Genomic DNA, 56,782 nt, shown 5'->3' on the forward strand with positions numbered 1-56,782 from the left:
GACGGACGCGTGGACCGGCGCGTGGCCGTACTACAAGGCCTCGTCCCCGGACCTGGACCTGTACGGCCTGAACTCCTACAACGCGGTGTGCGACGCCAAGGCGACGTGGATCGCGGGCGGTTACACCAAGCCGTACCTCATCACCGAGGGCGGCCCGGCCGGCGAGTGGGAGGTGCCCGACGACGCCAACGGCGTGCCCGACCAGGGCACCGACCAGCAGAACGCCGACGGGTACACGCGGGCGTGGAACTGCATCAAGGCGCACCCGGGCGTCGCGCTCGGCGCCACGCTGTTCCACTACGGCAACGAGGGTGACTTCGGCGGCATCTGGTTCAACGTGAAGCCGGGCAACAACAAGCGCCTCTCGTACTACGCGATCGCCAAGGCGTACGGCGGCTCGGCCGGAGCGGCGGGGGTCAACACTCCCCCGACGTTCAGCTCGATGACCGTGCCCAACAGCGGCAGCGTGGTCGCCGGCTCGACGTTCACCGTGAACGCGGCGGCGAGCGACCCGAACGGTGACCCGATCACCTACAACGTGCTGCTGAACAGCAAGTACGTCAACGACTCCGGCGGCCTGGCCCCGGCGACGTTCACGCGCAGCGGCAGCACGTTCTCAGTCACGGCCCCGCAGACGCTCGGCGTCTGGAAGGTCTACGTGTTCGCCGAGGACGGCAAGGGCAACGTGGGCGTCGAGACGCGGTCGTTCCGCGTGGTCCCGCCCGCCGTCACCGGCACGAACATCGCCCAGGGCCGACCGGCCACGGCGTCGTCGTTCGACCCGTACAACGGCAACTTCACGCCGGGGCAGGCCACCGACGGCAGCTACGCCACCCGGTGGGCCAGCAACTGGGCGGACGACGAGTGGATCCAGGTCGACCTGGGCTCGGTCCGGTCGTTCTCGTCCATCCAGCTCGTGTGGGAGTCCGCGTTCGGCAAGGGCTACCGCATCGAGACGTCGAACGACGGGAACGCGTGGTCGACGCTGACCACCGTCACCGCGGGCGACGGGAACGTCGACACCCTGAACACCGCCGGCTCGGCCCGCTACGTGCGGGTGCACGGGACAGCCCGCGGCACCGCGTACGGCTACTCGCTGTACGAGCTCGGGGTCTACTCCTGAGCTGACGTGCCCGGGGCGGGCGGCCACCCGCCCCGGGCACCACCCTCGGCCAACCCCTCACAGAGCCGATACGCCGAAGGTCCGTGTGCATCGTCGCACCTCCTTCGGGTCCGTCCTGACCCTCATGGTCAACCCTGAAGGAGACCTCATGCCCACCCATCCCCACGTGCGGAAGGCCCGGCCCTGGCTCGCCGGGGCACTCTGCGCGGTGCTCGTCGCCACCGGTGTCGCGATCGCCACGACCGCGAGCGCCGCCCCCGTCAACATCTCGCAGGGCAAGCTCGCCACGTCCTCGTCGGCGGAGGGCCCGGACTTCACCGCGTCCAAGGCCGTCGACGGCAACGGCTCCACCCGCTGGGCCAGCCAGTTCTCCCACGCGCAGTGGATCCAGGTCGACCTGGGCGCGACGGCCACCGTCGACCGCGTCGAGCTGCGCTGGGAGGCCGCGTACGGCAAGGCGTTCCAGGTGCAGCTCTCCCCGAACGGCACCACCTGGACCACCGTCGCCACGGTCACCAACGGCACGGGCGGCAACCAGACGGTCGCCGCGTCGGGCACCGGCCGCTACCTACGGCTCAACCTCACCGCGCGCGGCACGGGCTACGGCTACTCGCTGTGGGACCTCGCCGTGTTCGGTTCCGGTGGCGCGAGCACGCCTCCGCACACGCCGAAGCCGCTGCCGCCGGCCCCGCCGGGCGCCGACACGACGGTGACGCACCACGAGTTCCAGGCCAACTGCACCCCGACGCACACGCTGAACGACGACCCGATCGTCTACCCGGGCCAGGCGGGCGCGTCGCACAGCCACACGTTCCTGGGCAACCGCTCGACGAACGCGAACACCACGACCGCGTCGCTGCTGGCGTCGAACAGCACCAGCTGCACGGTCCCGCAGGACGAGTCGGCCTACTGGTTCCCGACGCTCATGCGCGGCGAGAACAAGGTCGTCGCCAGCAACGAGCAGACCATCTACTACAAGACCGGGATCATCGACTACAAGAAGGTCGTCCCGTTCCCGCAGGGTCTGCGGTTCCTCGTCGGCAGCATGACGGCCACCCAGGAGGAGTTCCGGACGGCCCCCGGCGCGGTCGAGGGCTTCGAGTGCGGGAACAGCTCGTTCAACTGGGACATCCCCGCGAGATGCCCGGTGGGGTCGCAGCTGAACGTCCGGTACCAGGCACCGAGCTGCTGGGACGGCATCAACCTCGACTCGGCCAACCACAAGAGCCACATGGCGTACCCGGTCAACGGTGAGTGCACGGCGAGCCACCCGGTCGCGGTGCCGATGCTCGAGTTCAAGCTGTCCTGGCCGGCCGACGGGAACATGTCGGACGTCCGGTTCTCCAGCGGTCGTGGGTTCTCGTTCCACTACGACTTCTTCAACGCGTGGGACCCGGCCGTGCTCCAGGCGCTGACCGAGCACTGCATCAACGGCGGTCTGCAGTGCAACCCGCGCGGCTACGACCTGTACAAGCCGTGGGCCGGCGCCGTGCTCGACGCGAGCTACCAGCTGATCCCGTAGGTCACCTCGCAGGACGTCGACGGCCCCGGTCCCACGACCGGGGCCGTCGATGTATCTCACCCGCCCTCGTCGACTCCTTCGTGCAACCCTCGACGTGGGGGTGCCGCGCGCTGACGTGCGGCTCGCTGGGACGAGAGGGACGTCATGCCGGAGCAGGTCCTCACCGGGCGGGCGGTCGCGTTCGACCCCGCCACCCACGGCTTCGCGTTCCCCAACGCGTTCGTCAACGAGGTGCTCACGCTGCCCAACGGTGCCCGGATCACGACGGCCGGCCGGTGCGGCGGGATGGCGTACGCGGCGCTCGACTACTTCCTCGCGGGTCAACCGGTGCCGACGTGGCGCTCCGACCTCTGGACGCCCAGCCGCGTCCCACCCGACAGCCACTGGCTCGCGCAGCTGTTCACGCAGCGCCTGCGCGACTCGTTCTTCACCGGCTCCGCAGCGAAGTTCGTCACCTGGTCCATGCACTCCGACGACGAGACCTGGGTGTTCAAGGGCGTCACGCGCTGGACCAAGGAGGAGGAGCTCCCCCGGCTCATCGCGTCCATCGACGCCGGCCAGCCCGTCGTCCTCGGCCTCGTCGTCGCGCGGAACCTCGCGGCCGTCGGCGACAACCACCAGGTCATCGCGTACGGCTACGAGCAGGACCGGGCCACCGGCCGGACCACCGTCCTGATCCACGACAGCAACACACCCCGCAAGCCCGTGACGCTCACGTCGGAGGCCGACCAGCACGACTGGACCGCGTCCAACGGCCACGCGTGGCGGGGGTTCTTCCTGCAGGACTACACGCCGCGACGCCCGCGGGTGCTCACCAAGAAGGCGCCCGACGGCAAGGACCGGGTGTCCACCGGAGACACCGTCAAGCTCTCGCACGTGTGGACCGGGCTGACCCTGCACTCCCACGACCTGCCGTACACCCACCCCGGCTCCGACGGCCTCCAGCAGGTCACCTGCTTCGGGGGGTCCGACGACAACGACCGCTGGCTGCTGGTCGGGACCGCCGGGACACCCGCCGGCACCGACCTGCGCGACGGGTCGGTCGTCCGGCTGCGGCACGTGTCCACGGGACGGTGGCTCCGCAGCAGCGCCGGCGTGCAGTCACCGCTCTCGCACCAGCAGCAGGTGAGCGCCTCCGACACCGCCGACGCCGCCGCGGACTGGCGGGTGGAGGTCGTCGACGCGCGTCCCTGGACCGCCGGTGCCCGCGTCCGCCTCGTGCACGTCGCGACGGACGTCGCCTTGCACTCCCACCGCGCGTCCGACCCCCGCCTGACCGCGCACCAGCAGGAGGTCACCGGCTACCGCAAGCGCGACGTGAACGATTGGTGGACGGTCCTCGAGCTCAGCTGAGCAGGCTCGCTCCGCGCCGGCCCGCTCAGCCGACCCAGACCTCCGCCGCCTCTTGGACGACCCTGCCCACCAGCCGGGGGCTCTCGGTCGGTCCGAACGCGACGTTGAAGCCACCCTCGACGACCACGTCCTCCCCGTCGAACGTCGCGGTCGCCGTGACGACGAACGGCGACTCCACGAACCGGAACGTCAGCACATAGGTGTCGGGGGTGGTCCAGGCGCCGCTGACCAGCACGTCCTCCGGATCCGACCGCCGCAGCGTGGTCCGGGTGAGCGCCGGCTGTGCGTGCCCCACCGAGACGATGACCGTCTCCTCCTCGTGATCGACGGTCAGCCGGTCGTGTCCGTCACCGACCTCCAGCACCGCGTTCCGGATCCCGAGCGTGTTCGGTTCGAAGGTGATCGTCTGCCCGCTGAGCCGAGCGCCCGTCGGCGAGGTCGGCGCCCCGTGGGGCGGATCGATGCGCAGGCTCGCGAGCCGATCGGCCAGCAGCCGTCGACCCTCCCGGTCCTCGGGCAGCGGACCGTCCGACAGTCCCGGCAGGAGGTGCTCCCACACCAGCGCCAACTGACCGTGCATCTCGCCGACGCCCGACGTCGTCACCACCACGACGTCCTGCTCGGGCAGCACCACGCAGTACTGGCCGAACGCCCCGTCGCCGCGGAAGCTGCCGTGGCGCCCGCGCCAGAACTGGTACCCGTACCCCTGCGCCCAGTCGATGTCGGGGTTCCCGTCATTGGGCACCTGCGCGCGCGTCGCCTCGGCGACCCAGCCCTCCGGGAGGATCCGCACCCCGTCCCAGACCCCGTCCTGCAGGTACAGCTGACCGAACACCGCGATGTCCTCGGTGGTCCCCGACATCCCCGAGCCGCCGAAGTCGACGCCACCCGGTGACTGCTGCCACGTCGCCCCCTCGATGCCGAGCGGCTCGAACAGCCGAGGGCCGAGGTAGTCGAGCAGCCGCTCGCCCGTGACCTTCTGCACCAGCGCCGCGAGCATGTGCGTGCCGGCGGTGTTGTAGACGAAGAACGTCCCGGGTTCGTGCTCCACCGGCTCCGCCAGGAACGCCTTGACCCAGTTCCCCGTCTGGACCACCCGATCCGTGGGGTCGTCCGCGTGCCCGGTCGTCATCGTCAGCAGGTGGCGCACCCGCATGCGTCGCAGGTTCTCGTCCGGCTCCGCCGGCGCTTCGTCGGCGAAGTGGTCGACGACCAGATCGTCGAGCCCGAACAGACCGTCCGCCACCGCGAACCCGACCGCCGTCGACGTGAAGCTCTTGCTCAGCGAGAAGAACTCGTGCAGCCGGTCCGGCGCGAACGGTGCCGCCCACCCCTCCGCGACCACCGACCCGTGCCGCACCACCATCAGCGAGTGCAGCTCGGGCCAGTCGACCAGCGCGTCGACCAGCCACAGGAGCGCCCGCGGGTCGACCCCCTGCTCCTCGGGCACGGATCGGGGCAGTCGTCGCAGTCCAGGCATGCGCCCACCCTGCCACCGCTCGCCGACACCCGCTGCGCTCGAGTCGCACGGCCGAGCTCGGCAGTCCGCGCCGAGCTCGGCAGCTGCGACCACCGAGCTCGGCGCGAGGTGCCGAGCTCGGCGTACCTGTCGCTCCACCGACGACGAACGCCCCGGTCCGTGAGGACCGGGGCGTTCGTCGTGCGTGCGGGGTCAGCCCACCTGAGGCAGGGTGCCCGTCCCGCTGTCGCTGATGGTCGGGCCGGCGGCCGGCAGGTCGGTGCCCGAGCCGGGAGTGCCGTAGGAGGCTCCGACGGGGACCGGGTCCGACGTGAACGAACCGCGCGGGACACCCCGGAAGATGAACTCCCCGAGCAGACCCTCGCCCTCGGCGTCCACGATCACCAGCTGGCCGGCCTTGAGGTCCCCGAACAGGATCTTCTCGGACAGTGCGTCCTCGATGTCCCGCTGGATGGCGCGGCGCAGCGGCCGAGCACCCAGCACCGGGTCGTACCCCTTCTCCGACAGCAGCTTCTTGGCCGCGGGCGTGATCTCGATGTCCATGTCCTTGTCCCGCAGACGCTTGGCCAGCTTGGCGACCATGAGGTCGACGATCTGGAAGATCTCCGGCTGGGACAGCTGCGGGAACACGACCACGTCGTCGACGCGGTTGAGGAACTCAGGCCGGAAGTGCTGCTTGAGCTCGTCGTTGACCTTGGACTTCATGCGCTCGTACGACGTCGACAGGTCCCCGCCGGCCTGGAAGCCGGTCATGAGGCCCTTGGCGATGTCCCGGGTGCCGAGGTTCGTGGTCATGATGATGACGGTGTTCTTGAAGTCGACCACCCGGCCCTGCGAGTCGGTCAGGCGACCGTCCTCGAGGATCTGCAGCAGCGAGTTGAAGATGTCCGCGTGCGCCTTCTCGACCTCGTCGAAGAGGACCACCGAGAACGGCTTGCGACGGACCTTCTCCGTCAGCTGGCCACCCTCGTCGTACCCGACGTAGCCGGGGGGCGAGCCGAACAGCCGCGACACGGTGTGCTTCTCCGAGAACTCGGACATGTCGAGCTGGATGAGCGCGTCCTCGTCGCCGAACAGGAACTCCGCGAGCGCCTTGGCCAGCTCGGTCTTCCCGACGCCCGTGGGGCCGGCGAAGATGAACGACCCCCCGGGACGCTTCGGGTCCTTGAGGCCCGCACGCGTCCGACGGATGGCCTGCGAGAGCGCCTTGATGGCGGCGTCCTGGCCGACGACCCGCTTGTGCAGGTTCTCCTCCATGTGGAGCAGGCGGCTGGACTCCTCCTCGGTGAGCTTGAACACCGGGATGCCCGTGGCGATGGCCAGCACCTCGGCGATGAGCTCCTCGTCCACCTCCGCGACCGCGTCGAGGTCGCCGGACTTCCAGGCCTTCTCCTTCTCCACGCGCTTGAGACCGAGCTGCTTCTCGGCGTCGCGGAGACGGGCTGCCTTCTCGAAGTCCTGCTCGTCGATCGCCGACTCCTTGTCGCGGCGCGTCTCGGCGATCTGCTCGTCGAGCTCGCGCAGCTCCGGGGGAGCCGTCATGCGGCGGATGCGCAGACGCGCGCCGGCCTCGTCGACCAGGTCGATCGCCTTGTCCGGCAGGTAGCGGTCGTTGACGTACCGGTCCGCCAGGGTGGCGGCGGCGACCAGCGCGGCGTCCGTGATGGACACGCGGTGGTGCGCCTCGTACCGGTCGCGCAGACCCTTGAGGATCTCGATCGCGTGCTGCAGGTTGGGCTCGGCCACCTGGATCGGCTGGAAGCGACGCTCCAGGGCCGGGTCCTTCTCGACGTACTTGCGGTACTCGTCGAGCGTGGTGGCACCGATGGTCTGCAGCTCGCCGCGCGCCAGCATCGGCTTGAGGATGCTCGCGGCGTCGATGGCGCCCTCGGCGGCACCTGCTCCGACGAGCGTGTGGATCTCGTCGATGAACAGGATGATGTCGCCGCGCGTGCGGATCTCCTTGAGCACCTTCTTCAGGCGCTCCTCGAAGTCACCGCGGTAGCGGGAACCCGCCACGAGCGCGCCCAGGTCCAGCGTGTACAGCTGCTTGTCCTTGAGCGTCTCGGGCACGTCGCCGCGCACGATGTCCTGTGCGAGGCCCTCGACGACGGCGGTTTTGCCGACGCCGGGCTCCCCGATGAGGACCGGGTTGTTCTTGGTGCGGCGGGACAGCACCTGCATGACCCGCTCGATCTCCTTCTCGCGCCCGATGACCGGGTCGAGCTTGCCGTCGCGCGCAGCCTGCGTGAGGTTGCGGCCGAACTGGTCGAGGACGGCACTGCCCGAGGGCTGCCCCTCCTGCGGACCGCCGGCGGCGACGGGCTCCTTGCCCTGGTAGCCGGAGACGAGCTGGATGACCTGCTGGCGCACGCGGTTCAGGTCCGCGCCCAGCTTGTTGAGGACCTGGGCGGCGACGCCCTCGCCCTCGCGGATGAGGCCGAGCAGGATGTGCTCGGTCCCGATGTAGTTGTGGCCCAGCTGGAGCGCCTCGCGCAGCGACAGCTCGAGGACCTTCTTGGCGCGCGGGGTGAAGGGGATGTGGCCCGACGGAGCCTGCTGGCCCTCGCCGATGATCTCCTGCACCTGGGCGCGCACGGCCTCGAGCGAGATGCCGAGCGACTCCAGAGCCTTCGCCGCGACACCTTCACCCTCGTGGATCAGGCCCAGGAGGATGTGCTCCGTCCCGATGTAGTTGTGGTTGAGCATCCGTGCCTCTTCTTGGGCAAGGACGACCACACGACGGGCTCGGTCCGTGAATCTCTCGAACATGTGCACTCCTCACGAGCTGCGTGCCGGCTCCCCTGGCTGGCGCACCGGGGGACGACGGGGCGGCGTTGTTCGATGCTAACGGCGGGGTGGTGCCTCAACTGCCCGTGTTCGCCGCAGGCGTGACGACCGGCCCCGGTTGCCCGGGGGCATGGATCGCCGGGGCACCCGGGTCTAGCGTCGATGAGCGCTGGAGGGTCATCCCGGGCGCGCAGGGGGCGACGACGACGCTGCCCCAGCAACCCCGACACGCACGAGTCCCAGAAAGCTGTCGAGGGGAGGGGTCCTATGGGTCCCCGACGAGCTCTTGTCCTGCTGTCCGCCGTCCTGCTGCTGGTGCTGACGCCGTCCACGGCGTCCGCACACCATCCGTCGCGTGACCGGGAGCCGCAGCTCCTGGCCAGCGGCCTGTCCGGAGGCTTCGGGAGCACCATCGGCCCTGACGGTGCGCTGTACGTCACGGAGCCGTCGGTCGGAGAGATCTCCCGGATCGACCCGCGGACGGGAGAGGTGACGACGTTCGCCTCCGGGCTGCCCACCAACGTGTCCACCGGCGGTGCCTTCGGCGGCGCGTTCGACGTGGCGTTCGTGGGCGGCACCGCGTACGCGCTGGTCACGTTCGTGAGCGAGGACGTCGGCGGGACGTTCCTCGACGGCATCTACCGCATCGACGGTCCGCGCACCGCCACGCTCGTCGTCGACATCGGCACCTGGGCCGCGGCGCACCCGCCGACCACCAGCTTCTTCGTCCCCACCGGCGTGCAGTACGCGTTCGAGCCGTACAAGGGCGGGTTCCTGGTCGCGGACGGACACCACAACCGCGTCTACCGGGTGGGTCTCGACGCATCGATCGCCGTCCAGATCGCCTTCGAGAACATCGTCCCGACCGGGCTCGCCGTCGACGGCAGGACGGTGTTCATGGCCCAGGCCGGACCGGTCCCCCACCTCCCGGAGAACGGCAAGGTCGTCACGTTCGGCCCGTGGTCGACCACCGCGACGACGGTCGCGTCGGGCGCACCCCTGATGGTCGACGTGGAGCTGGGCCGCGGGCACCAGCTGTACGCGCTCGCGCAGGGCGTCTGGCCGCTCGGCGGCCCCGAGGGATCACCGGCGGCGCCGGACACGGGGCAGCTGCTCAGGGTCGGGCGGCACGGTTCGCTCGAGGTCCTCGCCAACGCCCTGGACCAGCCTGTCTCGTTCCAGGTGATCCGCGGCACCGCCTACGTGGTCACGCTCGGCGGAGAGGTGTGGACGGTCGACCTCGACGGGAGGCACGGCCACCGCTGACCGGACCGGCGAGGGGTCGGGCGACGCTGCCCGGCCCCTCGTCGCACGCTCAGGGCGTCCGGTCGGGGTGCACGATCACCCACGTCGCCACGGTGACGCCGTCGGTCTGGTTGCTCAGCCGGTGCGGGGTGCCGCAGGCGTAGGAGACGGTGTCGCCGGCGCGGACGACGACGCGCTCGTCGGGGAAGTCGATGGTGAGCTCGCCCTGCGACACGGTGCCGATCTCGTAGCCGACGTGGGTGAGCAGCTCGTTCTGCTCGGCGCCGGTGGAGCCGGGCGGGTAGGTGGACTCGAAGAAGTCGACGTCGCGTGAGGGTCCTGGGGAGAGGCGCCGGAACACCACGCCGCCCGCGAGGCGGACGACGTCGGCCTCGACGGCTCGGCGCACGACGTAGCCGTCGGCGACGGGCTGGGGGGCGATCACCGACGGTCCGCCGAAGACGTCGACGAGGCTGGCGTCGAGCGCGGTGACGAGCGCGAAGAGCCGGTTCACGGACGGGCGCAGGACGCCGCGCTCGATCTGGGAGACCGCGCTGGTGGAGATGCCCACGCGCTTGCCGACCTCGCGCAGGGTCAGCCCGCGCTCCTCGCGGAGCTGTCGGAGGCGGCCGCCGAGCTGCTCGGAGTCGAACGCGTCGAGCAGGCGCCCGGCCTCGTCGGCGGTGGTGGTGGTCATGCGCGCCCTCCGTAGCAACGAGGACTCATGAATGAAGTCCAAAGTTCACAAACCGGAAACCGATGGGGAGTTGTGAAGTCATAGATTCACAAACGTTCAGCGATCGCTTCACCGTACGGGATGACGGACGCAGCCGGACAGAGCTCGTCGGGACGCCGACGACCAGGACCGAACAACCCCCCATCGACCTCCCCGCGTGAGGACCACCATGAACCCCGAGACCACAGAGCTGCCGAACGACGTCGTCGAGGCCGCCGGCCTGCCCCCGGGCGCCGGCACCATCAAGCCGGGCTACGACCCCCGCCTCACCAACGAGGACCTGGCGCCGCTGAAGAAGCAGACCTGGTCGTCGTACAACATCTTCGCGTTCTGGATGTCCGACGTGCACAGCGTCGGCGGCTACGTCACGGCCGGCTCCCTGTTCGCGCTCGGCATCGCCAGCTGGCAGGTGCTCGTCGCGCTCATCGTCGGCATCGTGATCGTGCAGGTCTTCTGCAACCTCGTGGCCAAGCCGAGCCAGAAGACGGGCGTGCCCTACCCGGTCATCAACCGTGCGGTGTTCGGCGTGCTCGGCGCCAACATCCCCGCGATCATCCGCGGCCTCATCGCCGTCGCCTGGTACGGGGTGCAGACGTTCCTCGCGGCCGAGGCGCTCAACATCATCTTCCTCAAGTTCATCCCGAGCTCGGCGGAGCTGCTGGAGACCAGCTTCCTCGGGCTGTCGACGCTGGGCTGGATCTCCTACGCGATCCTCTGGGTGGCCCAGGCGGCCCTCTTCTGGACGGGTATGGAGACCATCCGCAAGTTCATCGACTGGGCCGGTCCCGCCGTCTACGTCGTGATGATCGCGCTGGCCGTCTACCTGGTGTCCGAGGCGGGCTGGGAGAACATCTCGCTCAACCTCTCGTCCGGTCCGCCGATGGGCTTCTGGGCGTCGATCCCCGTGATGCTCGGGGCGATCGCGCTGGTGGTGTCCTACTTCTCGGGGCCGATGCTGAACTTCGGCGACTTCGCCAGGTACGGGAAGAGCTTCAAGGCCGTCAAGAAGGGCAACTTCCTCGGGCTGCCGCTCAACTTCCTGTTCTTCTCGCTGCTGACCGTCATCTGCGCGTCGGCGACCGTCCCGGTGTTCGGCGAGCTCATCACGGACCCGATCCACACGGTGCAGCAGATCGACACCCCGTTCGCGATCCTGCTCGGCGGCCTCACGTTCGTCACCGCGACCGTCGGCATCAACATCGTCGCCAACTTCATCTCCCCCGCGTTCGACTTCTCCAACGTGTCCCCGCAGAAGATCAGCTGGCGCATGGGCGGCATGATCGCGGCCGTCGGCTCGGTGCTGCTGACACCGTGGAACTGGTACTCCAACGCGAACGCCATCCACTACACGCTGGGCGTGCTGGGTGCGCTGATCGGCCCCTTGTTCGGGATCCTCATCGCCGGCTACTACGTGATCGGCAAGCAGCGCGTGCACGTCGACGACATGTTCACGATGTCGACCACCGGCAAGTACTGGTACTCCGGCGGCTACAACCGCAACGCCGTGGCGACCGTCATCTCCGCGGGCCTGATCTCGGTGGCGGCCGCCGTGCTGCCCAAGGCGTTCGCGGACATGGGCGCGTTCGACGTCACCTGGATCGCCAGCTACAGCTGGTTCATCGGCTGCGGGCTCGGCTACGGGATCTTCGTCTTCCTGGAGCGCCGCAACCCGCAGATCCCGGTGCTGGACGCGTCCGACGAGCACGTCTCGGACGGCACGGTCGAGGAGCGGACTGGAAGGGCTCCAGAGTCCGCCGAGACTGTGGCCTGAGAAGGCCTGAGCGTGCACGTCCGCATCATCAACCCCAACACCACCCGGGCGATGACCGACCTGATCGGCCGGTCCGCCCGGGTGGTGGCGGCGCCGGGCACCCTCGTGGATGCCGTCCAGCCGACGATGGGTCCCGCGTCGATCGAGAGCCACTACGAGGAGGCGCTGGCCGTCCCCGGCATCCTCGAGCAGGTCGCGCTCGGCGAGGCCGAGGGGGTCGACGCGTACGTGGTCGCCTGCTTCGGAGACCCGGGCGTCGACGCGGCGCGCGAGCTGGCACGCGGTCCGGTGATCGGGATCGCGGAGGCCGCGATGCACGCCGCGACGCTCGTCGGCCGCCGGTTCGCCGTCGTCACGACGCTGGGCCGCACGACCGGACGGGCGCGCGAGCTGGTGGACCGGTACGGGTTCCGGGACGCGTTCGTCGCCGTGCGCGCGTGCGAGGTCCCCGTCCTCGCGCTCGAGGACCCGGGCGCCCGCACCCGGCTCGTCGACGAGTGCCGGCGCGCGGTCCAGCAGGACGGGGCCGACGTGGTCGTCCTCGGCTGCGCCGGCATGGCCGAGCTGTGCGCGGTGATCGCCGACGAGATCGGCGTCCCGGTCGTCGACGGCGTCGCCGCCGGCACGGTGCTCGCGCAGTCGCTGGTGGCCCTGGGGCTCAGGTCGTCGGTGGCCGGGGAGTACGCCCCGCCGCCTGCCAAGCCGATGGCCGGCATCCTCGCGGGTTTCGAGATCCGCGCGCCCGTGGCCGTAGCCTGACGCAGCAGACGACCCCGGGAGCCGCCATGACCGAGCCTGACCTCGTCGTTCGCACGCGACGCGCCTGGGTGGACGGCGCCTGGAGAGCCGCGCAGGTCGTGGTGAGCGGCGGGCGCATCACGGCGATCGACGTCCCCGACGACCGCGCGGCCGTCGAGCTCGCCGACGACGAGGTGCTGCTGCCCGGCCTGGTGGACAGCCACGTGCACGTCAACGAGCCGGGGCGCACCGCGTGGGAGGGCTTCGCGTCGGCCACCCGCGCCGCGGCGGCCGGTGGGGTCACGACCCTCGTCGACATGCCGCTCAACTCGATCCCGCCCACCACGACCGTCGAGGCGCTGGCCGCCAAGCGGGCCGCGACGGACGGCAAGCTGACCGTCGACGTGGCGTTCTGGGGCGGGGCCGTGCCGGACAACCTGGGCTCGCTCGGTCCGCTGCACGCGGCGGGCGTCCGCGGGTTCAAGGCGTTCCTCACTCCGTCGGGGGTCGACGAGTTCGGGCACCTGGACGCCGAGCAGCTGGAGGCCGCGCTGGCGGAGGTCGCGGCGCTCGGCAGCGTCCTGATCGTGCACGCCGAGGACCCCGCGGACCTGCACGCCGACGGCGCGCTCGGGCCGCGGTACGCCGACTTCCTGGCCAGCCGCCCCGCCGTCAGCGAGCGCCACGCGATCGCGCGCGTGATCGACGCGATGCGCCGCACGGGCGCCCGCGCGCACGTCCTGCACCTGTCCGACGCCGGCTCGCTCGACCTGATCCGGTCCGCGAAGGCGGAGGGTCTGCCGCTGACCGTCGAGACGTGCCCGCACTACCTCGCCCTGCGCGCCGAGGACGTGCCGTCGGCCGCGACGCAGTTCAAGTGCTGCCCGCCCATCCGCGACGCCGGCAACCAGGACCTGCTCTGGGCAGCGGTGCTCGACGGGACGATCGACGCGATCGTGTCCGACCACTCCCCGTCGACGGCCGACCTGAAGAACACCGACTTCGGGCTGTCCTGGGGCGGCATCGCGGGCCTGCAGCTGGGGCTGTCGGTGGTGTGGACGGAGGCCCGGCGCCGAGGGATCGCTCTGGAGGACCTGCTCCCCCTGTTCACGACGGGTCCGGCGCGGGTCGCCGGGGTGAGCCGGGGCGCCCTGACGGTCGGCGCTCCCGCACACCTCGTCGCGTTCGCCCCCGACGAGGAGCGCGTGGTCGACGTGCACGCCCTCGAGCACAAGAACCCGGTCTCGCCCTACGACGGCACGACGCTCGCCGGAGCCGTGCGGACCGTCTGGCTCGACGGCGTGCCGATCGTGGAGGACGGCGCCGTCACCGCTCCCGGCCGGGGGCACACCTGTGCGTGAGCGATCAGGCCTCGCGGTGCGCGTGCCCGAGCACCGCTGCGACCAGCGCCAGCACGCCCGCGAACAGCATCCCGACCCCGACGCCGCGCTCCCCGCCGACGTGCAGCAGCAGCGCACCCACGGCGGCGCCGACGAGGATCAGCGCGACCGCGAGCGACCGCCGCGCCCAGCCGTCACCGGTGCCGCCGGCGAGCCGCGAGTCGGCGGCCAGGCCCGTGAGGGTCGACGTCACGACGACGGTGGTCACGTCCTTGACGGCCAGCCGGCGCGCGGTCGCAGCCTGCAGCCCCATCGCCACCGCCAGCAGCGTGGTGACGACGAGCGCCCAGGTGGTGGCCTCGACCGGGGGCACGACGAGCGCGCCGATGCCCAGCCCGACCGCGAGCACGCCGGTCGCCGCGAACGTGCCGCTCGTGCGGTCCGACCAGCCCGCCGGGGCGGTGCGCAGCACGCGTCCGCCGAGCGCGGCACCGGCCAGGAAGCCGACCAGCGCGAGCGCCGGGCCGAGGATCGGCAGGTCGTCGGCACCCGCGAGCGCCATGCCGAGGATGACCACGTTCCCGGTCATGTTCGCGGTGAACACCCGGTCGAGACCGAGATAGCCGACGGCGTCGACGATGCCCGTCGTGAACGTCAGTGCCAGCATGAGCACCAGGTGTCGGCGAGCGTCGTCCCAGGTCTTCATCACGGCGTCATCGTGGGGGTGCAGGACCGATGAGTGCAACGCTGCAACCCGGCGCGGGGCACATCCGCGCCGACACCTACCTGCCGTCCACGCCTGCCACTGTCCTGTGGGGGCGGCTGCCGTGCGGGACCGACGCCCCCGTCCTGCGAATCGAGGCGGGCACCGAGGTCACCATCGACACGGTCAGCCACGAGGGCCTGCTCGACGACCAGGGCAGCGACCCGCTGGGGTTCTTCGCGAGCCACGGGGTGGCGCCGGAGGACGTGCTGACCGACGCCGTCGAGATCGTCGGGACGCTGACGCGGAACCACGCCGACGGACCCCACGTGGTGACGGGACCGATCCACGTCGCGGGCGCGATGCCGGGCGACCTGCTGGCGATCACCGTCCTGGAGACCACCCCGCGCGTCCCGTACGGCGTGATCTCGAACCGGCACGGACGCGGCGCGCTGCCGGGCGAGCTCCCGCGAGGGCCTGAGAACGTGAGCGTGTTCGCCACGGTGCGCGACGACCGCGGCTGCCTGCCCGCCGTCGAGGGTGGCGAGCGCCTGATCGAGTTCCCGCTGGCCCCCTTCCTCGGGATCATGGGCGTCGCGGTCGCCGGTGACGAGCGCCCGCACTCGGTGCCGCCCGGCGCGCACGGCGGGAACATCGACATCAACCTGCTCCAGGTGGGCAGCACGCTCTACCTGCCGGTGCAGGTGCCGGGCGCGCTGGCGTACGTGGGCGACCCGCACTTCGCGCAGGGCGACGGCGAGGTGGCGCTCACCGCGCTGGAGGCGTCCCTGCGGGTCACGCTCCGGTTCGACGTGGTGCCGGCCGTCGAGGCGCTCGCACAGTTCGGACCGTTCGAGGGGCCCCTGGTCGAGACGCCGGAGTACCTGGTGCCGACCGGCCTCGACCGGGACCTCGGCGAGGCGGTGCGCAGGTGCGTCCGGGCCGCGCTCGCTCTGCTGCAGGCGCGGTGGGGTCTCGACGAGCACCTCGCGTACGCGTACCTGTCCGCGGCCACCGACATCGACATCTCGCAGGTGGTCGACCAGGTCTGCGGGGCCCACGCGCGCATCCGCAAGGCCGACCTGGAGGCCATCGCCCGATGATGCCGACCGAGCTGCAGGACGCCTTCGACGCCTACGAGCGTGCGCTGGCGACCGACGACATCGAGGCCCTGGACGATGCGTTCGCGCCCGGCGAGGAGACGCTCCGCGGGGACAGCAACGGCCTGCTCGTCGGGCACGACGCGATCAGCGCGTTCCGCAGCGCGCGCGGCGGCATCACGCCCCGGGTGCTGGACCGGGTCGAGTCCCGCCGCCTGGCCGACGACTGCTGGCTGATCGTCGCGACCTCCCGCTACGACGGCGGCGGCACCGGGCTGCAGACGCAGGTGTGGCAGCTGGTCGAGGGGCGGTGGCAGATCACCGCCGCGCACGTCACCGGTCGCACCCCGAGCTTCGACAAGGCGGTCTGGCGGACGGTCGGCGACCCGCTCTACCAGGGCGCGTTCGACGGCCCGCTGCTGGGGCTGCGCGTCGCGGTCAAGGACGTGTTCGCCGTCCGTGGGTACCGGATCGGCGCGGGCAACCCGACGTGGCTGCGCGACGCCGCCCGCGAGCGCCAGCACGCCCCCGCGGTCCTGGACCTGCTCAAGGCGGGCGCCTCGGTGCGCGGCCTGGCCCGCACGGACGAGCTCGCGTACTCGATCGCGGGCGCGAACCCGCACTACGGCACCCCCGCCAACGGCGCCGTCGCGGGCGCGCTCCCGGGGGGCTCGTCGAGCGGTCCCGCGACCGCGGTAGCGACCGGCCAGGCGGACGTGGGCCTGGCCAGCGACACCGCCGGGTCCATCCGCGTCCCCGCGAGCTACCAGGGCCTGTGGGGGCTGCGCACCACGCACGGGCTGGTGCCGCGGCAGGGCATGGTGCCGCTCGCGCCGTCGTTCGACACGGTCGGCTGGCTGACCCGTGACGGCGAGACGCTCGACGCGGTCGTCACGTGGTGCCTGGAGGACGACGCCCCGCCGCTCCCCGCCCGCCGGCTGGTCCCGGTCGAGGTGCTCCAGCTGGTCGACCCGGCGACGCGCGAGGCCTTCGAGGCGTGGGCGGGAGGGACGTTCGAGGAGGTCGAGGTCGGTCCGCTCGACGAGTGGTTCGAGGCGTTCCGCGTCGTGCAGGCCGCGGAGGCGTGGCGGGCCCACGGCACCTGGGTCACCGCGCACCCCGACGCCGTCGGACCCGGTGTGCGCGAGCGGTTCGCGATCGCGAGCGAGGTGACGGCTGCGGACGAGGCGTCGGCCCGGACCGAGGTCGAGCGCCTGGCCACCGTCATCAGAAACATCGTCGCCGACGCCGTCCTCGTGCTGCCCACCACGCCCGGCCCGGCCCCGGCGAGGACCGCGAGCGCCGCCGAGCTCGACCAGGTCCGCGCCGCGACCCTGCGGATGACCGCGCTGGCCGGCATCGGCGGGCTGCCCGCGCTGACCTTCCCCGTGCTGACCTACCCGTCCACGCTCGGGCCGGCACCGGTCGGTGTCTGCCTGGTCGGCCCTCGCGGCAGCGACCTGTCCCTGGTCCGGCACGCCCTTGGAGGCCTCACATGACCCACCCGGTGAACCCGCCCGCCCGTCTGCTCATGGGACCCGGGCCGGTCAACGCCGACCCCCGCGTGCTGCGCGCCCTCTCGACGCCGCTGGTCGGCCAGTACGACCCGGCGATGACCGGCTACATGAACGAGACGATGGCGCTGTACCGCGAGGTCTTCGCGACGACCAACGACGCCACCCTGCTGGTCGACGGCACGTCCCGGGCGGGGATCGAGGCGGCCCTGGTGTCGCTCGTGCGCCCGGGCGAGCGCGTCCTGGTGCCGGTGTTCGGGCGGTTCGGGCACCTCCTGGCGGAGATCGCGCTGCGCGCGCAGGCCGAGGTGCACATGATCGAGGTGCCGTGGGGGCAGGTGTTCGGAGCACAGGCCGTCGAGGAGGCGATCGTCCGCGTCCGCCCGCACCTGCTCGCGATGGTGCAGGGCGATACGTCGACGACCATGCTCCAGCCGCTCGACGAGCTCGGGGCGATCTGCGAGAAGCACGGCGTGCTGTTCTACACGGACGCGACCGCGTCGCTGGGCGGGAACGCGTTCGAGATGGACGCCTGGGGTCTGGATGCCGCTACCGCCGGGCTGCAGAAGTGCCTGTCCGGCCCGTCGGGGAGCGCGCCGATCAGCCTGTCGGACAAGGCCGTCGACGTGATCCGGGGCCGCCGCCGCATCGAGGCGGGGATCCGCGAGGAGTCCGACGAGGACACCGGGGAGCCCGTGCACTCCAACTACTTCGACCTCGGCATGATCCTCGACTACTGGGGTCCGCGGCGGCTCAACCACCACACCGAGGCGACGAGCATGCTGTACGCGGCGCGGGAGTGTGCGCGGATCATCGTCGAGGAGGGCCGGCAGGCCGTCATCGACCGGCACGAGCGGGCCGGCCGCGCGATGCTCGCGGGGGTCCGGGGTCTGGGGCTGGGGGTGTTCGGGGACGTGGCGCACAAGATGAACAACGTGGTCGCGGTCGAGATCCCGGACGGTGTGGACGGCGACGCCGTGCGCGGGGCGCTGCTGCAGGACTTCGGCATCGAGATCGGGACGTCGTTCGGCCCGCTGCACGGTCGCGTGTGGCGGATCGGCACGATGGGCGCCAACGCCCGGCTCGACACCGTCCTGACCACGCTCGCCGCCCTGGAGCAGGTGCTGCGCCGCGCCGGCGCGAAGGTCCCCCATGGCGGCGGCGTCGACGCCGCCTACGCGGAGGCCTGATGCTCGACGCCCCTACCGCTGCCCGGCGCATCATGGCGCGCTGCGACGAGCTCGCGGCGTACACGTCGATGACCGGCGGCATCGAACGCGTCTACCTCTCCCCCGAGCACGCCCGCGTCAACCGGGTCGCCGCCCGCTGGATGCGCGAGGTCGGGCTCGACACGTGGCAGGACGCGGCGGGCAACCAGTGCGGGCACCTGGCGGGGCGGGACCCGGACGCGCCGTCGCTGCTGCTCGGGTCGCACCTCGACACGGTGCGGGACGCCGGCCGGTACGACGGGATCCTCGGCGTGCTCATGGCGATCGAGGTGGTCCGCGCGCTGCGGCCCGTGGCCGGCACCCTGCGGTTCGGGCTCGACGTCGTCGCGTTCTGGGACGAGGAGGGTGCCCGGTTCGGCACCGCGCTGCTCGGGTCGTCCGCGATGGCCGGCCGCTGGAACGAGGCGTGGTGGGACCTGACCGACGAGCACGGCACCACCCTGCGCACGGCGTTCAGCGAGTTCGGCCTGGACCCGGGGCGCATCGGCACGGCCGCGCGGTCACGGGAGTCGTTGGCGGGCTACCTGGAGGCGCACATCGAGCAGGGACCGGAGCTCGACGACGGCGGCGCGCCGCTGGGGGTCGTGACCTCGATCGCGAGCGCCCGACGGTTCGCGGTGCAGATCGACGGCGAGGCCCGGCACGCCGGGGGTGCCCGGTACGAGAAGCGGCACGACGCCCTGCTCGGCGCCAGCGAGGTCGCGCTCGCCGTCGAGCGGCTGTGCCGCGCGGAGCACCACATCATCGGCACCGTCGGCCGGCTGGAGACGTTCCCGGGCGCGGTCAACGTCGTCCCTGGCGAGGCCCGGCTGACGGTCGACCTGCGCGGCGAGCACGACGACGACCGCGACCGGGTCTGGCGCAGCATCACGCGCGAGCTCGACGAGATCGCCGGTCGACGCGGCCTGTCGTGGTCCGCACGCGAGCTGCACGAGGCGCCCGCGGTCATGTGCGACTCCCTCCTGCAGGACGTCGTGCGCGCCGGGATCGAGGACACCGGCCGTCGGCACGTCCCCGCGCTGTTCAGCCGCGCGGGCCACGACGCCATGGCGATCGGTGCGGTCACCGGCATCGGCATGCTGTTCCTGCGCAACCCCGACGGCATCAGCCACCACCCCGACGAGGACGTCAGCCTGGCCGACGTCGAGACGGGCCTGCGGGCGCTGACCGCCACGGTCGAGCACCTCGCGCGCGAGGCCGCCTGAGAGGATCGGGACCGTGGAACCTCTGGTCTTCGACCCCGTCCCGGACATCCGCCTCATCGCCGTCGACATGGACGGCTCCCTGCTCGACGACGAGAAGCGCATCCACGACGACTTCTGGCCGCTGCTCGACGAGCTGGCCCGCCGCGACATCCTGCTGTGCCCGGCGAGCGGCCGGCAGTACGCGACCCTGCGCCGTCAGGTCGGCCGCGACGAGCTGGTCTACATCGCGGAGAACGGCGCCTACGTGGTGCAGCACGACGAGGAGATCAGCGCGGACGGCCTGGCCCTGGGCACCGCGCGCGAGGCGGTGCGGACGGTCCGGGACGCGACCGACCTCGACCTCGGCACGGTCCTGTGCGGCAAGCGCTCCGCCTACGTCGAACGGTCGGACGACGCCTTCCTCGACCAGGCCACGCCGTACTACGCGAAGCTTCAGACCGTCGACGACCTGCTCATGGTCGACGACGACGTGCTCAAGGTCGCCGTCTACGACTTCGGCTCGGCGGCCACGGGTGCCGGCCCGCTGCTGCACCGGTTCGACGCCATGGTGTCGGGCGAGCACTGGGTCGACGTGATGAGCCCGACCGCCGACAAGGGGCACGCCCTGCGCGCCGTCCAGGAGACGCTCGGCATCACCGCCGACCACACGATGGCGTTCGGCGACTACTTCAACGACGTCGGCATGCTCGACGCGGCGTCCTTCTCGTTCGCGATGGACAACGCGCACCCCGACGTCCGGGCGCACGCGCGGTTCGTCGCCCCGTCCAACAACGCCAACGGCGTGGTCCGCACCATCCGCTCGGTCCTCGGGCTCGCGTGATGGTCGCGGGCCTGCTGCTCACCCCCGGCTTCGGCGGGACCCGCGACGGTGCACCGCTCGTCGCCGTGGAGAAGGCCGTCGCGCCGCTGCCCGTGCTGCGCCTCGACCTGCCGAAGACCGCGGCGCCGGCGATCGCGGAGGTCCGCGCACAGGCCGAGGCGTTCGCGTCGTCGCTGGGCGTCGGGACCGAGGACCTAGTCCTCGGCGGCCGCTCGTTCGGCGGGCGCATGTGCTCGATGGCGGTCGCGCAGGGTCTAGCCGTGGCGGGCCTCGTCCTGCTGTCCTACCCGCTGCACCCGCCGGGCCGCCCGGACACCCTGCGCATCGCGCACCTGCCGGAGATCCGCGTCCCGGTCCTCGCCGTCTCCGGCTCGACCGACCCGTTCGGCTCCCCGGACGAGCTGACCCACCACCTGGCCGCGATCCCCGGCCCGGTCATGACCGTCTTCCTGCCCGGCCCGCACCTCCCGACGAGCACCACCGCCGTCGCCGACGCGGTGCGCGACTGGCTGAACAGCCTCCCCTGACCCGCGTCGCCACCTACGCTCCGTCCGTGAGCACCCGCCGCCGTCGCGTCACCTGGATCGTGGGCGGTGTCCTGCTCGCCCTCGCCGCCGTCCCTGTCCTGTGGGTCCAGGGCGTCGGCCAGAGCGAGGTCCGCGCCGCCGATGACGTCCCGGCCACCCCGGTCGCCCTCGTCCTCGGCGCCGGCCTGAAACCCGACGGCAGCCCGTCGGTGTACCTGACCCGCCGCCTCGACGCCGCGCGCGACCTGTACGAGCGGGGAGCGGTCGACGTCGTGCTGGTCAGCGGCGACCACGGCACCGCCCAGCACGACGAGCCGACCGCGATGCTCGACTGGCTGGTCGAGCACGGCGTCCCGGCCGACCATGTGGTCCGCGACCACGCCGGCTTCGACACCCACGACTCGTGCGTCCGGGCGCACGACGTGTTCGGCGTCCGCGACGCGGTCGTCGTCACGCAGGACTACCACGTGCGCCGCGCGCTGTTCTCGTGCACCGCGGCGGGGATCTCGGTGACCGGCGTCGGGGTGTCGTCGGTCTCGGTCCGGCCTGTCCAGGCGGTCGTGTGGCGCGCCCGGGAGGTGCCGGCGTCCTGGCGCGCGGCCTGGGACGCGGTCACGGGCCGCTCCCCGGTCTACGCCGGCCCACCGGAGACGACCCTCCAGGACGCACTCGCCACCTCACGCTGACGACGTCGTCGCGCTGGGCAGGACGAAGTCCTCACGATCATCGGCCGCGACAGCGGGGTGCGAGACGATCGACCCCATGGACGCTCTCGACACGCTGCGCGCAGCGTTCGCCCCCGTGCCCGGCTACCTCGACGCCGCCACCTGCGGGCTGCCCGCCCGGGCGACCGTGACCGCGATGCACGAGGCGCTCGACACCTGGCAGGCGGGGAAGGCGGACCTCGCGGTGTATGACGAGGCCGTCACGGCGTCGCGCGCGGCGTACGCCCGGCTGGTCGGGGTGGACCCGTCGTGGGTGGCGGTCGGCTCGCAGGCGTCCGTCCTGATCGGTCTGGTCGCGGCGAGCGTGCCGGACGGCGCCGAGGTCCTCACGGTCGACGGCGACTTCGCGTCGGTCGTCTTCCCGTTCCTGGCCCACGCCGACCGCGGCGTCTCGGTCCGCACCGTGTCGCTGGACTCGTTGGCCGAGGAGATCCGCCCGTCCACCCACACGGTCGCGTTCTCGCTCGTGCAGTCGGTCGACGGGCGCGTCGCCGACGTCGAGGCCGTCCGCGCGGCGGCCACCGCAGCGGGTGCCCTGACGGTCTGTGACGTCACGCAGGCCGCCGGCTGGTTCCCGGTGGACGCGACGGCGTTCGACGTGACCGTCTGCGCGTCGTACAAGTGGCTGTCGGCACCGCGGGGGACCGCGTTCCTCACGGTCGGCCCGGACCAGAGGGACCGGCTGCGTCCGACGAGCGCCGGCTGGTACGCGGGCGAGGAGATCTGGTCGTCGGTCTACGGTCCCGCGATGACGCTCGCCCACGACGCCCGCCGGTTCGACGTCTCCCCCGCCTGGTTGTGCTGGGTGGGTGCCGTCCCGGCGCTGGAGCTGTTCGCGGCCGCTCCGCTGGACGCCGTCCACCGGTACACCGTGGGCCTCGCCGACGCCTTCCGTGCGGGCGTCGGCCTGCCACCGGGCGGCAGCGCGATCGTCCGGCTGCCCGACGACGCAGCGGGATCGCGCCGGGCGCTGCTGGCCGCGCACGGCACACGCGCGGCGGGGCGGGGCGGCGGCGTCCGGCTCGCATTTCACGTGTGGAACGACGCCGCCGACGTCGAGCGGGCTGTGGCTGCCCTGAGCAACTCCTGAGGGGAACCTGAGGGTCGACTCGGGGGTCTCCCGGATATCCCTGTGCCTGGCGGCGGCGAAATCCTAGGCTCGTTCACAATCTCGACACCGGCTCTCGACGATGTATCTCTCGTCCAGCGAGCCGCACCTCTTTGTCGTCGTCGACACCCCCACCATGAGGACACACCCATGTCTCAGGTCGCCGGATGGATCACCCACCGCTACCTCAAGTTCGCCGTCATCGTCTTCTGGCTCGCGGTCCTGGCGGTGCTCGGCCCCCTCGCGGGCAAGCTCACGGGCGCACAGGACAACGACGCCAAGTCGTGGCTGCCCGCCAACGCCGAGTCGACGGAGGTGCTCGACGTCGCCGCGGGGTTCGTGTCGTCCAACACGATCCCCGCCGTGATCGTCTACGAGCGCCCGGACGGCCTCACGCCCGAGGACCTCGAGGCCGTCGCGGCGCACGCCGCGGAGTTCGGCACGCTGGACACCCTCGACGGTGAGGTCATCGGCCCGATCCCGTCCCAGGACGGGGAGGCGGTGCAGATCATCGTGCCGCTGGACCTCGGCTCGGACGGCTGGAACCTCGCCGCCGACGCGGTCGACGACCTGCGCGCCACCGCCGAGGACGGCCCCGACGGTCTCGACGTGTACATCACCGGCCCGGCGGGCAGCGCCGCCGACTCGTCCGCCGCGTTCGAGGGCATCGACGGCACCCTGCTGTACGCGGCCGTCGCCGTCGTCATCGTCATCCTGCTGATCACCTACCGCAGCCCGATCCTCTGGCTCCTGCCGGTCATCTCCGCGGGGGTCGCGCTCACCGTCTCGCAGGCGCTGATCTACCTGCTCGCGGACAACTACGACCTGACGGTCAACGCCCAGAGCGCCGGCATCCTCACGGTCCTCGTGTTCGGCGCGGGGACGGACTACGCGCTGCTGCTCGTCGCGCGCTACCGCGAGGAGCTGCGCAAGCACGGTGACCGGCACGAGGCGATGGCCCTGGCCCTGCACCGCGCCAGCCCCGCGATCATCGCGTCCGGCGCCACGGTCGCCATCGGCATGCTCTGCCTGCTCTTCGCGACCATGAACTCGACCGCCGGCCTCGGCCCGGTCGCGGCCGTCGGTGTCGGCGTCGCGGTGCTCGTCATGCTGACCCTGCTGCCGGCGCTGCTGGTGACGTGCGGCCGGTGGATCTTCTGGCCGCGTGCCCCGAAGCTCGGCGACGACGAGCCGTCCGAGCACGGCTTCTGGGCGCGCGTCGGCGGCCGCATCGAGCGCCGTCCCCGTGCCACGTGGATCGGGACGTCCGCGATCCTGGCGGTGGCGTGCCTCGGCATCGTCGCGCTCAACGCCACGGGCCTGACCACCGAGGAGTCGTTCCGCGGCACCCAGCCGTCGATCGAGGGCGAGAAGGTGCTCGCCGCGCACTTCCCCGGCGGCGCCGGCACGCCGGTCGTGGTCATCGCGAACGCGGACGATGCGAGCACCCTGACCGACGCGGCGTCGGTCTTCGCCGACGTGGAGGGCATCGACCCGACGAGCATCACGGAGCCCGTCGTGAAGGACGGTCTGGCGTACCTCGAGGGCACCCTGACCTCGGCGCCGGACAGCGACGACGCCTACGACACGGTCGACCGGGTCCGGGCCGCGGTGCACGAGGTGTCCGGCGCGGACGCCCTAGTCGGCGGTACCACCGCCGTCAACCTCGACGTGCAGCGTGCCTCCGCGGACGACAACCGGCTGATCATCCCGATCGTCCTGGTGGTCGTGTTCCTGATCCTCATGGTCCTGCTCCGCGCGGTCGTCGCCCCGCTGGTGCTCATCGGCACCGTCGTGCTCTCGTTCGGCGCGGCGATCGGCGTCAGCGCGCTGGTGTTCAAGTACGTCTTCGGCTACGCCGGGGCGGACACGTCGTTCCCGCTGTTCGTCTTCGTGTTCCTGGTCGCGCTGGGGATCGACTACAACATCTTCCTCATGACCCGGGTCCGGGAGGAGGCCGTGCGCCTCGGGCACCACCGCGGCTCGCTGGTCGGTCTGGCGGCCACCGGCGGGGTGATCACGTCGGCCGGGCTGGTGCTCGCGGGGACGTTCGCGGTGCTGGGCACGCTGCCTCTGGTGGCGTTCGCGGAGATCGGCTTCGCGGTGGCGTTCGGGGTGCTCCTGGACACCCTGGTGGTCCGGTCCGTGCTGGTCACGGCGCTGAACCTCGACATCGGCAAGGCGATGTGGTGGCCCAGCGCGCTGAGCAGGCACGCCGATCCGGAGCCCGCGCAGGAGAAGGTTCCGGTCCCGGTCGCCTGACCGTCAGACGCGAGATGCCCGGATCGTCCCCGATCCGGGCATCTCGGGATAGCGTCGGACCAAGGGCCCCTGGAGGGCACCGACGCGGCCCAGGAGCACACGTGACGGAGATCGCTGCACCCCAGTCCCCGACCACCCCCGCCAGCCCTGCCACGCGATGGTGGGCCCTCGACCCGGAGGCTGCGACCGCGCAGCTGGACACCGACCCGGCGACGGGCCTGTCGTCGGCCGAGGTCACTGCCCGGCGGGAGCGGTACGGCTCGAACACCCTGACCGCCCAGGCGGCTCCGTCCGTGTGGTCGGTGGTCTTCCAGCAGCTGCGCGACCCGATGAACATCATGCTGATCGCGGTCGCGGCGGTCAGCGCGGCCATCGGGCAGGGGTCGACCGCGCTCATCGTCGGCTTCCTCGTGGTGATCAACGTGGTCATCGGGACCCGCCAGGAGATGCTCGCGCGCAAGAGCGTCGATGCGCTGGCCACGATGCAGGAGCCGCAGTCGCGGGTGCGGCGGGACGGCGCCCTGGTGCAGATCCCCGCGCACGACCTGGTGCCGGGAGACGTCGTCGAGCTCGAGGCCGGCGACATCGTGCCCGCCGACGGCCGGCTGCTGCGGACCGCCACGATGGAGACCCAGGAAGCGGCGCTGACCGGCGAGAGCACGCCGATCGGGAAGGACCCGATCACGCTCGCCGACGAGGAGGTCCCGCTCGGCGACCGTGCCAACATGGCGTTCCAGAACACGTCCGTCACCCGCGGCACGGGCACGATGCTCGTCACCGCGACGGGCATGACCACGCAGATCGGCAACATCGCCACGCTGCTGTCGTCGGTGGAGAAGACGAAGTCGCCGCTCCAGCAGGAGCTCGACAAGCTGACCAAGGTGCTCGGTGTCATCGCATGGACCGCGGTGGCGGTCATCGTGCTCATCGGCGTCCTGCGCGGCCAGTCCGCGAGCGAGCTCCTGTTCCTGGCGACGGCGGTCGCCATCTCCGCGATCCCGACCGGCCTGCCCACGTTCGTGCAGGCCATGCTCGCGTACGGCGCCCGCCAGCTGGCCGACGCGAAGGCCGTCGTCGCCAACCTCAACGACGTCGAGACGCTCGGTGCGACCAGCTCGATCAACTCCGACAAGACGGGGACGCTCACCCTCAACGAGATGACGGTGACCGCGCTCTACACGATCGGTCAGCACTTCACCGTCGAGGGCAGCGGCTACGCCAAGACGGGCAAGATCCTGCAGACGGCCGGCGCGGACATGCCGGACCTGACGCCGCTCGCGTACGGCCTGTGCCTGGCCAGCGACGCGACGGTGTCCGACTCCGGCGCGGTGATCGGCGACCCGACCGAGGCCGCGCTCGTGGTGCTCGCCGCGAAGCTGGGCATCGACGCCGAGGAGAGCCGCCGGACGTACCCCCGCGTCGCGGAGGTGCCGTTCGACTCGGCGTACAAGTTCATGGCCACCGCCCACTGGCTCCCCTGGCGTGGCGACCGGTCGCTCGTCGAGGTGGTCAAGGGAGGCCCGGACGTCGTGCTGCAACGCTGCACGCACGCCCTCGCCGGACCGGGCCAGACGGTCCCGCTGGAGGACATGCGCGCCGACATCGAGGCGGAGATGGAGCGGCTCGCCGAGCAGGGGCTGCGCACGCTCGCCTTCGCGACGCGGTTCCTCACGCCGGCCGACGAGGCCGCCCTGGTCGCCGACCCGATGTCCTACGTCGAGGAGCTCGTGTTCGTCGGGCTGGTCGGCATCGTCGACCCGCTGCGACCCACCGCCAAGGTGGCCGTCGAGATCGCCCTGAAGGCCGGCATCGAGGTCCGCATGATCACCGGCGACCACGCGGTGACCGCGAGCGCGATCGGCAAGCAGCTGGGCCTCGGCCCGGGCGCGATCAGCGGACCGGAGCTGGCCAGCCTGACCGACGAGGAGCTGCTGGAGCGGCTGCCGAACCTGCACGTGTTCGGCCGCGTGACCCCCGAGGACAAGCTCCGGCTGGTCCAGCTCATGCAGAAGCAGGGCCTCGTGGTCGCCATGACCGGTGACGCCGTCAACGACGCGGCCGCCATCAAGCAGGCCGACATCGGGGTCGCTATGGGCTCCGGCAGCGAGGTCACCAAGCAGGCCGCCCGCCTGGTGCTCACCGACGACAACTTCAGCACCCTGGTGCACGCGGTCGAGCTCGGCCGCAGCATCTACCAGAAGATCACCGCGTACATCCGCTTCCAGATGAGCCAGCTCATCGGGCTCGTGGTGCTGTTCCTGGCGGCCAGCATCTTCGACATCGCCGACGGCGTCGCGATGACCCCGATGATGGTGCTGTTCCTCAACTTCTTCGTCGCCGTGTTCCCGGTGATCGCGATCATGCTCGACCCGGTCGGCCCCGGGATCATGGACCGCGTGCCGCGCGACCCGAAGGTCGGCATCAGCAACGGCTACGCCGTGCGCCGCTGGATCCTCTACGGCCTGGTCTTGTGCATCTCCTCGGGGATCCCGCTGGTGGCCGGCCCCGACACCCCGGCCGCCGACACCCCGACGGCGTCGATGACGATGGCGTTCGTGGTCATGGGCCTCGGTTCGGTCCTGTCCGGGCTGGTCCTGCGGCGCGAGCCGGAGTCGGGCCTCGCCGCTCCCCTGCTGACGGCGGTCAAGGTGCTCTCGGCCCCGGTGATCCTCGTCGTGCTGGCCACCGAGCTGGACTTCCTGCAGGGGTGGCTCACGACGCAGTCGCTGTCGGGTCCGCAGTGGCTGGCCTGCCTGGGCCTGGCGCTGCTGCTGCCGATCGTCGCGGAGGTGGACAAGGTGATCCTGCGACGCCGGGCGGCCACCCAGGTCGTCCTGGACCCGAAGGAGGCCGTGACCCCGGCGCGCGCCCGCAGCTAGTCAGTCGAGCAGCGGGGGCGGCGCCTGCAGGTCGTAGGCCCGGAACAGGACCGCGTGCTCGACCCCCATGGCACGCCCCTGCATCGACGCGATCATCGGGAGCATGTCCTTCGGGGCCGGGTGCCCGGGCAGTCCCGCGAGGTACTCCTCGTGGGCGTCCAGGGACGCGATCCCCGCCTGCAGCGCGTCCGCGGTGACCTCCACGCCGTGCGTCGCCCGGGGGTCCCCGCCGACCAGCAGCCAGCGGACCTGCCACGGTTCCAGACCGTCGGCGAGGAGCTCGGTGAACACCCACCGGTTGCCGGCGTCGCGCACCGCGTCGAGCGTCGCCAGCCCGGCCACGCGATGGTCGGCCATGTTCAGTCCCGCGACGAACTCGAGCTCCCAGGACCCGGTGAGCACGACGTCGGGCCGGTACTCGCGGATCCGCCGCGCGACGTCCCGCCGCAGCGGCAGCCCGTACTCGAGCACGCCGTCGGGGTGATCCAGGAACTGCACGTCGGTGACGCCGACGGCCGCGGACCCTGTGATCTGCTCCCGGGTGCGGATCTCGCGCGTGCGGTCGGGCGGCGACGCGTCCATGCCGGCCTCCCCGCGGGTGAGCACCAGGTAGGCGACGTCGACACCGCGAGCGGTCCACATGGCGACGGCGGACGAGGTGCCGTACTCGACGTCGTCGGGGTGCGCGACGACGCACAGCACGCGGCGGAACTCGGAGTCCGGCAGTGCCGGCAGCAGATCGGGCATGCCTGGACGCTACGCGCGGTCCAGCTGCGCGCGGAAGGCGTCGAGCGCACCGGCCGAGAAGAGCACGAACCGCACCAGCTCGATGCCCTCCGGGCCTGGGCCACCCGCCGCCACGCCCTCCTGCCACACCCGGACCGTCCCGACGGCGATCCGCGCGACGTCCTCGACCGCCCAGCCGTACACGCCGGCGCTCACGGCGGGAAAGGCGATGCTCGACGCACCGAGCTCGACGGCGAGCTCGAGGGGCCGCGCGAAGCAGGAGGACAGCAGGACCGGGTCGGTCTGCCCCCGGTGCCGGTTCGGCCCGACGGTGTGGATCACCCACCGGGCGGCGAGGCCGAACCCGGGGGTCGCGACGGCGTCCCCCACGGGGAGCCCGTCCGGCAGCGTGGTCCGGCGCAGCTCCCGGCACGCGGCCAGCAGGTCCGGCCCGGCGGCGGCGTGGATCGCACCGTCGACTCCCCCGCCCCCGAGCAGGGACGAGTTCGCGGCGTTGACCACGACGTCCACGTCCTGCGTTGTGATGTCCCCGAGCACGGCCTCGATCAGCATCTCGCCATCATCGCGGTCGACGCTCGACATGGGTAAGGCCCCTCGGACGCTTACTCCGAGGGGCCTTCACCGGTTCCCAGGCTACAAGGGGCCCGCGCCCGGACGGGTGAACGACGCGCGCGTCGTCCACATCTTTCGTCCACACCCCTGTGTTTACCGGGCGTTTACGCAGGTGGACCTGTGGACAAGGGTGTGGGTAAAGCGGTGGACAAAGAAAGGTCCGAGAACCCCTTGTGGCCCCCTACCGAAGCGCGTTAGAAATCTCACATCGAGATCGACAGATCGAGAACCGCAGGCGAAGGATCCCTCCCGGGGAGACTGAAACCGCAGGTCAGGTGGCCTCTTCGGAGATCGCGTGGACCGGGTCGACGACTACCTGGACAGGGCCGGAACCTCGACGCACGGGGCCCTTCGGGGACTCGCGCAGGCGGCGCAGAACGCCCTTCGGGGAGGTGGCGCCGGTGGGGACAGGCTGTGGATGTCGGACCGACCGGAGAACGGACGACCACATCGTCGTGGTGACACGACGAACCGCGGATGACGACGCGGGGACGTCAAGGACCGGAAGGTAGCTCGCAGTCGTCCCGCTCGTGGCGGGTCGTCGGTGCCGGAGCCCCTCGGGGTGACCGCGTCGGCGACGAACCAGGTGTCGGGACGTAGCCGCACCGTCAGCGCGGCGTCGGTCACCGGTCCGCCGGTGACGGAAGACCTGCGAACACGAGAGGGCCCCTCGGACGCTTACTCCGAGGGGCCCTCTCCGCATGTCCGGATGCCCCCCGGGTTCGCCCCGATGCGGGCTGAATCATTTCGGGTGGTATGCCCCTGACCGCTTCCCGGCGTGGCGCCCCTCCTGCTTCGGTATGTTCCGTCGGGCTCGCGAGGACGCACCGATCTCGCGGGCTTTCGTCTGCCGCGCCATCGCGGCGCGTGGAGGGGAGCGCCGTGGTGGCGACGATGTACATGGAGCCTGCCGACGTGGAACGCCGCGTCACGGTGGGCGGCTGGGTGCTCCGCGGTGTCGGGGTGCTGGTCGTCTGGACGGTGTGGACGTTCCTGGTGGGAGCCGCTCTGCTCCTGACCGGGAACGGCGGGAAGGCCGCAGGCACGGTGGTCGCGGTCGCGGCGATGCTGGTCGCGCTCGTCCCCACGTGGTTCCTGGTCCGCGCGTCACGCCCCCGGGCGTGGTTCCTGGGCGGCGCGACGGTGGTCCTCGCCGCGATCGGGATCTTCCTGGGCTCGCTCGGCGGTCCGAGCCTCGCCCAGATGACCGGCGTGGGTGCGTCGCTGCCCGTGGCCACGGGTGCCCAGCTGCTCACCATCTCGAGCGTCGAGAACACCCTCTGCCTGCAGGAGTGCTCGCAGGTGACGCACCTGTACGCGGTCATCGACTTCGACGGCGCGAGCTCGCAGGTGGGCGACGGGCTCATGGCCGCGGGGTGGGACGCGCTCGGCGACGGCTCCTACTGCCACGACCAGTTCGGCGTCCGCCTGACCGACGTCGCCGACCCGACGATCGCCGACCCGCCGGCACCGCCGCCCGGGATGGACCTGCTGAGCGTCTCGACGAGCCGCTGCGAGCGCTCCTAGGGCTCGGGCACCGACTCCAGCAGGATCGTCACCGGTCCGTCGTTGACCAGCTCGACCGCCATGTCCGCGCCGAACACCCCGGTGGCCACCTCGAGCCCGCGAGCGCGCAGCGCGTCGACGACGGCCTCGACCAGCGGCTGCGCGACCGGACCGGGCGCCGCGGCGTTCCAGGTGGGCCGGCGACCCTTGCGGGTGTCGGCGTAGAGCGTGAACTGGCTGACGACGAGTACCGGGGCACCGACGTCGACCGCGCACTGCTCGTCGCGCAGGATGCGCAGCTCGGCGATCTTGCGGGCGACCAGCTCGACCTGCGCGGCACCGTCGCCCGGTGTCACGCCGACGAGCGCCACCAGCCCGGGCCGGTCGATCGCGCCGACCACCACTCCGTCGACCGTCACCGACGCGCGCGTGACGCGCTGGACGACGGCTCTCATGCGCCGAAGGTCGCGACGACCTCGCCGACGGCTCGTCCGTGGCCCAGGACAGGTGTCAGGGCGACTGCCGCCACGGCTGCGGGATCGACGCCGGCCACCGTGAGCGCGGCCGCGAGGACCGCGGGCCGGGGCCGCGACGACCCGTCGGTGATCTTCAGCGCGACCGCACCGCCGTCCGGCAGCCCGGCCGCGTAGACGCCGTCGGCACCGTCCTTGGCGACGAGTCCCGGGACGGCCTCCATGAACCGCGTGGCGTCCCGCCCGGTGCCGGCGACGTGCCACGGGTGCTCGGACATCGCGCGCCCGGTGCGCCGCGGCAGCCCGTCCCCGGAGGCCAGGAGCGCGAACGACCTCGCGAGCCCGCGCAGCGTCGTCGAGAACAGCGGGGCGCCGCAGCCGTCGACCGTCGCCAGCTCGACGGGCACCCCGGTCAGCTCGCCGACCACCTCGCGCGTGGCCCGCTGGAGCGGGTGCTCCGGGTCGAGGTAGTCCTGCGTGGGCCAGCCGGCCGCGACGCACGTCGCGAGCATCCCGGCGTGCTTGCCGGAGCAGTTCTGGGTGATCGGCTCGGTGCCGTGCCCGTCCGCTCGCCACTGCCATGCTGCGTCGGCGTCCAGGGGCCAGTCGGGCGTGTTGCGCAGATCGTCGGCGACGAGGCCTGCGCCGGCGAGGATCGTGCCGACGACGTCGAGGTGCCCGGGCTCGGCGTTGTGGCTGGCGCACACCAGGGCGAGCTCGGCACCGTCCACGTCGAGCCCCGCGCGCAGCATCGCGACCGCCTGCAACGGCTTCAGCGACGACCGCGCCCACATCGTGGCGTCGGGGTCACCGAGGGCGAACCGCTCGGACCCGTCCGGCGCGAGCACCACGACGTGGCCGGCGTGCACCGACTCCACCAGACCGCCGCGCAGCACCCGCGCGAGCGGGACCGCGGCGGCGCCGATGTCCGGCACGCTCACCAGCCGCCGGAGGGACCGGACGGCCCCCGGGGTCCGCGGCCGCGCCCGCCCGAGTACGGGGTCACGGCGGGCTTCACGTCGACCAGGTACACGATCGCGCCGACCGCGGCGAGCAGGGCGAGGAACGACGGGAGGTGCGGCACCCCGGGGATCGGGATGACGCTGAACGACACCGCGGTGGCCACACCGACGATCGCGCCCCAGAACCCCTTGGTCCGCTTCCCCGCCTGGGGGAACGCGGTCGCCGGCCGCCGGAGCAGGTCGATCAGCGCCCACAGGCTCAGCCCGAAGATGGCGATGTAGAAGACGAAGAAGATGACGACCTGCAGGCTCGCGATCACGGAGCGAGCCTACGAGACATCACGGGACGACGAGCAGGCCCTCGGCGCGCGCCGCGGCGGCGAGGTGCTCGTCCCACGCGGCGACGACGAGGTCGGGCGAGCGCAGCTCCAGGGCGGACGCGAGGTGCAGGGCGTCGGCGGCGCGCAACGGGTGCCGGCCGACGAGCGCGGCGGCCGACGTCGCCACGACCTCCTGCAGCTCGAGGACGTGCAGGCCGGGCCACAGCCGCTCCCACGCCGCGAGCGCGGCGGCGGCGGCCTCGTCGCCGAGCCGTCCCGCGCGCCGGCCGCCGGCGAGCACCGCCCGCACCTCGGCGTCGGCCAGCCGGGACGTGACCACGAGGTCCGCGCCGTCCCACAGGGCCGCGACCAGCGCGGACCCCGGCTCGGTGACGCACAGCTTCACCAGCGCGCTGGTGTCCAGGTAGACGACCGCCATCTCAGCGCCGCAGCCGACGGACCAGGTCCGAGACCCCGCCCTTGGCCGCCGGGGAGCCGCGCTCCGTGGACCGGGCCGGTGGTCGGGGCGCCGCGGCCGGAGTCAGCAGCCCGTCCCGCTCCAGCCGTGTCAGCAGGTCCGCCGCCTCGATGCCGCTGAGCCGCGCCACGGGGATCCCGCGCTCGGTGATGACCACGTCCTCCCCGCCGCGTGCGGCCTCGATCCACTGCCTGAGCTCTGCGCGCAACGCGCTGACCGAGACGTCCACGCAGCGACCGTACCGAACCCGCCCCGCGCACGGGGGAGGTGGCGCGCAGGTCGGCGAGCTGTTGGCGGTCAGATCTCCGGCAGGGAGTCACGGGCGACCTGCGGGTCGACGTCCGCCGCCTCCAGCAGGTCGACGACCAGCGAGCGATGCAGCAGCACGAGGCTCTGCACCTGCCAGTCGAGCGCGGCCAGCCGGAACGGGTCCAGCGCCCCGGCGACCGCCAGCAGCTGCGTCCGCGCGCGCTCGGGGTCCCGGCCCGCACCGAGGGCGGCGGCGAGGTCGTCGGTCGCCCGCGCGGTGGCCTCCACCTGCGCGGCGATCGTGGTCATGTCGTGCGTCTGCGCCTCGACGGCCGCCAGGCAGCGGCGCGCCAGAACGCGGGCGTTGCGCATGGCGCGGTCGATGAGCACCGCGCCGGCCGCGAGCCCCGCGAGCTCCTCGCGGTACTTGCGGATCGTCGGGGACACCCGTGCCAGCTCGCCCGCGTTGGTCGCGGTCTCCGACCACTCGTCGAGCGCCGGCTGCGACGCCCGCCCGCGCACCAGCGCGTCCTCGACGTCGGCCGTCGAGGCCTCCCGGAGCCCGCGCGCGAGGATGCGGAGCACCCCGGCCAGGTCCTCGACCGCCGCACGGGCCAGCGTCCGGGGGTGCCGACGGGGGTCGCGCGGCGTCAGCAGTGCGACCGCGAGCGCGACCGCGCCACCGATCGCCGCATCGATCCAGCGTCCGAGCGGTCCCCCGGTCGCCGAGATCGCGGGCAGCCCGACGATGACCAGCGCCTGGACGCCCGCCTGCGTGGTGAGCATCTGCCCGCGGTCGATGAACCGCGCGATGATCGCCGCCAGGAACAGCACCACGGCCACCTGCCAGGCACCGTTGCCGATGAGGTGCACCAGCAGGTCCCCCAGCGCGACCCCGATCGCCACGCCGACGGCCAGCTCCGCGACCCGCCGGACCGACCGGTCCGTCGTGAACCCGAGCGCTATCCAGGCGCTGACGGGCGCGAAGAACGGGTACGGGTGCCCGACGGCGTACCGGGCGATCGCGAACGAGATCGCGGCCGCGACCGACGCCTGCAGGATCGGGAACCACGCGGCCCGTACCCGGGCCCACCCCTGCCGCACCCGCACCTCCATGACCACGCGAGGACGCGAGTCGGAGGTGCTCACAGGCTCGGGTGCTGCCCCAGGCCGCGGGTCAGAGGGCCGCGGGCGGCGGGCCGGTCGACGGACACACCGTCGCCGGGCACGATCTGCTCCTGGCCGGCGGCGACCGACCCGGCCTCGGACTCCACGACCAGCTCGGCGTCGCCCGGTACCGACCGCTTCACCACGGCCAGCGCGACCGGGCCGAGCTCGTGGTGGCGGGCGACGGTGGTGACCTGTCCAACCACCCGCCCGGGCTCCTGCGAGTCGGCGGTCTTCACGACATCGTGCACGGCCGCGCCGGGCTCGGGCAGCAGGTGCCCCGAGCCGTCGAGGTGGAGCATCACCAGACGCCGCGGCGGTCGGCCGAGGTTGTGCACGCGCGCCACGGTCTCCTGCCCGCGGTAGCAGCCCTTGGTCAGGTGCACCGCGGTACGCAGCCAGTCGAGCTCGTGCGGGATGGTCCGGTGGTCGACCTCGTGGGACGCGCGCGGGCGCCACGCCTCGACGCGCGCGGCCTCGCTGGCCCACGTGCCGACGAGCGGCCAGCCGGCCGCCTCCCGTGCACGCACCTCCTCGACCAGCCGGTCGCGCGGGACCAGGACGAGCCGCCAGTCGCGGTCGGCGCCGGGGTGCTCGTCGTCGGCGGGCCCGTACCGGGTGCCACCGGCCGCCGTGGTGGGCCAGGGGTCCCGCCAGGTGATCGGCTCGTCGGGCGTGCCCTCCGCGTCGACGGGCTCGCCGATCGCGGCCCACGCGTCGGTCGCGTCGACGATCTCGACCCGCAGCATGAACTTCATGCGGTTCAGCCACGCGGCCAGCCCGATCGGCGTCTCGGTGACGAGCCAGGTGGTCGCACCGTCGTCGACGACGCCCGCGGCGTGCTCGACGTGCCCCTGCGGGCTGAGCACCAGCAGCTCGGTCGAGGTCCGCGGCGCCAGCGCGGTCAGCTCCTGCGAGGTGATGGAGTTCAGCCAGGTCAGCCGGTCCGGGCCGGTCACGGTGACGACGCCCAGGTGCGACTGGTCCACCACGGCACCGCCGCGGGACAGCGCGCGCTGCTCGGCCGTCGGGTCGCCGTAGTGCCACGCGACCCCGTCGTCGGGGCCGGAACCCCGGACCGCTCCTCGGCGCGCCAGCAGCGGGCTGACGTGCCGCGGGGGCTCGCCGTGGGCCGAGGGGGTCTCGACGGGTGCGTCGGTGGTCATCAGGCCTCGTCGTCGGTGAGGGCCTCGACGCGCGCGAGGCGGCCGGAGGCGTAGGACTGCATGGGATGACCGAACGCGGCGATGTCGTGCGCCCACATGAGCTCGCCGTTGACCAGGCCGTAGAGGCGCTTCCCGGCACTGACGTCGGCACCGGAGGCGGTGCGCACGATGGCGTCGCTCACCAGGTCGATGCGGCCCTTGCCGACCGCTCCGATGTAGACGGCGACGTGCCCCGACGGGTCGGCGACCAGGAGCTCGACGGCGTGCTGGTCCTCGGTGAGACCCCAGTCGGCGGGCCGCTCGGGCGGGATGCGCCAGTAGCCGGACTCCGTCTGCCAGACGGGAGCGGGCGGCTCGTCCTCGAGCGCCGCGGTCGTGGACGGTGCCACGATCAGCCGGATCGTCGACGTGTACGACAGGTACGGCCCGCCGTCGCTGGCGATGACGATCTCCTGCGTGAACGTCGCCTCGTCGATCCCGGGGTAGTCGACGACTCCCTCACCGCGCCACGTGCCTACGAGCCAGGCCAGCGGGTAGACCTCGGGAGCGAGGCCGTCGGGGTCGGGCAGGACGAACGGCACAGCAGGCCTCCCGGTCTGTCAGAGGGTGACGTCAGCGCTGGCCCTTGTAGAGCCGGTACACGACGAAGACGGAGAACCAGCCGATCACCAGCGTCGCCGCGACCAGCAGGCCGATGAAGAAGATCTCGAGCCCAGTCATGCTGACGATCCTAACGAGCGCACACCCCTAACCTGTTCCGATGAGTCCCACGCCACGCCCCCTGGTGATCAAGACCACGTCCGGCACGGAGCGGCCGGAGGCCACCAACCAGGCGTTCACGGTCGCCGCCGCGGCCGTCGCGGCCGGCGCCGAGGTCAGTCTCTGGCTCACGGGCGAGTCGGCCTGGTTCGCCCTGCCGGGGCGCGCGGCCGACCTGGTCCTCGAGCACGCGACCCCGCTGGGCGAGCTGCTGGACCTGGTGCTCGAGGGCGGTCGCGTGACGGTGTGCACGCAGTGCGCCGCCCGCCGGGGCATCGGTCCGGAGGACGTGCTGCCCGGCGTCCGGATCGCCGGCGCCGCGGTGTTCGTGGAGGAGTCGCTGGCGGAGCGCGCTCAGGCGCTCGTCTACTAGGCCGTCCTCCCCGCCCGCAGCCGCACGCCGAGCAGGTACAGCTCGCAGCCGAGGCACAGCCCGAACACCGCGTTCAGGAACGCCGCGACCAGCGCGAACGCAGCCGCGACCGGCACGGCGACGGCCACCCCGGCCAGCCCGAGGACCAGTCCCGCACCCGTGATGACCAGGCCGACCAGCTGCGCGAACGTGGGCGGACGAGGGTCTTCGAGCTCGGTCGGCGGCGCCAGGCGCGGGCGGACCAGCTTCCGGAACACCCAGCCCTGCCAGGTCCGGCCGATACCGCCGAACGCACCGAGCGCGAAGCCCGCGACGATCACGGCGAGGACGACGTAGGCGCCGGGTGTGGTGCCGAGCAGGAGGACGGCGACGAGCAGGACGAGGTTGACGGCGGCACCGAAGCGAGGGCCGCGGGGGTCGATGCCGGCGGGGGCATCCGTGCGGACGGGCGTGCTCATGGGGTCTCCAGGGGGTCGTGCAGGGGTGAGGGGTCCGACGGCCGGGGGCTGCGCGCCCGGGCCGGGAGCCGGCTCAGGCTGCGGAGACCCCGCCCGGACACGAGTCGAGCGCGACCAGCGCGTGCCGACGGTCCGTCGCACCCGACATGCGGCCGACCACGACGCCGTCGGCGTCGAGCAGGAGCGTGGTCGGGGTGCGCATGATGCCGAAGCGTCGCACGAGATCCAGGTGCTCGACCACGTCCATCTCGACGTGTGAGAGGTCGTCGTGCTCGGAGACCAGCTGCGCGAGCACCGCGTGGGTGCGACGGCAGGGCGCGCAGACCTCGCTGGAGAACTGCACGAACGTCGCGCGGGCTCCCAGCGGCACCCCCAGGTCCGCGGCCGTGAGGCGCGAGTCGTCGGCGTCGTCCGTCGGTGCCGCGGCCAGGAGCGCGGGGTCCACCGCGGTGTACCGGCCGTTGCGCGACCGCCACCACAGGCCAAGGGCGGCCGCGACGACCAGGAGGGCGAGGACGAGCAGGACGCGGTCCACGTCAGCCCACCAGGACCCGGCCGACGACGTACACGAGGATGCCCGTCACCGTGACCGGGAGGGTCACGGCCGCGAGCGACGGCCAGCGCCGCTCGAGCGAGGGCAGCTGGTCGAAGAGCGCGTGCAGCGTGGCGACGAGTACCCCGACCGCGAGACCCAGCAGGGCACCTGCCACGGGGTCGATCGCGGGGAGCAGCAGCCCACCCAGGGCGCCCGCACCGGCCGCGGCACCGGCCGTGACCAGCGCGCCGACCCACGGCTTCAGGTGCAGCGCCACGACCACCGAGCCCACGGCCAGCGCCAGGGCACCGACGACGACGATGGGTTCACCGCCGGGCGTCCGGCCGATCGCGACCCAGCCGGCGACGGCGACCGCGACGAGCGTGCCGGCGACCGTCCCGGACACCGACTCGACGAGCCGCGTGCGGCCGTCGCGCCGCAGCAGCTCGTTGACGAACGCCAGCAGGATCGCGGCCGCGAACACGACCGGCAGGTCCCGCAGGTAGGGCTGCTCCTCCGTGAGGTGCACGACCGCCACGGCGCCGACGCCGCCCAGCGCCACGACCGTGGCGGAGCCGGGCTTGAACGGCAGACCCGCGAGCGCGGGCCAGCCGAGGGCGAACAGGAGCGCAAGGACAGCGGCGGTGCCGGTCAGGGGCAGGCCGCCGAGGTACCCGGCGACGGCCACGGCGGCGGCGAGGACGGCCGTCACGACCGCCCGGGTGGCGAGCTGCATGGGTCCCCTACCGTCCCGCGACCAGGGTCACCCGGGAGGTTGCCCGGGGCGCGGCCGGTCGAGCGGTCAGCGAGGAGGGGAGGAGCACGCCGCCGATTGTCGCATCCCGGCGCGACGCGGCCCGTCCAACCGGTCACCCGTCCTGGTGGAACGTGCCATCACCCGGGCCGTGGGCGCAGCATGCTCGGGCCGCGCGGTACCGTTGCCCCCACTCGCACGCGGGGAGGTCCCAGGTGGCAGATCTGCTGCTGCTCACTCCAGCGTCCGGGGGCTCCGCCCAGGTGCTCCCGGCCCTCGGTCTGTTGTCCCACCGCGTCCGTGTGCTTCCCGTCGAACCGTCGGCTCTCGTGGACGCACCGGACGCGGACATCGTCGTGCTCGACGCACGCCGCGACCTGGTCACCGCCAGGACCACGTGTCGGCTGCTGCGCGCCACCGGCCTGACGGTCCCGTTGATCCTCGTGCTCACCGAGGGCGGCCTCACGGTCGTCACGGCCGAGTGGGGCGCGGACGACATCATCCTGGAGACGGCCAACCCGGCCGAGGTGGAGACGCGGTTCCGGCTGGTCATGGAGCGTGCGGCCACCGCGGGGTACGACGACACCCCGCAGGAGATCTCCTCCGGTGAGCTCACCATCGACGCCGGCGGCTACACCGCCCGGCTCCGTGGCCGGCCGCTCGACCTCACCTACAAGGAGTTCGAGCTCCTCAAGTACCTGGTCCAGCACCCGGGCCGCGTGTTCACGCGCGCCCAGCTGCTGCAGGAGGTCTGGGGCTACGACTACTACGGAGGCACCCGGACCGTCGACGTGCACGTACGACGCCTGCGCGCCAAGCTCGGGCCCGAGCACGAGCAGCTCATCGGCACCGTCCGCAACGTCGGCTACCGCTTCGACCCGCCCAAGGACCGCCGGGGCGCTGTCGACGGTCGCAACGAGGTCCCGGAGCCTGCCGACGCCTGAGCGTCGCCGCTAGCCTGACGCCAGGGCGCGCCCGGAGCCCGCCAGGAGGTTCTGTGCCCACGCCCGCCCGTCGCCTGTTCGACGTCCTCTCCCCCGGGTCCGAGCGCAACCTGCTCGACACCTTGCGGGGTGAGCGCGTCGGCGGCGCCCTGCTGCTCGCCGGCACGGTCGTCGCGCTGCTCTGGGCCAACATCGCCCCCACGTCGTACACGGCGGTCTCGGACACCGTCGTCGGACCGGCGGCCCTGCACCTCGACCTCACCCTGGCCACGTGGGCGACCGACGGGCTGCTCGCGATCTTCTTCTTCGTCGTCGGGCTCGAGCTCAAGCGCGAGATCGTCGCCGGCGAGCTGCGCAACCCGCGCACGGCCGTGGTGCCCATCGTCGCGGCGGTGGGTGGCATGGTCGTCCCCGCGGCGCTGTACCTGGCCGTCAACCTGACCTCCCCGGACGGCAACGCGCGCGGGTGGGCGGTGCCGACGGCGACGGACATCGCGTTCGCCGTCTCGGTCCTCGCGATCGTCGGCCGCAGCCTCCCGAACGCGCTGCGCGCCTTCCTGCTCACGCTCGCGGTCGTCGACGACCTGCTCGCGATCATCGTCATCGGCGCCGTCTTCACCGAGTCCGTCTCCGCCCTCTGGCTCGGCGCCGGTGCGGCGACGGTCGTGGTGTTCGCCCTCGCGATCCGACGCGGCTGGGTCAGCGGGTGGCTGCTGGTGCCCCTCGGCCTGGTCGCATGGGCCGCCGTCCACGCGTCCGGCGTCCACGCGACGATCGCCGGGGTCGCCCTCGGGCTCGTCGTCCCGGCCACCCCGGAGGCCACCCGGCGGGCGCTCCGGCTCGACGCCCTGCCACGGGAGTCGCTCGCGGAACGCTGGGAGCACGTGTGGCGGCCCCTGTCCGCCGGTGTCGCCGTGCCGGTGTTCGCGCTCTTCGCCGCCGGTGTGACCCTCAGCCTGGGCACCGTGCAGACCACGTTCACCGACCCCGTCGCCCAGGGTGTCGCCCTCGGGCTCGTGGTGGGCAAGCCGCTCGGCATCCTCGGCGCCACCTGGCTCGTCGCCCGCTTCACGCGGGCCTCGCTCGCGCCGGGTCTCGGCTGGGCGGACGTCGCCGCCGTCGGCCTGCTGGGCGGGATCGGGTTCACCGTGTCGCTGCTGGTCGGCGAGCTCGCGTTCGGCGCGGGCAGCCCGCACGACGAGCACGTCGTCGTCGCGGTGCTCGTCGCGTCCCTCGTCGCGGCCGTCCTCGGCGGCATCGCCCTGTACCAACGCGACCGGCATCACGCGCACGTGGCGCGCGGAGCCTCACGCGACACCGACCGGACCGGGTAGGTTCGGCACCGATGAGCACCGTCGACTCCGCCTCGCTCCTCATCGACGGCCCCTGGGAGCACCGCTACGTGGCCGCGAACGGCGCCCGGTTCCACGTGGCCGTCGCCGGCCCTGACGACCGCGACGCCCCGCTCGTCGTGCTCCTGCACGGGATCCCGCAGTTCTGGTGGGCGTGGCGCCACCAGCTGCCGGTCCTCGCCGACGCCGGCTACCGCGTGGCGGCCATGGACGTGCGCGGCACGGGTGGTTCCGACAAGCCGCCCGTCGGGTACGACGTCCCGACGCTGGCCGCCGACGTCGCGGGCGTCATCCAGTCGCTCGGTGCCGCGGACGCGGTGGTCGTGGGCAGCGGGACCGGCGGCGAGATCGCGTGGGCGATGGCCGGCCTGCAGCCCGACCGCGTCCGCGCCGTCGCCGCGCTCGCGGCCCCCCACCCGCTGGACACCCGCGGGCACCCCCGCGCCGCGATCCGCCCGTCCGCCCTGCGCCGGCTCGCGTTCGTGCAGCTCCCGTCGTTCCCGGAGCAGGCGCTCATGGAGGGCGACCTGGTGGCGCGCCTCCTGCGGGAGTGGGGCGGCTCCCCCGGCTGGCTCGACGCCCGTGCGGAGTCGACGTACCGCTCCGCGGCGCGTGTGCCGTTCGCGGCGCACAGCCAGATGGAACAGCTGCGCTGGATGGTCCGGTCGATGCCGCGTCCCGACGGCCGCCGCTACCACGCGACGCTCGAGGAGAGCACCCGGCCGGTCCCGGTCCTGCAGGTGCACGGCGGTCGCGACGGCCTGCGTCCCGCGTCCCGCGCCGCCCTGTCCAAGGACACCGCCGCGCTGGTGGCCTCGCGCTACCAGTTCGAGCTGCTGCCCCAGGCCGGGCACTACCCCGCGGAGGAGGCCCCGGACCGCGTCACCGACCTGCTCCTGACGTGGCTGCGCGAGGTCGAGCCCGTCACGGCTTGACCATCGCCAGCGCCTTCGTGGGGTCGATCTCCCCGATCCCCGCCGACGGGCACATCGACGCGACCGGGCACGCACCGCACGCGGGCTTGCGGGCGAAGCAGGTGCGCCGGCCGTGGAAGATCAGCCGGTGCGAGGCCATCGTCCAGTCCTTGCGGGGCAGCAGCGCACCGAGCTCCTGCTCGACCACCAGCGGGTCCTTGCTCGTGGTGTAGCCGAGCCGCTGGGAGAGCCGCATGACGTGCGTGTCCGTGGTGATGCCCGGCACGCCGAACGCGTTGCCGAGCACCACGTTGGCCGTCTTGCGTCCCACGCCGGGCAGCGTCACGAGGTCCTTGAGCCGCCCCGGGACCTCCCCGTGGTACCGGTCGACGAGGTCCCGGGACAGCCCCATGACCGACTTCGTCTTGGCCCGGAAGAAGCCTGTCGGTCGCAGGATCTCCTCGACCTCCTCGGGGTTCGCTGCGGCGAGCGCCGCGGCGTCCGGGTAGCGCGCGAAGAGGGTCGGGGTGGTGAGGTTCACGAGGACGTCGGTCGTCTGCGCGGAGAGCACCGTCGCGACCAGCAGCTCGAACGGCGACGTGAAGTCCAGCTCGCAGTGCGCGTCGGGGTACCGCACGGCCAGGGCACGGTCCACCCGTCGGGCGCGGCGCGTGCGGGCGAGGGCGGACTCCACCTCTGTGTCTGCTCCGGTCACGACCGGCAGCCTATGACGCGGCGCCCACACCCGAACGCGTCACCTCTGACCTGCGGCGTTGCTCCCTTGGAGTGATCTGGGCCCCCACCCCGGCCTCTGCGCTCAAGGTCGACCCGTACCGGGCCGAATCCACCCACGGCACCCGTTCGAGGTGCCCGTCCGAGGAGGACCTGCCCCATGACGTCACCCGTCGAGCAACGGGTCAACGATCTCCGCCTCGACCGGCGCGCCCTGCGTGCCGAGCGCGCCCGGGTCGCCTGGTGGCGTCGGCTCGTCCGCGCCCGCCTCGACCTGGCGGTCGCGCAGGCCGCCCGCCCGCAGACCCTCGGCGAGGAGATGGCCTTCCAGCTCCCGCTCGACGTGGGTCTCGACGTCCCCCGCCCCGCTGCCCTCGCGGCGGTGCTCGACTCCAGCACCGAAGCCGTCGACCGGCTGGGCGAGCTGAGGGCGCTCGACGAGCAGCTCTCGACCTACGCCGCCGGCGTGGAGGACGCCCTGACGCGGGCCACCGACCGGCTCGTCGCACGCCTCGCGGCGGACCCCGGTGTCATCGTCGCCGGCCTCCGGGAGCACCTGGGCCGCGGATGACGCCCACCATGGGGCAGACTGAGTGCGGATCAGGCCGCTGACCAGCGGCCGGTTCGGCCGTCTTCATCGTGAACGTTGCCGCTGACCGGGAAGAACCGGGGTGCGGCCAGAGAGGTGAGGTGTCCCCGTGGAGGACGACATCGTGCTGTCGGCGCCGCTGTTCGCCGGGCTCGACCCGGAGGCGTCCGAGGCGCTCGTCGCGACGATGAAGCCGATCGAGATCGCGCGTGGCGACGCCCTGTTCCAGGAGGGCGAGCCCGGTGACCGGCTCTACGTCGTGCGCGAGGGCAAGATCAAGCTGGGCCGACGCTCGAACGACGGCCGCGAGAACCTGCTGGCTGTCCTCGGCCCGGGTGAGATGTTCGGCGAGCTGAGCCTCTTCGACCCCGGCCCCCGCACGGCGACCGCGACCGTCGTCGCCGACGCGGTGGTGCTCGAGCTCGGGCACGGTGACCTGATCCGCTGGCTCCAGGACAAGCCGACCGTGGCACAGCACCTGCTCCAGGCACTGGCCCGACGGCTGCGCCGGACCAACGAGGCGCTCGCCGACCTGGTGTTCTCGGACGTCCCCGGTCGCGTCGCCAAGGCGCTGCTGGACCTGTCGACCCGCTTCGGCGAGAAGGTCGACGAGGGGATCCGCGTCGCGCACGACCTCACCCAGGAGGAGCTCGCACAGCTCGTCGGAGCGTCGCGCGAGACCGTGAACAAGGCGCTGGCCGACTTCGCGGCCCGCGGCTGGGTACGCCGGGAGGGCCGCGCAGTCGTGCTGCTCGACGTCGAACGCCTGGAGCGCCGGGCGCGCTGAGCCCTCGAACGGGCTCAGGCCAGCTCGACGACGATCTCCACCTCGACCGGTGCGTCCATCGGCAGCACGGCCACGCCCACGGCCGACCGCGCGTGCACGCCCGCGTCACCGAGGACGGCGTGCAGCAGCAGGCTGGCGCCGTTGACGATGGCGGGCTGACCGGTGAACGCCGGGTCGCTGGCCACGAAGCCGACGACCTTGGTGACGTGCAGGATCCGGTCGAGCGCGTCGGCGCCCTGCGGCCCACCCTCGGCGGCGACCACCGCGGCGACGGCGGCGAGCGCGTTCAGCGCGCACGTCCGCGCGTACCCGGCGGCGTCGTCGGGTGGGACCAGACCGTCGCCGACACCGACCTTGCCGGTGGCCTGCAGCGCACCGGCGACGAGCGGGAGCTGACCGGAGGTGTAGACGTAGGCGCCGGACCGGACGGCCGGTACGTACGCCGCGAGGGGCAGTGCCACCTCGGGCAGCTCCAGACCCAGGTCAGCGAGCCGCGCGGCGGCGCCCATCAGGACTCCTTGGGCCGCTTGAGGTAGGCCACGAGGCCGGCGTCCGGCCCCTGGATCACCTGGACGAGCTCCCAGCCGTCGGCTCCCCACTGGTCGAGGATCGCCTTCGTGGCGTGAATGATGAGCGGAATCGTCGCGTACTCCCACGTCGTTGCCATGGGGTCACCCTAGGGCCCTGCGCGCCGTCGGAGCGCTCTCACACCGCGTCGACGACGTCCGTCCCGACGAGCTCGTTCCGCCAGGACCGCACCTCGGGGCGACGACGGAGCAGGGCCCGCCGCTCGCGCTCCGTCATGCCGCCCCAGACCCCGAAGTCCATCCGGTTGTCGAGCGCGTCGGCGAGGCAGGCCAACCGCACGGGGCAGCCGGTGCACACCGTGCGCGCCTCACGCTGGGCAGCGCCCTCGACGAAGAGCGCGTCGGGTGCGAGCTTGCCCGTCCCGCACGCTGCGAGCGCTGTCCAGTGCGCGTCCTGCGCGAGTGTCGTCACTCATCCTCCCGAGCACGCTGACGGGGGATTGCCGTGGCATCCGCACCGAGTCCTGCCGGGAAACTACTGGTCCGAACACCTTCCTGGCGAGACTCCGTTCGGGTCATATCGTCAGATGGACGTATGACCGGGTCAGAACCGACCCAGCGTCGATGTGCAGGTCCCGTGCAGGTCGGGGCGCCTGGCGCCGTTCTGCCGGAGTCGTGACAGCCCGTCCGACTACCCTGACGGCATGCCGAACCCTGCGCGTCCGCGCGGCCGACAGGTCAACGCCTTCCAGGCGTTGGCCCTCCTGCTCACCTTCGCGCTCGTCGCAGGCATCAGCGGCGTGCTCGCTGCCGGCCTCGTCCTGCCCGGAGTCGCCGTCGCCAACGGGGTCACCGACATCACGGTCACCGCCTTCGACGACCTGCCGACCGAGCTGGAGCAGAAGCAGCTGCCGGAGAAGTCGGTCATCAGGGCCGCGGACGGCACGCTGCTGGCCACGTTCTACGACCAGAACCGGGTCGTCGTCCCCCTCGCGGAGATCTCCCCGCTGCTGCAGCACGCGGTGATCGCGACGGAGGACAAGCGCTTCTACCAGCACGTGGGCGTCGACCCCACGGGCATGCTCCGGGCGTTCGTGAAGAACCAGGCGGACTCCGACGGCGGCCAGGAGGGCGCGTCGACGCTCACGCAGCAGTACATCAAGAACGTCCTGATCGACGCCGCGCTGGCGAAGGAGACCGAGGCCGAGCGGCTCGACGCCCTGCAGGACGCACGTGGCGCCGAGGGCACCGAGGGGTACGCCCGCAAGCTGCGGGAGGCGAAGCTCGCCATCGCTCTCGAGAAGACGATGACGAAGGACGAGATCCTCGAGAAGTACCTGAACATCGCACCCTTCGGGGCGTCGGTGTACGGGGCGGAGTCCGCCGCGCAGTACTACTTCAGCAAGCCCGCCAAGGACCTCAACTACATCGAGGCCGCCACGATCGCCGGCGTGACGCAGAGCCCCACCAAGTGGGACCCGGTGCTCAACCCCGAGGCGTCCCAGACCCGCCGTGACCGCGTCCTCAAGCTCATGAACGAGCAGGCCTTCATCACCGACGAGGAGTACGCTGCCGGGATCGCGACCCCGCTTCCGGACACGATGCACGTGCAGCCCCTGAAGCAGGGCTGCATGGCCGCCGGTGACGTCGTGGCCGGCTCCGGCTACTTCTGCGACTACGTGACCAAGGTGATCCTCAACGACGAGGCGTTCGGTCCGGACCGCAACGCCCGCAAGGCCCTGCTCTACACCGGCGGCCTCACCATCACCACCACGCTGGACCCCCGGCTGCAGGCAGCCGCCGACGCCGAGGTCAAGGCGGGCGTCCCCGTCGGCGACGCGTCCGGCGTGAAGTCCGCGATCTCCGTCGTCGAGCCCGGCACCGGCAAGATCAGCGCGATGGCGCAGACCACCGTGTTCAACCCGACCTCCAGCCCGGGCCCGGGCGAGGACGCGGTCAACTACAACACCGACGCCGCGTACGGCGCCTCGAAGGGGTTCGCGCCCGGATCGACGTTCAAGCCGTTCACGCTCGCCCAGTGGCTGAAGGAAGGCCACAGCCTCAACGAGGTCATCGACGGCAAGCCCATGCAGTACCCGATGTCCGCGTTCAAGGCGTCCTGCACCACCCTCGCCGGCGCGCCGTACAAGTTCGGGAACGCCGAGGGCAAGGGCGCCGTCATGTCGGTCCTCGACGCGACGAAGAACTCGGTCAACTCCGGGTACATCGCCATGGCCACCCAGATCGACCTCTGCGGGATGATCGAGACCGCGTCCTCGCTGGGCGTCCACCAGGCGAGCAACGGGGAGCCGTTCAAGGTCCTCCCCGCCAACGTGCTCGGCTCCGACGGTGTCGCGCCGCTCACCATGGCCGCGGCGTTCGCCTCCTTCGCCTCCGGCGGCGTGTACTGCAAGCCCATCGCGATCCTCAGCGTCACGGACACCAACGGCCAGTCCCTCGCCGTCCCGAACGCCGACTGCAAGCAGGTGCTCGAGCCTCGGATCGCGAACGCCCTGAACTTCGCGCTCTCGCACGTCTGGCAGGGCACCGCCGACTCCGTCGGAGCTCCTCCGTTCCCGTCGGCGGGCAAGACGGGCACCACGTCGGAGAACGAGTACACGTGGTTCGTCGGCTACACGCCGCGCCTCGCGACAGCGGTCTGGGTGGGGCACAGCGACGGGGTGATCCCGGTCAAGGACGTCTGGATCGGCGGAAAGTTCGTGCGCAGGGCGTACGGCTCGTCGGTCGCGGCGCCGACCTGGAAGCGGTTCATGATCAGCGCCCTGAACGACGGCACGCCCAACCCCGACTTCGCCCCGCCTGGGGACAAGGAGGTGTTCGGCGAGAAGGTCGCCGTCCCGTCCGTGGTCGGCCTCAACGAGGCGGACGCCCGCAACCGGCTCGCCGGTGCCGGGTTCCGGGCGTCGATCGCGCCCGAGCAGGTCGGTTCCGCGCTCCCCGCGGGCACGGTCGTGTCGCAGAGCCCGTCGGGCACCGCGGCGCGCGGCTCGTACATCACGCTCACGCTGTCCAACGGCCAGGCGCCCGCCCCGGATCCGAACCAGCCGGGCTTGCCCGGGTGGCCGGGCCCAGGTGACGGCCGCGGCAACGGCAACGGCAACAACCCCAAGCCCTAGTGGTCACCATGTCCGGCGTCACCCGCACCGCGGGAGCACTCGCTCTCGCCGGTGCGGGCGCGCTCGCGTACGCGTCGCTGATCGAGGTGCGCTGGTACACGCTGCGGCAGGTCACCGTGCCGGTGCTCCCCGCCGGTCAGGACCCGTTGCGCATCCTGCACATCTCGGACCTGCACCTGACGCCCGGCCAGCGCAAGAAGGTCGACTGGGTCAAGGACCTCGCCTCGCTCGACCCGCACCTGGTCGTCGACACGGGCGACAACTGGGCGCACCTCGACGCGATGCCTGCCCTGCTCGAGGCCCTGGAGCCGCACCTCGCGGTCCCCGGGGCATTCGTGCTGGGCTCCAACGACTACATCGCACCCACGCCCAAGAACCCCGCCCGGTACCTGCTGCCGGACGCCCGCCGGAGCCCGGCGCAGCGGCCGGCCGAGCTGCCGTGGCGCGAGCTCACGTCCCGCTTCCGGTCGGCCGGCTGGATCGACCTCACCAACCGTCGGGACGTCGTCAAGGTCGACGGCCGGGTGCTGTCCCTCGTCGGCACCGACGACGCGCACCTCGACCGCGACCAGTTCCCGGCAGCCGGAGGCGACGACGACGCCCGCACCGGCTCGGCGCCCGTCGACCTGCACCTCGGCATCACGCACGCTCCCTACCGCCGGGTCCTCGACTCGATGCACGCGGACGACGTCGACCTGGCGATCGCCGGCCACACGCACGGCGGCCAGCTGGCGCTCCCGTTCTGGGGTGCGCTGGTGACCAACTGCGACCTCGACACCCGCCGCGCCAAGGGTCTGCACGGCTGGCCGGGGCCGCGTCCGGACCAGCCGGGCGGCGCGGGCTCGACATGGATGCACGTCTCCGCAGGGCTCGGCACGTCGCCGTACGCCCCCGTGCGGTTCGCGTGCCGGCCCGAGGCGACGCTGCTCACACTCGTGGCAGCCTGATCCAGTTTCGTTCCACCCCCGGTCGTCGGCTATCCTTGCCAGGCTCCACGGGGTGTGGCGCAGCTTGGTAGCGCGCTTCGTTCGGGACGAAGAGGTCGTGGGTTCGAATCCCGCCACCCCGACAGACGAGAAAGGCCCCTGATCAGCAGATCTGCTGATCAGGGGCCTTTCTCGTGCAGTCAGTCGCGGGGGCCGAGGTACGCCGCGTGGCCGTCGCTGGTACGGATCCGGACGCTGATCGACGAGGTCGGGTCGACGGGACCCTCGATGGTCTGGCCGCCGTCGTTCGTGGAGAGGTCGAGCGCGACCGGCTCCCCCGTGCCGTACACGGTGACGCTGCCGTCGCTCGCGTGAGCGTCGATGTCGCTGCGGGCGCGGGAGATCTCGGTGCGCCCGTCGCTGGCCCGGGTGGTGACCGCGCCGGAGACGTCGGAGACGGTGATGTCGCCGTCGGCTGCGCTGACGTCCACCGAGCCGCGGACGTCGCTCACGTACGTCCGGCCGTCGGCGGTGCGGACGGTGACGTCGCCGTCGATGTCGGAGACGTCGGTCTCCCCGTCGCTGACGTGCACGTCGAGCGCCCCGCTCAGCGACGTGGCGGTCACCGAGCCGTCGCTGGCGCGGACCACGACCGCGGTCCCGTCCGGGACGGTCACGTCGAGGGAGGCGGAGCAGAACCCGGGCCGCCACCAGTCGCAGCGGTAGCTCACGCGCAGCTCGTCGCCGAGCTCGTCGACCCGGTAGTGCGCGGCCGCCAGCACGGTCCTCGCGGTGCGCGCGACCTCGACGCGGTCGCCTCCGGTGGTGACGGTGACGTGCCCGTCGGCGACGATCTCGACCAGGGACGCGGCGGCGTACGAGGCCTCCTCGGAGGTCGTCGTCGCGTCGTCGGACCCCATGACGAGCAGGTCCACCGCGCTGTAGGCGCCCGACAGCAGCAGGACACCTCCCACGATCGCGCCGGTCCACGTCAGGGCGTGGGCGCCGGGGCCGCGCGGGGCGGGGCTCGGGGCGTCGACCGGCCGCTCCAGGGTGCTGGTCATGGTCGTTCTCCGTTCGTGGGTTCGTGCTCGAGCCAGCGCAGCACGGCGAGCACGCGGCGGTGGTCGTCGGCAGCCTGCGGGAGGTCGAGCTTGGTGAGGATGGAGGTCACGTGCTTCTCGACGGCCGGGAGTCCGACGACGAGGCGGTCGGCGATGGCCGCGTTGGAGCGGCCCTCCGCCATGAGGCCGAGCACGTCCCGCTCGCGCGGGGTGAGGGTCTCGAGGCCGGACCGGCGGGTCCGGGCGAGGATCTGGGCGACGACCTCGGGGTCGATCACCGTGCCGCCGCCGGCCACGCGGCCGAGGGCGTCGAGGAACTCGTCCACGTCCGCCACGCGGTCCTTGAGCACGTAGCCGAGGCCGCGCACGTCGCCGGCGAAGAGCTCGCGGGCGTACCGCTGCTCCACGTACTGCGACAGGACCAGCACGGGCAGCCGCGGGTGGAGGCTGCGCAGGTGCACCGCGGCCCGCAGACCCTCGTCGGTGTGCGACGGGGGCATCCGGACGTCGGTGACCAGGATGTCGGGCACGGCGGCGGACGGACCCAGGGCGGCGACGACCTCGTCGGCGGTGGTGTAGCCGGTGACGTCGTGCCCCTCGGCGACGAGCAGCCGGGTGAGGCCGTCCAGCAGGAGGACCGAGTCCTCCGCGATCACGATGCGCACGGCACCTCCACAGTCACTCGCGTGCCGGCTCCGGCCGGGCTGTCCAGGTCGAAGGTGCCGTCCAGAGCGGCGACACGGGAGCGCAGTCCGTCGAGCCCGCTGCCGGGCGTGGCGACCGCTCCCCCGCGACCGTCGTCGGCGATCACCAGCCGCAGCATGGCGGCCGGGGTGACGTCCGCCCGCACGGTCACGGCGTTGGCCGACGCGTGCTTGGCGGCGTTGGTCAGGGCCTCGGCGACGACGAAGTACGCGGCGGCCTGTGCGGACGTGCTCGCGCGGTTCAGTGACGGGGGGTCGGGGATGTCGACGCGGACCGGGACGGGGCTGCGGGCCGCGAGCGCGGACAGCGCGGCGTCGAGCCCGCGGTCGGTCAGCACGGCCGGGTGGATGCCCCGGACGAGGTCCCGCAGCTCGGCGAGCGTCTCCTTGACCTCACGGTGCGCGTGCTCCAGGGCGGCGGCCGCCTCGGGGTCGCTCGACGCCTTGCGCCGGGCGGCACCAAGCTCGACGCCGAGCGCGACCAGCCGCTGCTGCGCGCCGTCGTGCAGGTCGCGCTCGATGCGCCGGCGCTCCTCGTCGGCGGCCCCGACCGCGGCGGTCCGCGTCTGCGTGAGCTGGACCGCACGACCCTCGGCCTGCGCGGCTCGCGCCTGGGCCTGCCGCGCGGCCTCGACCGCCTCGGCCCGGGCCGACCCGCCGACGAGCGCCCGCGCCGTGCGGACCATCGCGAGCGAGCCGGCCTGCGTGGCCAGAGCAGTCACCCACACGAGCAGGACGGCCGCGGGGACCATGAGGACCAGTGGGACCGGCGGGTGGCTGATGCCGTTGGCGAGGGCCACGACCGGGTAGACGAGACCGCCGACGGCGAACCCGCCGGCGACGCTCACCACGACGCTCTGCACCGTCAGGATCAGCCCGGCGACCAGGATGTACGCCGCGTGCGCCCAGGTCCGGCTGTCGGCCAGCACGCCGCCCCAGGAGGCCCACACACCCTGCCGCTGCGGGTACCGGGGGGCGGAGATCGCCACCGCCAGCTGGGCGTGCAGCCGCGCCCGCTCGAGCTGCGCGAACGGGCGGCACAACCACAGCGTGGCGATGAGCATCGGGATGCCCACGAACAGGATCACGAGGCTCAGCGACAGCGAGACCGCGACCGTGAGCACGAGGAAGGCGAACAACAGGACGAACGAGCCGATGACGACCTGCGAGATGCCGCGCCAGGTCGCCACCGACACGGGGGCGGCCGCGAGCGCGCGCAGGTCGACGAAGGCGGGGGCGACGACCCGGAGGTCGTCGGACACGCTGCCCGGAGGCGTCGGTGAGGTCATGACAGTGACGCTAGGGGTCGGGGCGGACCCGCAGACAGCCTGACCACCCACGAGCGGGGCGTGGGGTTGGCCCTACCCCCGGACAGCCGAACGGGCCGGCCCTCGCAGGAGGACCGGCCCGTTCGTCAGTGCACTAGCCGATGGTGCAGGTGGCGCCGTTCAGCGTGAACGCCGTCGGGTTGGTGTTGGTCCCCGTGTGGGAGCCGTTGAACCCGATGTCCGCGCTCTGACCGGCCCCGAGGGTGCCGTTCCACGCAGCGTTCTTCGCCGTGACCGCCGTGCCGGACTGCGACCAGTCGGCGCTCCAGCCCTGGGTGACCTTCTGGCCGTTGGCGAACGAGAACCCGAGGGTCCAGCCGTTCAGTGCCGACGTGCCCGTGTTGGTCACCTTGACGGAGGCCGTGAAGCCCGTGTTCCAGCTGCTGGCGGTGTAGGTCACCTTGCAGGAGCTGGTCGACGTGACCGGCTGGGTCGTCACCGAGAGGGCCGACGACGCGGCGGACACGTTGCCCGCGTTGTCCCGTGCCCGCACGGTGTACTGGTACGCCGTCGCCGCCGTGAGGCCGCTGTCGGTGTACGACGCGGAGGTCGGCGTGCCGACCTTCGTCGTGCCCCGGTAGACGTCGTACCCGGCCAGGCCCGAGCCACCCGTGTCCGTGGACGCGGTCCACGTGAGGGCGACGCTGGTCTGGGTGACGGTCGTCGCGACGAGGCCCGAGGGCACCGACGGGGCGATCGTGTCGGTGGTGGTCCCCGGCAGGGTCGTCACCGACAGGGCCGACGACGCAGCGGAGATGTTGCCCGCCACGTCCTTCGCCCGGACGGTGTACGAGTACGCCGTGGCCGCCGTCAGACCGGTGTCGGAGTACGACGTCGTCGTGGTGGAGCCGACCTTCGTCGTGCCCCGGTACACGTCGTACCCGGCCATGCCGGACCCGCCGCTGTTGTCGGTCGACGCCGCCCAGGACAGCGTGAGGCTGTTCTGGGTGACAGCGCTCGCGGCGAGGCCCGTGGGGACGCTCGGCGCGGTCGTGTCGGACGGCGTGGCCTTGGTGGTGACCGAGAGGGCCGACGACGCGGCGGACACGTTGCCCGCGACGTCCTTGGCCCGGACGGTGTACGAGTACGCCGTCGACGCGGTCAGGCCGGTGTCCGTGAACGACGTGGTGGTCGAGGAGCCGACCTTCGTCGTGCCGCGGTAGATGTCGTAGCCCGCGACGCCGGAGCCACCGGTGTTGTCCGTCGAGGCCGTCCACGAGATCGTGGCCGACGTCGACGTGGTGGTGCCGGCGAGCAGACCCGTCGGGACGGACGGTGCCGTGGTGTCGACCGGCGGGGGCGTGGTGCCCTCGAACAGCCGCGCGTAGTCACCGAGCGCACCCGCGATGGCGGTCTGGGCCCAGAACCGGTGGAACGTGAACGTCGGCGCCACACCGGTGGCCAGTGCGGTCTCGACCTTCGACCAGCTCGGGTCGTTCTTGTACCAGGTGCGGATGTCCAGGAAGGACACGCCCGGCTTGATGACGTCGCCGTTGGGCATCTTGCCGGTCCAGCCGGACGGGACGTAGACGCCGTTGCCGCCGGCGACGTAGGTGTCGTCGAAGCGCAGGAAGTCGCCACGGGTCTCGGGGCTGCCGACGCCCAGGCTGTCCTGGTTGGAGGCCCAGATGGCGTCGAGCAGCGCCTTGGCCTTGTCGCGCGACGCGGTGTCGCCCGACTTGGCGGCGTAGAAGAGCAGCGCACGGGCGGTGTCGCCGGCGACGCCGACGTCCTGGCCGTAGCTCTTGACCGTGACCGAGAGGCCGGAGTTGGCGCCCGGGTTGGCCTTGTTCCAGGTGTCCGGCTTGCCGGTCCAGGTCAGCTCCGAGGGGACCTTCCAGTTGGCGCCGTCGGTGGAGATGTTGGCGACGACCCAGGGGACCCACTTGTCGAGGACCTTCTTGGCCTGCGCGTTGCCCGAGGCGTAGTAGAGCTCGGCGACGCGCTGGACGCCCCACGCCTGCATGCCGAACCACTGGTTCGACGGCGGGTCGTTGTAGACGGGCGCCTCGGTGTAGCCCATGCCGTAGAACGTGGGCGTGCCGGCCGGAGGCGTCGCGTACGCGCCGTCCCAGCTGTTGGTCGCGCCACCGGCGATGCCGCCCTGGGGGGCCTGCAGCCAGGTGTAGAACTCCAGCTGGCGCTCGAGCGAGCCGGCCCAGTCCGACTTGGCCGTCGGGGACTTCGGCGTGAGGGCCGCGTCCGTCGACAGCACCCAGGCCGCGAGCGGGTTCTGGTAGCCGAAGTGCGCGTGCGACGAACCGATGCGCCAGGCCCAGCCGGCGGACGAGTCGAGCGCGCCACCCCAGGCGTAGTACCAGGAGAGCAGACCGAGCGAGCTCTCCTTGCCGGAGCCGGCGGGGCAGGACGGCGAGGTGCAGCCGATCGCCTTGAAGTACTTGTCGAACAGGGCGTACCGCAGGTAGTCACCCATCTTGGCGGCCTTGGCCACCGTCCCGGCGACCTGCGACTGCTTGCCCTGCGCGGTCGCCCACTGGTTGGCCCAGTAGACGGCCTCGATCGCGCGCGCGTCGGCGTCGGGGGCGTTGGTGTACTTCCACTGCTTCGCGTACGACGCGTCCTTGGTGAACAGGTCGAGGAAGCCGTTGGGACCGCCGTACTTGAACTCCTCGCACGACGGCTGCGGGATGGTCTCCCAGACCGACTCCTGCGGGCCGCGCTGGAACGTGTTGATGTAGGACGTGCCGGTCGCTGTCGGGCCGAGCTCGCAGCCCGCACCCGGGGTCGCGCCGAACCCGTACTTGTTGTCGACGTCGGCGAGCCAGTGCATGCCGTAGATGTCCGAGTTGCCGTACGTGGACTTCAGCTCTGCGCCGATGGGGTCCTTGCCCGACGTCACGCCGCTGTTGAGCTGCGACGGGTAGCTGCTCGGGTGGTTGAACTCCGAGGCGTACGTCGCCGGGCTGTTCGGGTTGTAGAACGAGTTGGTCGGCTGGTCCGCCGACGTCGGGATCATGTACTTCTCGAGGGTGTCCCACGCGTTGTTGAGCGGGGCCCAGTCCTCGGTGAACTGGCCGTAGAGGGCCTCGAGCCACACCCAGTAGGAGTACGCCTCCGACGTCGTCTCGTGGCCGTAGTCGGGAGCCTCGACGATGAGGGTCTCGACGGAGTGGTACGGGATGCCCTGCGCGCTGAAGTAGCCGTTGGCTGGATCCTTGATCTTGTTGTACTGCGCGAGGAACCGCTGCGCGTACTCGCCGGTCGGCGTCGCAGCCGCGACCGCGGCAGGTACGGCGGCCGGGAGAGCGGCCGGTGTGGCGGCCATCGCGGGCTGAACCCCGCAGATGGCCAGCAGCGAAGCTGCGCTCAGGGTGGCCGTGGCCACCCAGGCAGTTCGCCGTCGGGTCGATGAGGACATCATTCGTACCTTTCTGGCTGTCGGGCACGTCCCGCTACGCCGCGGGCACGTCCCGGCGCTCCCACGCGCGTGCGCGTGGGAGCGGTGACGGAGGTGCACGAAGGAACTGGCCGTCGATGCCGGTTCGGCCCGCAGCGGCGCGGGTCTCCGGGCAGACAGCGGCCGGGTCGGCGCCCACTTTCCGGCGGTCCACAGCCAGCGTCCAGACTCCTAAACGATTCGAGTGGGAGCGCGACCACATGGCCGTCACGACCACCGGAACAACCGCGCCGCCACGGGCACCCCGATAACGGTCCACACCGCCATGACCAGCAGGGACGACGTCGGGAACGGCTGCCCCCACCACGCGGCCGCGAGCGCCTCGCTGCCCGCGCCGAGCGGGGTGAAGCCGGCGATCGTCTGGATGACGTCGGGCATCAGCGGCAGCGGGAGCCAGACCCCCGCGAAGAACAGCGACGCGAAGTACACGCTCATCCCCCAGGCCGTGGCCGCGGCCGCCGTCGGCGCGAGCGCCGCGATCACGGAGCCCACCGCGAACGCCGCCAGCACGGTGAGCACGAGCGCCAGGAGCAGGACAAGCGGGTCCGCGGGTGCGGCCACGCCCACCACGGCGGCGCCGAGCACGTACATGAGGACCGCCGCGACCAGCAGCGCCCCCAGGTTCACCAGCACCTGCGCGACCAGGATGCGCGACGGCGGCACGGGGGTGGTGGACAGCCGCTTGAGCACGCCGCGGCCGCGGTAGTTGCCGATCGTCGTCGGGAAGGTGGACAGCGCGACCGTCGCGACCGCGAGCGCCAGGACCGTCGGCGCGTAGCCGGTGATGCCGTTGACCTGCGACAGGACCGGGTCCGTGTCGTCGAAGGGCTGGTCCGCCCAGGGCATCACCAGGCCGAGCACGGTGAGCAGGACGGCGGGGAAGAGGACGGCGAAGAACGCGTTGGACGGCTCCCTGAGGAACAGGCGGGACTCGACGACCGTGAGGCGGGTGAGCGCGCTGCTGCTGGACATGTCAGACCTCCACATGGCTGGTGAGTGCGACGAAGGCGTCCTCCAGCGAGCTCTGCTCGAGGCGCAGGCTCTCGGGGCGGATGCCGTGCTGGGCGAGGGCGACGAGCACGTCCTGCACGACGTTGTCCCGGCCCCGGGCCTCGATGGTGCCGTCGTCGGCGTGCGTGACGGTCGCGACGGTCTCCAGCAGCCCGACGGGGACCGGACCCGACGGGCGGAACCGCAGGACCTGCTCGGCGGTCGCCCGTGCCACCAGGTCCCCCGGTGTCCCCGTCGCCACCACGCGGCCGGCGTCGATCAGGGCGATCCGGTCACAGAGCCGCTCGGCCTCCTCCATGAGGTGCGTGACCAGCACGATCGTCACGCCGCGGTCGCGGATCCGTTCCACGACCTCCCACGTGTCGCGGCGCGCGTGCGGGTCGAGGCCGGTGGTGAGCTCGTCGAGTATGGCGACCTGCGGGTTGCCGACGAGCGCGAGCGCGACCGACAGCCGCTGCTTCTGGCCGCCCGACAGCTGCTCGAACCGCGCATCGGCCCGATCGGTCAGGCCCAGCTCGTCGAGCAGCTGCGCCGGGTCGGCGGGGTCCGGGTAGAAGGACGCGTACAGGTCGAGGGCCTCGCGCACACCGAGCTTCGGCTGGAGCTGGCTCTCCTGGAGC

53 protein-coding genes and 1 tRNA gene (2 of these 54 cut by a window edge) are annotated in these 56,782 nt (G+C 72.3%); 27 read left to right on the forward strand and 27 right to left on the reverse strand.

The annotated features are described in order from the left end of the window. The 3 genes from ASD16_RS14510 to ASD16_RS14520 all read left to right on the forward strand — a co-directional run. On the forward strand, positions 1 to 1,123 hold the 3' end of the coding sequence (locus tag ASD16_RS14510) for a discoidin domain-containing protein (protein WP_055918835.1). The gene continues 1,514 nt to the left of window position 1, outside the view; 1,123 of the gene's 2,637 nt are visible here — the last part of the coding sequence; its start codon lies beyond the left edge, outside the window; it ends in the stop codon at positions 1,121 to 1,123. A 148-nt stretch (positions 1,124 to 1,271) separates the two neighbouring features. Further along, entirely contained in the window at positions 1,272 to 2,645 is a 1,374-nt protein-coding gene (locus ASD16_RS14515; RefSeq protein WP_055918838.1) for a DUF1996 domain-containing protein, read from the forward strand. A gap of 144 nt (positions 2,646 to 2,789) precedes the next feature. Next, complete coding sequence (locus tag ASD16_RS14520; RefSeq protein ID WP_055918840.1) at positions 2,790 to 3,998, forward strand: MIR domain-containing protein; 1,209 nt, start codon at positions 2,790 to 2,792, stop codon at positions 3,996 to 3,998. A 25-nt stretch (positions 3,999 to 4,023) separates the two neighbouring features. Here ASD16_RS14520 and ASD16_RS14525 read toward each other — a convergent pair whose 3' ends face one another. Continuing rightward, positions 4,024 to 5,478: a serine hydrolase gene (locus ASD16_RS14525; RefSeq protein WP_055920529.1), complete on the reverse strand. Its 1,455-nt coding sequence runs from the start codon at positions 5,476 to 5,478 to the stop codon at positions 4,024 to 4,026. A 192-nt stretch (positions 5,479 to 5,670) separates the two neighbouring features. Further along, complete coding sequence (locus ASD16_RS14530; RefSeq protein WP_055918843.1) at positions 5,671 to 8,250, reverse strand: ATP-dependent Clp protease ATP-binding subunit; 2,580 nt, start codon at positions 8,248 to 8,250, stop codon at positions 5,671 to 5,673. Between the two features lie 285 nt (positions 8,251 to 8,535). Between ASD16_RS14530 and ASD16_RS14535 the strand changes: the two genes are divergently transcribed. After that, a complete protein-coding gene (locus ASD16_RS14535) occupies positions 8,536 to 9,534 on the forward strand; it encodes a ScyD/ScyE family protein (RefSeq protein ID WP_055918846.1) in 999 nt (332 codons plus the stop codon). Positions 9,535 to 9,583: 49 nt separating this feature from the next. Here ASD16_RS14535 and ASD16_RS14540 read toward each other — a convergent pair whose 3' ends face one another. Further along, complete coding sequence (locus ASD16_RS14540; protein WP_055918849.1) at positions 9,584 to 10,210, reverse strand: helix-turn-helix domain-containing protein; 627 nt, start codon at positions 10,208 to 10,210, stop codon at positions 9,584 to 9,586. A gap of 208 nt (positions 10,211 to 10,418) precedes the next feature. On the opposite strand from ASD16_RS14540, the gene ASD16_RS14545 reads away from it, so the two are divergent. The 3 genes from ASD16_RS14545 to allB are packed head-to-tail and all read left to right on the forward strand — an operon-like array spanning position 10,419 to position 14,119. Continuing rightward, complete coding sequence (locus tag ASD16_RS14545; protein ID WP_055918851.1) at positions 10,419 to 12,020, forward strand: NCS1 family nucleobase:cation symporter-1; 1,602 nt, start codon at positions 10,419 to 10,421, stop codon at positions 12,018 to 12,020. Positions 12,021 to 12,032: 12 nt separating this feature from the next. After that, a complete protein-coding gene (locus ASD16_RS14550) occupies positions 12,033 to 12,779 on the forward strand; it encodes an aspartate/glutamate racemase family protein (protein ID WP_055918854.1) in 747 nt (248 codons plus the stop codon). A gap of 26 nt (positions 12,780 to 12,805) precedes the next feature. Then, positions 12,806 to 14,119, forward strand: a complete 1,314-nt coding sequence (allB, locus tag ASD16_RS14555) for an allantoinase AllB (protein WP_055918857.1) — start codon at positions 12,806 to 12,808, stop codon at positions 14,117 to 14,119. A gap of 4 nt (positions 14,120 to 14,123) precedes the next feature. On the opposite strand, the gene ASD16_RS14560 is transcribed toward allB, so the two are convergent. After that, a complete protein-coding gene (locus tag ASD16_RS14560) occupies positions 14,124 to 14,804 on the reverse strand; it encodes a YoaK family protein (protein ID WP_055918860.1) in 681 nt (226 codons plus the stop codon). 29 nt (positions 14,805 to 14,833) lie between these two features. Between ASD16_RS14560 and ASD16_RS14565 the strand changes: the two genes are divergently transcribed. From ASD16_RS14565 to ASD16_RS14610, 10 genes are all read left to right on the forward strand, one after another. Further along, complete coding sequence (locus ASD16_RS14565; RefSeq protein ID WP_055918863.1) at positions 14,834 to 15,904, forward strand: acetamidase/formamidase family protein; 1,071 nt, start codon at positions 14,834 to 14,836, stop codon at positions 15,902 to 15,904. Further along, a complete protein-coding gene (locus ASD16_RS14570) occupies positions 15,904 to 17,400 on the forward strand; it encodes an AtzH-like domain-containing protein (RefSeq protein ID WP_055918866.1) in 1,497 nt (498 codons plus the stop codon). The genes ASD16_RS14565 and ASD16_RS14570 overlap by 1 nt, the downstream gene beginning before the upstream one ends. Continuing rightward, on the forward strand, positions 17,397 to 18,605 hold the full coding sequence (locus ASD16_RS14575; RefSeq protein ID WP_055918869.1) for an alanine--glyoxylate aminotransferase family protein: 1,209 nt from the start codon (positions 17,397 to 17,399) through the stop codon (positions 18,603 to 18,605). Before ASD16_RS14570 ends, ASD16_RS14575 begins: the two co-directional genes overlap by 4 nt. Beyond that, positions 18,605 to 19,849: an allantoate amidohydrolase gene (locus ASD16_RS14580; RefSeq protein ID WP_055918873.1), complete on the forward strand. Its 1,245-nt coding sequence runs from the start codon at positions 18,605 to 18,607 to the stop codon at positions 19,847 to 19,849. The genes ASD16_RS14575 and ASD16_RS14580 overlap by 1 nt, the downstream gene beginning before the upstream one ends. 13 nt (positions 19,850 to 19,862) lie before the next feature. Beyond that, on the forward strand, positions 19,863 to 20,669 hold the full coding sequence (locus tag ASD16_RS14585; RefSeq protein WP_255356356.1) for a Cof-type HAD-IIB family hydrolase: 807 nt from the start codon (positions 19,863 to 19,865) through the stop codon (positions 20,667 to 20,669). After that, the gene (locus ASD16_RS14590; RefSeq protein WP_055918880.1) at positions 20,669 to 21,196 is read left to right on the forward strand and encodes an alpha/beta family hydrolase; all 528 of its coding nucleotides are present in this window, start codon (positions 20,669 to 20,671) and stop codon (positions 21,194 to 21,196) included. Before ASD16_RS14585 ends, ASD16_RS14590 begins: the two co-directional genes overlap by 1 nt. A gap of 26 nt (positions 21,197 to 21,222) precedes the next feature. After that, entirely contained in the window at positions 21,223 to 21,882 is a 660-nt protein-coding gene (locus ASD16_RS14595) for a vancomycin high temperature exclusion protein (RefSeq protein WP_055918881.1), read from the forward strand. 76 nt (positions 21,883 to 21,958) lie between these two features. Further along, on the forward strand, positions 21,959 to 23,011 hold the full coding sequence (locus ASD16_RS14600; RefSeq protein ID WP_055918885.1) for an aminotransferase class V-fold PLP-dependent enzyme: 1,053 nt from the start codon (positions 21,959 to 21,961) through the stop codon (positions 23,009 to 23,011). Positions 23,012 to 23,179: 168 nt separating this feature from the next. Further along, positions 23,180 to 25,291, forward strand: a complete 2,112-nt coding sequence (locus ASD16_RS14605) for an MMPL family transporter (protein WP_055918888.1) — start codon at positions 23,180 to 23,182, stop codon at positions 25,289 to 25,291. 101 nt (positions 25,292 to 25,392) lie between these two features. Then, positions 25,393 to 28,170, forward strand: coding sequence for a cation-transporting P-type ATPase (locus ASD16_RS14610; protein ID WP_235523324.1), 2,778 nt, complete (start codon positions 25,393 to 25,395; stop codon positions 28,168 to 28,170). Here the strand turns inward: ASD16_RS14610 and ASD16_RS14615 are convergent, their stop codons facing one another. Further along, positions 28,171 to 28,917, reverse strand: coding sequence for a PIG-L deacetylase family protein (locus ASD16_RS14615; protein ID WP_055918891.1), 747 nt, complete (start codon positions 28,915 to 28,917; stop codon positions 28,171 to 28,173). 9 nt (positions 28,918 to 28,926) lie between these two features. Beyond that, complete coding sequence (locus tag ASD16_RS14620) at positions 28,927 to 29,469, reverse strand: O-acetyl-ADP-ribose deacetylase (protein ID WP_055918894.1); 543 nt, start codon at positions 29,467 to 29,469, stop codon at positions 28,927 to 28,929. A gap of 945 nt (positions 29,470 to 30,414) precedes the next feature. Between ASD16_RS14620 and ASD16_RS14625 the strand changes: the two genes are divergently transcribed. Continuing rightward, a complete protein-coding gene (locus ASD16_RS14625; protein WP_157453958.1) occupies positions 30,415 to 31,056 on the forward strand; it encodes a hypothetical protein in 642 nt (213 codons plus the stop codon). On the opposite strand, the gene dtd is transcribed toward ASD16_RS14625, so the two are convergent. From dtd to ASD16_RS14665, 8 genes are all read right to left on the reverse strand, one after another. Beyond that, the gene (gene dtd, locus ASD16_RS14630; protein ID WP_055918900.1) at positions 31,053 to 31,490 is read right to left on the reverse strand and encodes a D-aminoacyl-tRNA deacylase; all 438 of its coding nucleotides are present in this window, start codon (positions 31,488 to 31,490) and stop codon (positions 31,053 to 31,055) included. The genes ASD16_RS14625 and dtd overlap by 4 nt on opposite strands. Beyond that, the gene (locus ASD16_RS14635; protein WP_369817992.1) at positions 31,487 to 32,443 is read right to left on the reverse strand and encodes an asparaginase; all 957 of its coding nucleotides are present in this window, start codon (positions 32,441 to 32,443) and stop codon (positions 31,487 to 31,489) included. Before ASD16_RS14635 ends, dtd begins: the two co-directional genes overlap by 4 nt. A gap of 2 nt (positions 32,444 to 32,445) precedes the next feature. Next, positions 32,446 to 32,790 (reverse strand): DUF2516 family protein, encoded by a 345-nt coding sequence (locus ASD16_RS14640; RefSeq protein WP_055918906.1) that lies wholly within the window; start codon positions 32,788 to 32,790, stop codon positions 32,446 to 32,448. A gap of 19 nt (positions 32,791 to 32,809) precedes the next feature. Beyond that, a complete protein-coding gene (locus ASD16_RS14645) occupies positions 32,810 to 33,229 on the reverse strand; it encodes a type II toxin-antitoxin system VapC family toxin (RefSeq protein WP_055918908.1) in 420 nt (139 codons plus the stop codon). 1 nt (position 33,230) lies between these two features. After that, on the reverse strand, positions 33,231 to 33,497 hold the full coding sequence (locus ASD16_RS14650) for a type II toxin-antitoxin system Phd/YefM family antitoxin (protein ID WP_055918909.1): 267 nt from the start codon (positions 33,495 to 33,497) through the stop codon (positions 33,231 to 33,233). 68 nt (positions 33,498 to 33,565) lie between these two features. Further along, on the reverse strand, positions 33,566 to 34,666 hold the full coding sequence (locus ASD16_RS14655; protein WP_235523326.1) for an aromatic acid exporter family protein: 1,101 nt from the start codon (positions 34,664 to 34,666) through the stop codon (positions 33,566 to 33,568). Continuing rightward, positions 34,663 to 35,850 (reverse strand): folate-binding protein YgfZ, encoded by a 1,188-nt coding sequence (locus ASD16_RS14660; RefSeq protein ID WP_055918911.1) that lies wholly within the window; start codon positions 35,848 to 35,850, stop codon positions 34,663 to 34,665. The genes ASD16_RS14655 and ASD16_RS14660 overlap by 4 nt, the downstream gene beginning before the upstream one ends. Beyond that, positions 35,850 to 36,431 (reverse strand): FABP family protein, encoded by a 582-nt coding sequence (locus tag ASD16_RS14665; protein WP_055918913.1) that lies wholly within the window; start codon positions 36,429 to 36,431, stop codon positions 35,850 to 35,852. The genes ASD16_RS14660 and ASD16_RS14665 overlap by 1 nt, the downstream gene beginning before the upstream one ends. A 179-nt stretch (positions 36,432 to 36,610) precedes the next feature. Here ASD16_RS14665 and ASD16_RS14670 point away from each other — a divergent pair, with 179 nt between their 5' ends. Then, positions 36,611 to 36,982, forward strand: a complete 372-nt coding sequence (locus tag ASD16_RS14670) for a DsrE family protein (protein ID WP_055918916.1) — start codon at positions 36,611 to 36,613, stop codon at positions 36,980 to 36,982. On the opposite strand, the gene ASD16_RS14675 is transcribed toward ASD16_RS14670, so the two are convergent. From ASD16_RS14675 to ASD16_RS14685, 3 genes are all read right to left on the reverse strand, one after another. Beyond that, complete coding sequence (locus ASD16_RS14675; protein ID WP_055918920.1) at positions 36,979 to 37,440, reverse strand: DUF4395 domain-containing protein; 462 nt, start codon at positions 37,438 to 37,440, stop codon at positions 36,979 to 36,981. The two genes, ASD16_RS14670 and ASD16_RS14675, sit on opposite strands and share 4 nt — an antisense overlap. Before the next feature lie 73 nt (positions 37,441 to 37,513). Continuing rightward, complete coding sequence (locus tag ASD16_RS14680) at positions 37,514 to 37,975, reverse strand: thioredoxin family protein (protein WP_055918923.1); 462 nt, start codon at positions 37,973 to 37,975, stop codon at positions 37,514 to 37,516. A 1-nt stretch (position 37,976) separates the two neighbouring features. Further along, positions 37,977 to 38,711, reverse strand: a complete 735-nt coding sequence (locus ASD16_RS14685) for a hypothetical protein (RefSeq protein WP_055918926.1) — start codon at positions 38,709 to 38,711, stop codon at positions 37,977 to 37,979. A gap of 233 nt (positions 38,712 to 38,944) precedes the next feature. Between ASD16_RS14685 and ASD16_RS14690 the strand changes: the two genes are divergently transcribed. From ASD16_RS14690 to ASD16_RS14700, 3 genes are read left to right on the forward strand one after another with little or no spacing between them, the layout of a single operon-like run. After that, the gene (locus ASD16_RS14690) at positions 38,945 to 39,673 is read left to right on the forward strand and encodes a response regulator transcription factor (RefSeq protein WP_055918928.1); all 729 of its coding nucleotides are present in this window, start codon (positions 38,945 to 38,947) and stop codon (positions 39,671 to 39,673) included. Positions 39,674 to 39,726: 53 nt separating this feature from the next. Continuing rightward, on the forward strand, positions 39,727 to 41,007 hold the full coding sequence (gene nhaA / locus ASD16_RS14695) for a Na+/H+ antiporter NhaA (RefSeq protein ID WP_055918931.1): 1,281 nt from the start codon (positions 39,727 to 39,729) through the stop codon (positions 41,005 to 41,007). Positions 41,008 to 41,018: 11 nt separating this feature from the next. Further along, positions 41,019 to 41,960, forward strand: a complete 942-nt coding sequence (locus tag ASD16_RS14700) for an alpha/beta fold hydrolase (RefSeq protein ID WP_055918934.1) — start codon at positions 41,019 to 41,021, stop codon at positions 41,958 to 41,960. Here the strand turns inward: ASD16_RS14700 and nth are convergent. Next, positions 41,950 to 42,654 (reverse strand): endonuclease III, encoded by a 705-nt coding sequence (gene nth / locus ASD16_RS14705; protein ID WP_055918937.1) that lies wholly within the window; start codon positions 42,652 to 42,654, stop codon positions 41,950 to 41,952. The two genes, ASD16_RS14700 and nth, sit on opposite strands and share 11 nt — an antisense overlap. A 177-nt stretch (positions 42,655 to 42,831) precedes the next feature. Between nth and ASD16_RS14710 the strand changes: the two genes are divergently transcribed. Both ASD16_RS14710 and ASD16_RS14715 read left to right on the forward strand, forming a co-directional pair. Further along, the gene (locus ASD16_RS14710) at positions 42,832 to 43,242 is read left to right on the forward strand and encodes a hypothetical protein (protein ID WP_055918940.1); all 411 of its coding nucleotides are present in this window, start codon (positions 42,832 to 42,834) and stop codon (positions 43,240 to 43,242) included. 127 nt (positions 43,243 to 43,369) lie between these two features. Then, the gene (locus ASD16_RS14715) at positions 43,370 to 44,047 is read left to right on the forward strand and encodes a Crp/Fnr family transcriptional regulator (protein ID WP_055918943.1); all 678 of its coding nucleotides are present in this window, start codon (positions 43,370 to 43,372) and stop codon (positions 44,045 to 44,047) included. Between the two features lie 14 nt (positions 44,048 to 44,061). On the opposite strand, the gene ASD16_RS14720 is transcribed toward ASD16_RS14715, so the two are convergent. From ASD16_RS14720 to ASD16_RS14725, 3 genes are read right to left on the reverse strand one after another with little or no spacing between them, the layout of a single operon-like run. Beyond that, entirely contained in the window at positions 44,062 to 44,556 is a 495-nt protein-coding gene (locus ASD16_RS14720; RefSeq protein WP_055918946.1) for a RidA family protein, read from the reverse strand. Continuing rightward, positions 44,556 to 44,714 (reverse strand): DUF4177 domain-containing protein, encoded by a 159-nt coding sequence (locus ASD16_RS21790; RefSeq protein ID WP_146847999.1) that lies wholly within the window; start codon positions 44,712 to 44,714, stop codon positions 44,556 to 44,558. Before ASD16_RS21790 ends, ASD16_RS14720 begins: the two co-directional genes overlap by 1 nt. 38 nt (positions 44,715 to 44,752) lie before the next feature. Further along, positions 44,753 to 45,046 carry a WhiB family transcriptional regulator gene (locus ASD16_RS14725; RefSeq protein WP_055918949.1) on the reverse strand — a complete coding sequence of 98 codons (294 nt, stop codon included), beginning with the start codon at positions 45,044 to 45,046 and terminating at the stop codon, positions 44,753 to 44,755. A gap of 232 nt (positions 45,047 to 45,278) precedes the next feature. Between ASD16_RS14725 and ASD16_RS14730 the strand changes: the two genes are divergently transcribed. The 3 genes from ASD16_RS14730 (at position 45,279) to ASD16_RS14740 (ending at position 48,780) form a co-directional block, all read left to right on the forward strand. After that, positions 45,279 to 47,711, forward strand: a complete 2,433-nt coding sequence (locus ASD16_RS14730) for a transglycosylase domain-containing protein (RefSeq protein ID WP_055918952.1) — start codon at positions 45,279 to 45,281, stop codon at positions 47,709 to 47,711. Positions 47,712 to 47,719: 8 nt separating this feature from the next. Further along, positions 47,720 to 48,658 (forward strand): metallophosphoesterase, encoded by a 939-nt coding sequence (locus ASD16_RS14735; protein ID WP_055920539.1) that lies wholly within the window; start codon positions 47,720 to 47,722, stop codon positions 48,656 to 48,658. Between the two features lie 48 nt (positions 48,659 to 48,706). Then, positions 48,707 to 48,780, forward strand: a tRNA-Pro gene (locus tag ASD16_RS14740). Between the two features lie 57 nt (positions 48,781 to 48,837). Here the strand turns inward: ASD16_RS14740 and ASD16_RS14745 are convergent. From ASD16_RS14745 to ASD16_RS14770, 6 genes are all read right to left on the reverse strand, one after another. Further along, positions 48,838 to 49,701 carry a DUF4097 family beta strand repeat-containing protein gene (locus ASD16_RS14745; RefSeq protein WP_055918955.1) on the reverse strand — a complete coding sequence of 288 codons (864 nt, stop codon included), beginning with the start codon at positions 49,699 to 49,701 and terminating at the stop codon, positions 48,838 to 48,840. After that, a complete protein-coding gene (locus ASD16_RS14750; RefSeq protein ID WP_055918957.1) occupies positions 49,698 to 50,366 on the reverse strand; it encodes a response regulator transcription factor in 669 nt (222 codons plus the stop codon). Before ASD16_RS14750 ends, ASD16_RS14745 begins: the two co-directional genes overlap by 4 nt. Further along, positions 50,354 to 51,694 carry a sensor histidine kinase gene (locus ASD16_RS14755; protein ID WP_055918960.1) on the reverse strand — a complete coding sequence of 447 codons (1,341 nt, stop codon included), beginning with the start codon at positions 51,692 to 51,694 and terminating at the stop codon, positions 50,354 to 50,356. The genes ASD16_RS14750 and ASD16_RS14755 overlap by 13 nt, the downstream gene beginning before the upstream one ends. A gap of 133 nt (positions 51,695 to 51,827) precedes the next feature. After that, positions 51,828 to 55,112, reverse strand: coding sequence for a glycoside hydrolase family 48 protein (locus ASD16_RS14760; protein ID WP_055920541.1), 3,285 nt, complete (start codon positions 55,110 to 55,112; stop codon positions 51,828 to 51,830). 246 nt (positions 55,113 to 55,358) lie between these two features. Beyond that, on the reverse strand, positions 55,359 to 56,123 hold the full coding sequence (locus ASD16_RS14765) for an ABC transporter permease (RefSeq protein ID WP_235523328.1): 765 nt from the start codon (positions 56,121 to 56,123) through the stop codon (positions 55,359 to 55,361). Position 56,124: 1 nt separating this feature from the next. Next, a protein-coding gene (locus ASD16_RS14770) for an ABC transporter ATP-binding protein (protein ID WP_055918967.1) crosses the window boundary here: on the reverse strand, positions 56,125 to 56,782 show its 3' portion. It continues 242 nt past the right edge of the window; the window shows 658 of its 900 coding nt (coding positions 243–900); the start codon falls outside the window, past its right edge — the gene reads right to left on this strand; its stop codon occupies positions 56,125 to 56,127.

The organism is Cellulomonas sp. Root485, from assembly GCF_001426705.1.
Taxonomy (GTDB): domain Bacteria; phylum Actinomycetota; class Actinomycetes; order Actinomycetales; family Cellulomonadaceae; genus Cellulomonas.

Coding starts and splice junctions, on each gene's coding strand:
- ASD16_RS14515 (WP_055918838.1), top strand. CDS start 1,272: ATGCCCACCCATCCCCACGTGCGGAAGGCCCGGCCCTGGCTCGCCGGG.
- ASD16_RS14520 (WP_055918840.1), top strand. CDS start 2,790: ATGCCGGAGCAGGTCCTCACCGGGCGGGCGGTCGCGTTCGACCCCGCC.
- ASD16_RS14525 (WP_055920529.1), bottom strand. CDS start 5,478: ATGCCTGGACTGCGACGACTGCCCCGATCCGTGCCCGAGGAGCAGGGG.
- ASD16_RS14530 (WP_055918843.1), bottom strand. CDS start 8,250: ATGTTCGAGAGATTCACGGACCGAGCCCGTCGTGTGGTCGTCCTTGCC.
- ASD16_RS14535 (WP_055918846.1), top strand. CDS start 8,536: ATGGGTCCCCGACGAGCTCTTGTCCTGCTGTCCGCCGTCCTGCTGCTG.
- ASD16_RS14540 (WP_055918849.1), bottom strand. CDS start 10,210: ATGACCACCACCACCGCCGACGAGGCCGGGCGCCTGCTCGACGCGTTC.
- ASD16_RS14545 (WP_055918851.1), top strand. CDS start 10,419: ATGAACCCCGAGACCACAGAGCTGCCGAACGACGTCGTCGAGGCCGCC.
- allB (WP_055918857.1), top strand. CDS start 12,806: ATGACCGAGCCTGACCTCGTCGTTCGCACGCGACGCGCCTGGGTGGAC.
- ASD16_RS14560 (WP_055918860.1), bottom strand. CDS start 14,804: ATGAAGACCTGGGACGACGCTCGCCGACACCTGGTGCTCATGCTGGCA.
- ASD16_RS14565 (WP_055918863.1), top strand. CDS start 14,834: ATGAGTGCAACGCTGCAACCCGGCGCGGGGCACATCCGCGCCGACACC.
- ASD16_RS14570 (WP_055918866.1), top strand. CDS start 15,904: ATGCCGACCGAGCTGCAGGACGCCTTCGACGCCTACGAGCGTGCGCTG.
- ASD16_RS14575 (WP_055918869.1), top strand. CDS start 17,397: ATGACCCACCCGGTGAACCCGCCCGCCCGTCTGCTCATGGGACCCGGG.
- ASD16_RS14580 (WP_055918873.1), top strand. CDS start 18,605: ATGCTCGACGCCCCTACCGCTGCCCGGCGCATCATGGCGCGCTGCGAC.
- ASD16_RS14590 (WP_055918880.1), top strand. CDS start 20,669: ATGGTCGCGGGCCTGCTGCTCACCCCCGGCTTCGGCGGGACCCGCGAC.
- ASD16_RS14600 (WP_055918885.1), top strand. CDS start 21,959: ATGGACGCTCTCGACACGCTGCGCGCAGCGTTCGCCCCCGTGCCCGGC.
- ASD16_RS14605 (WP_055918888.1), top strand. CDS start 23,180: ATGTCTCAGGTCGCCGGATGGATCACCCACCGCTACCTCAAGTTCGCC.
- ASD16_RS14615 (WP_055918891.1), bottom strand. CDS start 28,917: ATGCCCGATCTGCTGCCGGCACTGCCGGACTCCGAGTTCCGCCGCGTG.
- ASD16_RS14620 (WP_055918894.1), bottom strand. CDS start 29,469: ATGCTGATCGAGGCCGTGCTCGGGGACATCACAACGCAGGACGTGGAC.
- dtd (WP_055918900.1), bottom strand. CDS start 31,490: ATGAGAGCCGTCGTCCAGCGCGTCACGCGCGCGTCGGTGACGGTCGAC.
- ASD16_RS14645 (WP_055918908.1), bottom strand. CDS start 33,229: ATGGCGGTCGTCTACCTGGACACCAGCGCGCTGGTGAAGCTGTGCGTC.
- ASD16_RS14660 (WP_055918911.1), bottom strand. CDS start 35,850: ATGACCACCGACGCACCCGTCGAGACCCCCTCGGCCCACGGCGAGCCC.
- ASD16_RS14670 (WP_055918916.1), top strand. CDS start 36,611: ATGAGTCCCACGCCACGCCCCCTGGTGATCAAGACCACGTCCGGCACG.
- ASD16_RS14675 (WP_055918920.1), bottom strand. CDS start 37,440: ATGAGCACGCCCGTCCGCACGGATGCCCCCGCCGGCATCGACCCCCGC.
- ASD16_RS14685 (WP_055918926.1), bottom strand. CDS start 38,711: ATGCAGCTCGCCACCCGGGCGGTCGTGACGGCCGTCCTCGCCGCCGCC.
- ASD16_RS14700 (WP_055918934.1), top strand. CDS start 41,019: ATGAGCACCGTCGACTCCGCCTCGCTCCTCATCGACGGCCCCTGGGAG.
- ASD16_RS14710 (WP_055918940.1), top strand. CDS start 42,832: ATGACGTCACCCGTCGAGCAACGGGTCAACGATCTCCGCCTCGACCGG.
- ASD16_RS14720 (WP_055918946.1), bottom strand. CDS start 44,556: ATGGGCGCCGCCGCGCGGCTCGCTGACCTGGGTCTGGAGCTGCCCGAG.
- ASD16_RS21790 (WP_146847999.1), bottom strand. CDS start 44,714: ATGGCAACGACGTGGGAGTACGCGACGATTCCGCTCATCATTCACGCC.
- ASD16_RS14730 (WP_055918952.1), top strand. CDS start 45,279: ATGCCGAACCCTGCGCGTCCGCGCGGCCGACAGGTCAACGCCTTCCAG.
- ASD16_RS14735 (WP_055920539.1), top strand. CDS start 47,720: ATGTCCGGCGTCACCCGCACCGCGGGAGCACTCGCTCTCGCCGGTGCG.
- ASD16_RS14745 (WP_055918955.1), bottom strand. CDS start 49,701: ATGACCAGCACCCTGGAGCGGCCGGTCGACGCCCCGAGCCCCGCCCCG.
- ASD16_RS14755 (WP_055918960.1), bottom strand. CDS start 51,694: ATGACCTCACCGACGCCTCCGGGCAGCGTGTCCGACGACCTCCGGGTC.
- ASD16_RS14760 (WP_055920541.1), bottom strand. CDS start 55,112: ATGTCCTCATCGACCCGACGGCGAACTGCCTGGGTGGCCACGGCCACC.
- ASD16_RS14765 (WP_235523328.1), bottom strand. CDS start 56,123: ATGTCCAGCAGCAGCGCGCTCACCCGCCTCACGGTCGTCGAGTCCCGC.